This window comes from Companilactobacillus nantensis DSM 16982 (assembly GCF_001435815.1).
GTDB lineage: Bacteria > Bacillota > Bacilli > Lactobacillales > Lactobacillaceae > Companilactobacillus > Companilactobacillus nantensis.
This window is the reverse complement of the sequence record NZ_AZFV01000008.1, coordinates 57,672-104,128: the sequence shown is the minus strand read 5'-3', so window position 1 is coordinate 104,128 and position 46,457 is coordinate 57,672. Positions and strand designations below refer to the sequence as shown.

48 protein-coding genes and 1 pseudogene (1 of these 49 only partly in view) are annotated in these 46,457 nt (G+C 35.3%); 24 read left to right on the top strand and 25 right to left on the bottom strand.

Annotation, left to right across the window (positions count from 1 at the left end; all coding sequences use genetic code 11):
* Positions 1–47: 47 nt before the first annotated feature.
* A complete protein-coding gene (locus FD31_RS05085) occupies positions 48–2,387 on the bottom strand; it encodes an L-type lectin family protein (RefSeq protein WP_057891688.1) in 2,340 nt (779 codons plus the stop codon).
* Between the two features lie 186 nt (positions 2,388–2,573).
* Entirely contained in the window at positions 2,574–4,889 is a 2,316-nt protein-coding gene (locus tag FD31_RS05080; RefSeq protein ID WP_057891687.1) for an L-type lectin family protein, read from the bottom strand.
* A 256-nt stretch (positions 4,890–5,145) separates the two neighbouring features.
* Between FD31_RS05080 and FD31_RS05075 the strand changes: the two genes are divergently transcribed.
* Positions 5,146–5,589 carry a MarR family winged helix-turn-helix transcriptional regulator gene (locus tag FD31_RS05075; protein WP_057891686.1) on the top strand — a complete coding sequence of 148 codons (444 nt, stop codon included), beginning with the start codon at positions 5,146–5,148 and terminating at the stop codon, positions 5,587–5,589.
* 160 nt (positions 5,590–5,749) lie between these two features.
* Here FD31_RS05075 and nrdF read toward each other — a convergent pair whose 3' ends face one another.
* From nrdF to nrdH, 4 genes are read right to left on the bottom strand one after another with little or no spacing between them, the layout of a single operon-like run.
* Positions 5,750–6,775: a class 1b ribonucleoside-diphosphate reductase subunit beta gene (gene nrdF / locus FD31_RS05070; RefSeq protein WP_057891685.1), complete on the bottom strand. Its 1,026-nt coding sequence runs from the start codon at positions 6,773–6,775 to the stop codon at positions 5,750–5,752.
* Between the two features lie 15 nt (positions 6,776–6,790).
* Positions 6,791–8,968: a class 1b ribonucleoside-diphosphate reductase subunit alpha gene (gene nrdE, locus FD31_RS05065; RefSeq protein ID WP_147007386.1), complete on the bottom strand. Its 2,178-nt coding sequence runs from the start codon at positions 8,966–8,968 to the stop codon at positions 6,791–6,793.
* The gene (gene nrdI, locus FD31_RS05060; protein ID WP_057891684.1) at positions 8,949–9,323 is read right to left on the bottom strand and encodes a class Ib ribonucleoside-diphosphate reductase assembly flavoprotein NrdI; all 375 of its coding nucleotides are present in this window, start codon (positions 9,321–9,323) and stop codon (positions 8,949–8,951) included. Before nrdI ends, nrdE begins: the two co-directional genes overlap by 20 nt.
* A 1-nt stretch (position 9,324) precedes the next feature.
* Positions 9,325–9,555 carry a glutaredoxin-like protein NrdH gene (nrdH, locus tag FD31_RS05055; RefSeq protein ID WP_057891683.1) on the bottom strand — a complete coding sequence of 77 codons (231 nt, stop codon included), beginning with the start codon at positions 9,553–9,555 and terminating at the stop codon, positions 9,325–9,327.
* 269 nt (positions 9,556–9,824) lie between these two features.
* On the opposite strand from nrdH, the gene FD31_RS05050 reads away from it, so the two are divergent.
* Both FD31_RS05050 and rhuM read left to right on the top strand, forming a co-directional pair.
* Positions 9,825–10,451 (top strand): LVIS_2131 family protein, encoded by a 627-nt coding sequence (locus FD31_RS05050; protein WP_057891682.1) that lies wholly within the window; start codon positions 9,825–9,827, stop codon positions 10,449–10,451.
* A gap of 265 nt (positions 10,452–10,716) precedes the next feature.
* Positions 10,717–10,812, top strand: a pseudogene (gene rhuM, locus FD31_RS14565) (RhuM family protein); the annotation flags it as partial.
* Between the two features lie 104 nt (positions 10,813–10,916).
* Here the strand turns inward: rhuM and FD31_RS14390 are convergent.
* A complete protein-coding gene (locus FD31_RS14390) occupies positions 10,917–11,126 on the bottom strand; it encodes a hypothetical protein (RefSeq protein WP_057891681.1) in 210 nt (69 codons plus the stop codon).
* An 84-nt stretch (positions 11,127–11,210) separates the two neighbouring features.
* Between FD31_RS14390 and FD31_RS05040 the strand changes: the two genes are divergently transcribed.
* The 5 genes from FD31_RS05040 (at position 11,211) to FD31_RS05020 (ending at position 16,251) form a co-directional block, all read left to right on the top strand.
* Entirely contained in the window at positions 11,211–11,768 is a 558-nt protein-coding gene (locus FD31_RS05040; protein ID WP_057891680.1) for a guanylate kinase, read from the top strand.
* Positions 11,769–11,978: 210 nt separating this feature from the next.
* Positions 11,979–12,692: a C40 family peptidase gene (locus tag FD31_RS14325; protein WP_057891691.1), complete on the top strand. Its 714-nt coding sequence runs from the start codon at positions 11,979–11,981 to the stop codon at positions 12,690–12,692.
* Between the two features lie 992 nt (positions 12,693–13,684).
* Positions 13,685–14,512, top strand: a complete 828-nt coding sequence (locus FD31_RS05030) for a MurR/RpiR family transcriptional regulator (protein ID WP_057891679.1) — start codon at positions 13,685–13,687, stop codon at positions 14,510–14,512.
* 96 nt (positions 14,513–14,608) lie between these two features.
* Positions 14,609–15,268, top strand: a complete 660-nt coding sequence (rpiA, locus tag FD31_RS05025; protein WP_057891678.1) for a ribose 5-phosphate isomerase A — start codon at positions 14,609–14,611, stop codon at positions 15,266–15,268.
* Between the two features lie 2 nt (positions 15,269–15,270).
* A complete protein-coding gene (locus FD31_RS05020) occupies positions 15,271–16,251 on the top strand; it encodes a Gfo/Idh/MocA family protein (protein WP_057891677.1) in 981 nt (326 codons plus the stop codon).
* A gap of 183 nt (positions 16,252–16,434) precedes the next feature.
* Here FD31_RS05020 and FD31_RS05015 read toward each other — a convergent pair whose 3' ends face one another.
* The 4 genes from FD31_RS05015 to FD31_RS05000 form a co-directional block, all read right to left on the bottom strand.
* The gene (locus tag FD31_RS05015; protein WP_057891676.1) at positions 16,435–17,766 is read right to left on the bottom strand and encodes a replication-associated recombination protein A; all 1,332 of its coding nucleotides are present in this window, start codon (positions 17,764–17,766) and stop codon (positions 16,435–16,437) included.
* 21 nt (positions 17,767–17,787) lie between these two features.
* Entirely contained in the window at positions 17,788–19,101 is a 1,314-nt protein-coding gene (locus FD31_RS05010; RefSeq protein WP_057891675.1) for an MFS transporter, read from the bottom strand.
* Between the two features lie 8 nt (positions 19,102–19,109).
* Positions 19,110–19,622: a DUF1440 domain-containing protein gene (locus FD31_RS05005; protein WP_057891674.1), complete on the bottom strand. Its 513-nt coding sequence runs from the start codon at positions 19,620–19,622 to the stop codon at positions 19,110–19,112.
* Positions 19,623–20,624: 1,002 nt separating this feature from the next.
* The gene (locus tag FD31_RS05000; RefSeq protein ID WP_057891673.1) at positions 20,625–21,368 is read right to left on the bottom strand and encodes a LysR family transcriptional regulator; all 744 of its coding nucleotides are present in this window, start codon (positions 21,366–21,368) and stop codon (positions 20,625–20,627) included.
* Between the two features lie 108 nt (positions 21,369–21,476).
* On the opposite strand from FD31_RS05000, the gene FD31_RS04995 reads away from it, so the two are divergent.
* Positions 21,477–21,854, top strand: coding sequence for a tautomerase family protein (locus tag FD31_RS04995; RefSeq protein ID WP_057891672.1), 378 nt, complete (start codon positions 21,477–21,479; stop codon positions 21,852–21,854).
* Between the two features lie 640 nt (positions 21,855–22,494).
* On the opposite strand, the gene FD31_RS04985 is transcribed toward FD31_RS04995, so the two are convergent.
* From FD31_RS04985 to hflX, 6 genes are all read right to left on the bottom strand, one after another.
* Positions 22,495–23,421, bottom strand: coding sequence for an ABC transporter ATP-binding protein (locus tag FD31_RS04985; protein WP_057891670.1), 927 nt, complete (start codon positions 23,419–23,421; stop codon positions 22,495–22,497).
* Positions 23,421–24,467 carry an ABC transporter ATP-binding protein gene (locus FD31_RS04980; RefSeq protein WP_057891669.1) on the bottom strand — a complete coding sequence of 349 codons (1,047 nt, stop codon included), beginning with the start codon at positions 24,465–24,467 and terminating at the stop codon, positions 23,421–23,423. Before FD31_RS04980 ends, FD31_RS04985 begins: the two co-directional genes overlap by 1 nt.
* Positions 24,468–24,483: 16 nt before the next feature.
* Entirely contained in the window at positions 24,484–25,509 is a 1,026-nt protein-coding gene (locus FD31_RS04975) for an ABC transporter permease (protein ID WP_057891668.1), read from the bottom strand.
* Positions 25,509–26,441, bottom strand: a complete 933-nt coding sequence (gene opp3b / locus FD31_RS04970) for an oligopeptide ABC transporter permease (protein ID WP_057891667.1) — start codon at positions 26,439–26,441, stop codon at positions 25,509–25,511. The genes FD31_RS04975 and opp3b overlap by 1 nt, the downstream gene beginning before the upstream one ends.
* 23 nt (positions 26,442–26,464) lie before the next feature.
* Positions 26,465–28,102 (bottom strand): peptide ABC transporter substrate-binding protein, encoded by a 1,638-nt coding sequence (locus tag FD31_RS04965; RefSeq protein WP_057891666.1) that lies wholly within the window; start codon positions 28,100–28,102, stop codon positions 26,465–26,467.
* A gap of 516 nt (positions 28,103–28,618) precedes the next feature.
* Positions 28,619–29,911, bottom strand: coding sequence for a GTPase HflX (gene hflX / locus FD31_RS04960; protein WP_057891665.1), 1,293 nt, complete (start codon positions 29,909–29,911; stop codon positions 28,619–28,621).
* Between the two features lie 500 nt (positions 29,912–30,411).
* Between hflX and FD31_RS04955 the strand changes: the two genes are divergently transcribed.
* Complete coding sequence (locus FD31_RS04955) at positions 30,412–30,696, top strand: bacteriocin immunity protein (protein WP_057891664.1); 285 nt, start codon at positions 30,412–30,414, stop codon at positions 30,694–30,696.
* Between the two features lie 46 nt (positions 30,697–30,742).
* Here the strand turns inward: FD31_RS04955 and FD31_RS04950 are convergent, their stop codons facing one another.
* Complete coding sequence (locus FD31_RS04950) at positions 30,743–30,949, bottom strand: hypothetical protein (protein ID WP_057891663.1); 207 nt, start codon at positions 30,947–30,949, stop codon at positions 30,743–30,745.
* Between the two features lie 393 nt (positions 30,950–31,342).
* Here FD31_RS04950 and FD31_RS04945 point away from each other — a divergent pair, with 393 nt between their 5' ends.
* The gene (locus tag FD31_RS04945) at positions 31,343–31,693 is read left to right on the top strand and encodes a hypothetical protein (protein ID WP_057891662.1); all 351 of its coding nucleotides are present in this window, start codon (positions 31,343–31,345) and stop codon (positions 31,691–31,693) included.
* A 12-nt stretch (positions 31,694–31,705) separates the two neighbouring features.
* Here the strand turns inward: FD31_RS04945 and FD31_RS04940 are convergent, their stop codons facing one another.
* The 6 genes from FD31_RS04940 to FD31_RS04915 all read right to left on the bottom strand — a co-directional run bounded on the left by FD31_RS04940 (position 31,706) and on the right by FD31_RS04915 (position 37,370).
* The gene (locus FD31_RS04940; protein ID WP_057891661.1) at positions 31,706–32,296 is read right to left on the bottom strand and encodes a hypothetical protein; all 591 of its coding nucleotides are present in this window, start codon (positions 32,294–32,296) and stop codon (positions 31,706–31,708) included.
* Positions 32,297–32,410: 114 nt separating this feature from the next.
* On the bottom strand, positions 32,411–33,019 hold the full coding sequence (locus FD31_RS04935; RefSeq protein WP_057891660.1) for a hypothetical protein: 609 nt from the start codon (positions 33,017–33,019) through the stop codon (positions 32,411–32,413).
* Positions 33,020–33,152: 133 nt separating this feature from the next.
* Positions 33,153–33,749 carry a hypothetical protein gene (locus FD31_RS04930; protein WP_147007355.1) on the bottom strand — a complete coding sequence of 199 codons (597 nt, stop codon included), beginning with the start codon at positions 33,747–33,749 and terminating at the stop codon, positions 33,153–33,155.
* Positions 33,750–34,033: 284 nt separating this feature from the next.
* Entirely contained in the window at positions 34,034–34,783 is a 750-nt protein-coding gene (locus FD31_RS04925; protein ID WP_057891658.1) for a response regulator transcription factor, read from the bottom strand.
* Entirely contained in the window at positions 34,780–35,607 is an 828-nt protein-coding gene (locus FD31_RS14220; RefSeq protein WP_162258537.1) for a GHKL domain-containing protein, read from the bottom strand. The genes FD31_RS04925 and FD31_RS14220 overlap by 4 nt, the downstream gene beginning before the upstream one ends.
* 467 nt (positions 35,608–36,074) lie before the next feature.
* A complete protein-coding gene (locus FD31_RS04915; protein ID WP_057891656.1) occupies positions 36,075–37,370 on the bottom strand; it encodes a GHKL domain-containing protein in 1,296 nt (431 codons plus the stop codon).
* A gap of 198 nt (positions 37,371–37,568) precedes the next feature.
* Here FD31_RS04915 and FD31_RS04910 point away from each other — a divergent pair, with 198 nt between their 5' ends.
* The 3 genes from FD31_RS04910 to FD31_RS04900 all read left to right on the top strand — a co-directional run bounded on the left by FD31_RS04910 (position 37,569) and on the right by FD31_RS04900 (position 38,569).
* Positions 37,569–37,781, top strand: a complete 213-nt coding sequence (locus FD31_RS04910; RefSeq protein ID WP_147007354.1) for a hypothetical protein — start codon at positions 37,569–37,571, stop codon at positions 37,779–37,781.
* A gap of 127 nt (positions 37,782–37,908) precedes the next feature.
* Positions 37,909–38,256: a bacteriocin immunity protein gene (locus tag FD31_RS04905; protein ID WP_057891654.1), complete on the top strand. Its 348-nt coding sequence runs from the start codon at positions 37,909–37,911 to the stop codon at positions 38,254–38,256.
* Between the two features lie 10 nt (positions 38,257–38,266).
* Positions 38,267–38,569, top strand: a complete 303-nt coding sequence (locus FD31_RS04900; RefSeq protein ID WP_057891653.1) for a bacteriocin immunity family protein — start codon at positions 38,267–38,269, stop codon at positions 38,567–38,569.
* 26 nt (positions 38,570–38,595) lie between these two features.
* Here the strand turns inward: FD31_RS04900 and FD31_RS04895 are convergent, their stop codons facing one another.
* Positions 38,596–39,222 (bottom strand): hypothetical protein, encoded by a 627-nt coding sequence (locus tag FD31_RS04895; protein WP_057891652.1) that lies wholly within the window; start codon positions 39,220–39,222, stop codon positions 38,596–38,598.
* Positions 39,223–39,662: 440 nt separating this feature from the next.
* Here FD31_RS04895 and FD31_RS04890 point away from each other — a divergent pair, with 440 nt between their 5' ends.
* The 10 genes from FD31_RS04890 to FD31_RS04840 form a co-directional block, all read left to right on the top strand.
* A complete protein-coding gene (locus FD31_RS04890; protein WP_235805332.1) occupies positions 39,663–40,040 on the top strand; it encodes a GntR family transcriptional regulator in 378 nt (125 codons plus the stop codon).
* Entirely contained in the window at positions 40,033–40,761 is a 729-nt protein-coding gene (locus FD31_RS04885; protein WP_057891650.1) for an ATP-binding cassette domain-containing protein, read from the top strand. Before FD31_RS04890 ends, FD31_RS04885 begins: the two co-directional genes overlap by 8 nt.
* Entirely contained in the window at positions 40,751–41,506 is a 756-nt protein-coding gene (locus FD31_RS04880; protein ID WP_147007353.1) for a hypothetical protein, read from the top strand. Before FD31_RS04885 ends, FD31_RS04880 begins: the two co-directional genes overlap by 11 nt.
* A gap of 15 nt (positions 41,507–41,521) precedes the next feature.
* Positions 41,522–42,232: an ATP-binding cassette domain-containing protein gene (locus FD31_RS04875; protein WP_057891648.1), complete on the top strand. Its 711-nt coding sequence runs from the start codon at positions 41,522–41,524 to the stop codon at positions 42,230–42,232.
* Entirely contained in the window at positions 42,229–42,999 is a 771-nt protein-coding gene (locus FD31_RS04870; protein ID WP_057891647.1) for a hypothetical protein, read from the top strand. The genes FD31_RS04875 and FD31_RS04870 overlap by 4 nt, the downstream gene beginning before the upstream one ends.
* 38 nt (positions 43,000–43,037) lie before the next feature.
* Positions 43,038–43,787, top strand: coding sequence for a hypothetical protein (locus tag FD31_RS04865; protein WP_057891646.1), 750 nt, complete (start codon positions 43,038–43,040; stop codon positions 43,785–43,787).
* Positions 43,788–43,891: 104 nt separating this feature from the next.
* Complete coding sequence (locus tag FD31_RS04860; protein WP_057891645.1) at positions 43,892–44,083, top strand: hypothetical protein; 192 nt, start codon at positions 43,892–43,894, stop codon at positions 44,081–44,083.
* A gap of 842 nt (positions 44,084–44,925) precedes the next feature.
* Positions 44,926–45,114: a hypothetical protein gene (locus FD31_RS04850; protein ID WP_057891643.1), complete on the top strand. Its 189-nt coding sequence runs from the start codon at positions 44,926–44,928 to the stop codon at positions 45,112–45,114.
* 85 nt (positions 45,115–45,199) lie between these two features.
* Complete coding sequence (locus tag FD31_RS04845) at positions 45,200–46,075, top strand: helix-turn-helix domain-containing protein (protein WP_057891642.1); 876 nt, start codon at positions 45,200–45,202, stop codon at positions 46,073–46,075.
* 21 nt (positions 46,076–46,096) lie between these two features.
* A protein-coding gene (locus tag FD31_RS04840) for a helix-turn-helix domain-containing protein (RefSeq protein WP_057891641.1) crosses the window boundary here: on the top strand, positions 46,097–46,457 show its beginning. 485 nt of this gene lie beyond the right edge of the window; only the first 361 of its 846 coding nucleotides appear in the window; it begins with the start codon at positions 46,097–46,099; its stop codon lies off the right edge, out of view.

Sequence of the window (46,457 nt, the reverse complement as noted above, 5' to 3'; positions counted from 1 at the left end):
GTAACCAAGTTTAAGAAAGAACCAAATAAATTGCGTAACGCCTTTTTTTATGGTGTATCTAGAAGTGACCAGATGATATCACCAGAATAAATACCATTTGTATTCTCTTTGTCATTAAATAGTAGAACTCCGTCGTTAGAATTCCAAGTTTTAACAATATCTGTGGAATCAGATTCATCAGATTCTTTGATGTGGCTAGCGATTTGTACTGGTGTTGTTTTAATATCTTCATCTTTTCCATTAGGATGACGAAAGAACAAATTTCCATTTAACTTCGTTTTTTTATCGCTATTAAGGATTAATCCTTTAGAACTCGCTTTAACATACCAATGACTACCTTTTTTTCGACTATCATTGACTGTAACTTGCCAAGGTCCTGTTCGGGACACCACTTGAGAAATATTGGAATTTGATATTGTTTTGAAAGTAACATTTTGTTGAACATCTCCAAAAGTTAGAAGACCACCTATGGAGATTATATGGCTAATATGATTACTTTCTAAAATAGATTGACCATCGTTATAAGTTACATATAAATAAAGTGTATTTAATTCTTTTATTGAACTTCTGTTAATGGTTAAACTAAATTTTCCATCTGAACCAATTTTTCCTCGTGGAATAGTTTTTTCTTCTGTTCCATTGTCATTTTTGAGAATCTGATGAATTTCCATATCGCTATATTTGTTACCAAATCCGTTATAGTTTACTTGTTCCTCAATTTTGATATCGTCATTCGACGCGGGGTTAACAGTAATATATTTATCAGAAATACGATTTAATGTTAATTTTTTTGGAATAATTTCAAATGATTGAGTATCTGCCCCTGTAATAAGGGTATCACCTTCAAAAGAGGCATGAACAGATGGGACCTTTAAATTTGTTGAACCAGTTGCTACGTTTACTCTGCCTCTGAGTTCTATTTGTGCAGTTCTACTAGTAGAACTTAATTTTTCGGGTAGATCATATTTAAGTTCATGAAGTTTATTATTTTTAATATTATCAAAAATATCTTTTGGAATAGGTTGGGCAGATTTATCATCTTGAGAATCAGGATAAGTGATGGATCCACTATCGAATTCGATATTATCAGGAATTTTCATTGTAGAGGTTACCTTATCCCAATCTTTGTTCCATCCTTTATAATTCAAGGAGAATGTGTATCTGATTTCAGAGTTAGAGTCAACGGTTTTGTGTGAGTCATTTACCTCTAAATTTCTTGAATCGTCGTATATGCTAGATTTAACTTTAGCATCTGCAAATGAAGGAAGAGATTCAAAAATGATTAAGTTATTTTCAGAGTTATCACCAGTTGAACCAGTGAACCCCCAATATATATTTTTTTTATTATCCTTTAATCCAAAGTAATTGGTGTCTATTGTATACGAGTAAGTGTAAATGGTGGATAAAGGGAAACCTGATTTAACGTCCTTATCATCATAGGCGTATGTTAATGTTCCCTTAGTTTCATTGATAGGCTTCCAAGTTATTGTAATATGATGCCATTTATTATCTACTAATCCAATTCCAGAATTAATTTTTTTTAAACCATCCTTATCATTAGGCATAATATGACTTAGTATAAAATAATTTTGTTTTTGTGTATTTTGTTGATGGATATAGGTTTTAGGATTTGCAGGATAATTTGCTGCAATGTGATGAGTACTTATACCAGTGTCAAAGGCGGTACCTTTACCTGTTAGATTATTGAAATAATGATCAGAATAGGTATCGAACTCTAAAGCCCAACTATTCTGAATAGCATCTCCTGATAGTTTATTTTTGTCATCATTTGATATATCCCAATCTGGTCCCCATACACCTAAGGATTGCCCATCTGCTGGTATGCCTTTATCTGATAGAGCAATAGAATTTACACCATTGGGATCATTTTGAAGAACAAAGGCCATGCCATCACCAACAAGGGGGGAAACTGTTGTATTTGTATTATAATTTTTTCCAAAATAAATCCACATTGATGCGGTTTGTTCATGGCTTATATCAAAGTAATTAAGTTTTGACATATTACTCCAAACTGCTCCTGTTTGGTGTGTTGCGTCGGTTAATTGAATTATGCTAGTATTTGGACTTTTGGGATTTTTGGATTGAACAATTTTAGAATGATTTATCAATCTACCAGGGTCATCGATTACTTTGGTAATATCAAAATTTTGAATTGAATGATTTTTTTTTCGTTGTTCCGAGGCTTGATGAAAATCAGCAATAGTAAATGCATCATTATTCCAATTTAATCCCCTCGGTGCGGTTTGGATTGCTTTTTCTAAGTTATCATTTTTTTCTTCAGCAATTACTGTATTATAATTGCTACATAACAAAAATATAATGAAACAATTTGATAATAGTATTTTTAAAAATTTTAAATGTAACATAAAAATCCTCCTTTCATCAATGATTATTTATCCTAAAAAAATATTAACAAAAATGACATTTATTTACTCCTGTTTTCCAGAAAAAAGCTATTGTATTTTCATATAAAAGAAATGAACGATTAAATACAAATCAATTATTCCTGTTATCAAAAAAAGACAACTGAATTTATTTCAGTTGTCTTTTTCTTAAATATTGGGGATAGAATCTAACAAAATCCACTGGATCTCGCCTTGATAACTTCCTTCTACATTGCCATTTTCCATTGATAATAAAATGCCGCTATTTGTTGTCCATGAATCGGTGATGTTTTTCGTTTGTGATTCTTCAATGTCTTTTGTATGTGTAGCAACGTTGATGGCATTATTAAGTAGATTATGGTCTTTGCCAGATGAATCACGATAAATTAGATTTCCTTTTAGTGGTGTTTGAAGATCTTCTGTCAGTATCAAATCAGATGCTTTTGCTTGAACAGTCCAATTGCTACCCATTTCCCGACTATCGACGACATCAATTTGCCAATTATCTTTTCGAGGGATGATTTGATTGCCAAAAGAACCGTTGGTTGGTTTGAAGAGAACTTGGTCCTGAATGTATCCAAAGGATAGCAGGCCACCAACGTTTATTTGTCTAGTAATAGAATTACTAGTATTTCCTAAACTATCAGTGACATAGAAGGATAAAGTGTTAATTTTATTAAGCTGATCGGCATTGAAATTCAGATTAAAATTGCCACTGGAATCGACAATTTTTCCTAGATTTGTTGTTGTTCCGTTTAATGTTTGGTAAACATTCATTGTGGTGAAGCTTGGCACTGAACCAGTACCAACGTAGGTAACTTTACCTGGAACAGTAGTGCTTTCGTGGGGCTTTAGAGTGATTGGATTGGGTGATGAACTTTCCAAACTCAATTTGCGTGCACGGATTTTGAAAGCTTGAGTATCAGCACCTGTAATTAAATTATCTCCTTCAAAAGATGAATGTACTGAAGGAACAGTCAGTTGTGTGGGTGCTTTGGTGACCGTGTGACCTTTTAATTCAATCTGTGCGTTACGACTGTCAGGGTCCAGTCCTTCAGGAAGTAAATATTCTAATTGACTGTTTGTGACGTTTGAAAATACTTCAGCAGGGATAGGTCGAGGATTTTTATTAGTTGATGATTCGGGATAAGTAATGGTTCCACTTGTGAAAGTAACGTTATCCGGAACTTTCATTAAAGCATTGATATTGTTCCAAGTTCTAGTCCAACCTTTGTAATTTAACGAATAAGTGTATCTGATATCAGCATTAGGGTCGACAAGGTTGTTACTATTAGTGATTTGTGTTCCACCTTGAGTATCGTCATAGACAGCTGATTTTGCTTCAGCGTCAACGAAAGAAGGGATGGATTCGAAAACAATTAAGTTGTTTTGGTAATTCTTACCAGTTGATCCTGTGAAGCCCCAATATAATTTTTTGTTTGTGCTTGTTATACCTAACTTTGGTAAATCAATTAAGTAGGTTTCTTGAGCTTGGGGTGTCAAAGGAGTTCCTGTTGTAGGATTTTTATCGTTATAAGCATACGATAGATTACCACTGGCATCATTGATTGGAGTCCATTTAATCGTTATATGGTGCCATTTACTATCAACTAAATTTGTTGGAGGAGTGGCGTAGGTTGAAAATATGTTGGGTTGTTTGTGTGCCATTGTAAAGTAATTCCTACCACTGTTACCCGTTCCGTTAGTATATATAGTAGGGTCAGCTGGATAATTTGCTGCAATATGCTGATCAGAACGTTGGAGATTACTACTAATAGTATTATCAAATGTATTACCTTCTCCAGTAATATTACTAGTTTCGAAATTGGAGAAAGTATCAAATTCTAAGGCCCAACTTTTTTGAATGGCTGTTTTTGACAATTGTTCTGGTCTATCATTTTTTATTTGCCAGTCTGCTCCCCAAACACCTAAGGATTGTCCATTAACAGGAATACCGTCTCCAGAAAGAGCGATGGAATCACCACCATTGGGGTCATTGTGAAGAACAAAGGCCATACCATCAGCAGGTGTTACACCACTAACTCTACCGAAATAAATCCACATAGATGCAGTTTGCTCGTGTGTGGTGTCAAAGTAATTATCATTCGCCATATTTCCCCAAACAGCCCCAGTCTGCCAAGTAGCATTAGTCATTTGAATAACACTAGTGTTGGGAGTATTGGGATTAGTCGATTGAGTAATCTTAGCATTGTTAGTTCTACTAGCATTTTGGGCGACTAGAGTATTACTGTTATTTCCGTCAGAAGTACCGTTAGCTACACGATTTTGGTAAGCTTTAGCAAAATCAGCGACAGTAAAATCGTCATCTCGCCAAGCTAATCCTTTTGGTGTAGTTGCTAATGCGTTTTGAAAATCGGTGTTGGCGTCGGCAGCTTTAATGATTGTAGCAGGATAATTAATTATTAGTAGAAATATCCCGATACAAATAAGTGTGATTTTTTTGAAAACGTTTAACCTCGACATGATATATCCCCTCACATGTACAAATTCCTCTTACAGAGCAAAGTGTATCAAAAATATACATTATGTACACGTAAGATAAGTTTAAAATCCATTGTATTTTTATATAAATAATATAATAAATAAATGTAATTATTAATAATCAAAGTTATAACAGGTTATTTATTTAGTTATCCAATTGTGCAAAATAGAATAATTTACAATTTACTTTAAAAAGCATAGAATACAAGGTAAATATGGCATTAGAGGAGGAATTAAGATGGAAATAGATACAACTCAACCACTTCCTTTGGACGATCATTTGTGTTTTTCACTTTATGCAACATCGCGTGCGATTCAAAAGCTGTACCATGATGGATTAAGTGCAAATGGCATTACCTATCCACAATATTTAGTCCTTGTTTCTCTGTACCAGTATAAAAACTTGTCAGTTAAAGAATTGGGTGAATTATTGTCACTGGATTCTGGAACCTTAACACCTTTGTTGAAACGTTTGGAAAATGAAGGTTTAGTTGTTCGCAAACGTAGCAAAGAAGACGAGCGAGTCGTTAATGTCTATTTAACCGAAGCTGGTATTCAAAAACGTGAAGCAGTTAAGGATTTACCTAAGGCATTAGTTGGAAAAAGTGGTTTCACTAAAGAAGAATGGAACACTCTAGAAAGCCTTTCGAAAAAACTTTATAAGAATATAACTAAAGGTTGAAAGAATCAAAACATACTTTAAGTCTTGATATTCTAAATATTATTGACGAAAAAATAATCAAACTAAACAGTCAATACTCCAATTTATTTAACTTTCAACCTTCAGAGAATATAACAAAATAAGGACCAATCTACATTGTAGATTGATCCTTATTTTGTTATTATTTTAATTTTTTAACTTTATTGAACAGTGAACTACTGTCAGGCGTTTTATTGTCACCAGTCCGACCGATATCATAATCGGAGTCCTTCATGGCTTCAACTTTACCCATCAAGTAACCATTACCAACTTGCGAGAAGAAGTCGTGATTACTTGTACCGGTTGAAATACCGTTCATAACGATAGGATTGACATCTTCGGCGTTACCATCTGGGAACAATGGCTCTTGACCAAGGTTCATCAAAGCTTTGTTGGCGTTATAACGGAGGAAGACAAGCACTTCATCGACCCAACCAACTTCCTTATACAATTCACGAGTATATTTCTCTTCATTATCATAAAGAGTATAGAGTAAGTCGTACATCCAATCTTTCAATTCAGCCTTTTTATCATCACTGAGTTCATTAAATCCTAGTTGGAATTTATAACCGATATAAGTTCCGTGAACAGACTCGTCACGAATAATCAGCTTGATAATTTCAGCCACGTTAGCTAACTTGTTGTTACCAAGATAGTAAAGCGGTGTATAGAAACCTGAGTAGAATAAGAAACTTTCTAGGAAAACACTGGCAACTTTCTTTTGAAGTGGTTCGCCATTTTGATAAATATCATTGATGAACTGAGCCTTTTTTTGAAGATACTCATTGTGATCAGTCCAATCAAAAATTTCTTCAATTTCTTCAGCTGAATTAAGTGTACTGAAAATGGATGAATAACTTTTGGCATGAACTGATTCCATGAATTCAATGTTATTGAAGACAGCTGTCTCAGCTTGAGTTCTAGTATCTTTTGACATAGCTTGAATACCATCTTGTGATTGAAGGGTATCCAGTAGTGTTAAACCACCAAAGACGTGTCCAACAACTGTTTGTTCGGCTGGACTTAGTGTGCGCCAGTCATCTAAATCATTTGAAAGAGGAATACGTGTGTCCAACCAAAATTGTGAAGTTAACTTTTCCCAAGTTTCCTTATCAATTTGATCTTCCAACTTATTCCAGTTCATTGATTTGTAATATGTATCAACCATTTTCAAAAATTCCTCCTAGATTGAGCAGCTTTCACACTCGTTACTGCCGATTTCATCATTGTTCTCAGTAAATGTTCTGACATAGTAAAGGGACTTGATGCCCTTGTAGTAAGCGTAGTTACGTAAAATACTTAAATCACGTGTTGTTTGCTTGGTATCGTCGGCAGCTTTCCAATCGTAAATTCCAGCTGGAATCTCAGAACGCATGAAGAGTGTCAAACTCATACCTTGATCGATATGTTCTTGAGCTGAAGCGTAAGTATCAATAACTTTACGCATATCAGTGTCATATGCTGACTTGTAGTATTTGATTGTATCATTGCTTAAAAATGGTGCTGGGAAGTATAACTTACCGTTTTTCTTTTCTTGACGTTCTTCAACTAGACGCGTTACGGGTTGCAAACTAGCACTAGTATTGTTGATATAAGAAATTGAACCAGTAGGTGCAACGGCTAAACGATAGGCGTTATATAATCCATCACGCATAACATTTTGTTTAAGTTGGTCCCAATCAGCTTGTTCAGGGATAAAGATACCCTTGAATAAATCTTTAACGAGAGCAGATTTAGGAGCGTAACTATTAGTAACGTATTTGTCGAAGTATGATCCGTCGGCATATTTTGACTTGTCGAAATTATGGAAAGTTTCTTGACGGTCTTTAGCAATTTCATTACTTTCAACCAAGGTCCAATAGTTAAGCAACATAAAGTAGACGTTGATGAATTCAATAGCTTCAGGAGAGCCATATTCCAAATGATTGCATGCTAAGAACGTGTGAAGTCCCATAGCTCCTAAACCGATTGAATGGCTCATCTTGTTACCATTGGCAACAGGGGGAACAGCTGTGATGTTTGAAGCATCACTGACAAATGATAAGGCACGTGTCATAGCACGAACTGATTTACCAAAATCAGGGCTCTTCATCATATTTAAGATATTGGTTGAACCAAGGTTACAACTAATATCTGTTCCTAATTTAGTATATTCTTGAGCATCGTTTAATTCAGAAGGTACTTGAACTTGTTGGATTTCAGTACACAAGTTACTCATGATGATCTTACCGTCAACTGGATTTTCACGGTTAACAGTATCAATGTTTAGCACGTATGGGTAGCCAGATTCTTGTTGTAGTTTACTGATTTCATCTTCCAAGTCACGAGCTTGAATTTTATATTTTTTGATGCGATCATCTTGAACCATTTTGTCGTAATCTTTTGTGATATCGATATATGAGAAGGGTTTACCGTAAACCTTTTCAACTGAATAAGGACTGAATAAATACATATCTTCGTTATTACGAACTAATTCATAATACTTGTCCGGAACAATCACACCGAGTGACAAGGTCTTAACACGGACTTTTTCATCGGCATTTTCTTTTTTAGCAGATAAGAAATCAATAATGTCGGGATGGAAGACGTTCAAATAAACGGCACCAGCACCTTGGCGTTGACCTAATTGATTACTGTAACTAAAACTATCTTCGAGCAACTTCATGACAGGTAGAACACCGGATGAAGAGTTATCGACACCTTTAATAGGAGAACCTGATTCACGCAAATTAGAAAGCGTAATACCAACACCACCACCGATACGTGATAGTTGTAAAGCACTGTTAATTGTTCGGCCAATACTGTTCATATCGTCAGTGACTTGGAGTAGGAAACAAGAAACATACTCACCACGGCGCTTACGGCCAGCATTTAAGAATGATGGTGTAGCGGGTTGGTAACGTTGGGCAATCATTTCAGTAGCTAAAGATTTAGCTAGATCTTGGTCACCATGAGCAAATAAAAGAGCATTAAAAAGAATTCTCATCTCATAATTTTCGAGATAATAATTGCCATCGTTCGTATGTAAGGCATATTGGTTATAAAATTTATAAGCAGCCATGAATGACTGGAATTGGAAATGTTGATCTAACAAATAGTTATATAAACTTTCGATGAATTCATGTGGATATTCATCGACAACTGATTTTTCAATATAATCATGTTCAACAAGGTAGTCAATATGGTCCTTGAAGGAAGCAAATTTTTTAAGGTTAGGCTCCACATTCTCAGAGAAAAAGGCTTTAACGGCTTCTTTATCCTTATTTAAAGGAATTCTGTCGTTCACGGGGATGTTGATTTCGTTATTTAATTTAAAATAACTAATTTTGTCTGCATCAAGGTTATTTAATCCCAATTTCATTCACTACTTTCTTAAAGTTTTCGACATCTTTTTGGGTACCGTTGAATTCAAATTGGAAAACAACCGGTACATTTAAACCAGCGGCGATATCTTTAGCCGTGTGATTATAAAGTGTATTAAAGTTACGATTACCGCCACCAGCAACACCAACACAATTCTTGGCATTATCTTCATATTGAAGAAAATCGATGACAGAATCCATCATATCGTCGTCATAAGCAGGGACAATAAGAATAAATGGCCGACCCATTTGATAAAACGGATCGGCGTCGGTAATTTCATATCCATCTATTCCGAGCTTATTAACAAAACGCTTTGTTTGACCTGTTATTGAATAATAAGCTATTTCTTTCATGTTAGTCCACGAGCTCCTTTAAGCTATCTGGACGGAAACCGACGATTGGGTCCATAGTTGTATTCATAACAACCGGCACACTTTGGAAACCTTGTTGTTTAAGAGCATCTAGGTATTGTGGTTGTTGATTGATGTTTCTTTCTTCAAAAGGAACGTTGTGTTCTTTAAGATATCTCTTTGTCATTTTGCATTGCATGCAGTTATTTTTACTATATACGATTACGTTGTTCATGTTATTACTTCCTCTCAAGTGCTATTCTCAACTAGTATAATCATTTGAAATCTGAAACACAATATATTGTGTTCGATATAACGGTCATCACACGATATAGCGTAGTTATGTCGTCATTATAAAAAGTCGACAAACGTATGTGCCCACACATTTTTTACCGTTTCGCATCTCATTTTCAAATAATTTTTCGATTCGTGGTAAAATTAGCGTAATGACTATTATAGAGTTATGAAGTGTTTAAGACAATTAATTTTAGTTGGGAGAAAACTATGAGTTCTTGGAATTTTGTGGGAATAATTGCGTGGATCGTGGTAATCGCGCTCTTAATTTTTGTAGTATTTAATATTAGAAATCGTCATTTAAAAATTTTAGTCGTAAAAAAGGGTAAAATCACTGGGGCAACAATTTTAACTGACCTAGTTGAAATTTTAGTCGTTATTTTAGCTGTCAGCGGTCTATTATATACAAGTTTATTTACGAAAGTTGATTTAACTAATAAAAATGAAGTGGCAGTCTCATATAAATACGATCCAATGATTGTCCAGACGACAAATGATGGACAAGGTTATTACGTAAAGATTGATAAGAAGGAATCCAATACTGCAACAGATGTTTATCAATATTGGATCAATAATTCAACATATACTGTTTCAAGTCGGAATGCGACAATTTCAGACGCAACCTTACCGTTCACTGTTTCAGGATTACATTTGAACTGGCCAATGAAGAAAATCACAAAACTAGATAATAAATATCAAGATGCATATGTTATTACGGTACAAGCTAAATATAAGAATAATTTCATCAATGGTTTAGGACTAAAAGCCAACCGTTATGCAATGGAATACCGAGTATTAAGAGTTCCAGCCCGTTCATTTATTAATGTTGAGAAGTAATTTTTATCTAGAGTATTAATCATTTATGAAGTTTCAAATATTAATTAATAGTTGATTTAGAGAAATCGATTATACAGATTAAATAAATGAATTTGAAAAATATACACTGTTTTGCATTTTGGCACTCACAAACGTAAGTTGTGGGTGCTTTACTGTCTAAATTATAAGTAGGCATTTAAAAAATATTTTTGAAACTCAAGAGTTGCCTGAAGTTACGAGTGTTGCAAAAATTGCAAATGTCGTAAACAATGGGGTTTTCGGCAATATGTCAAAAGATATAAACTATTATAATTTGGATACAATCATTTTTGTGGGTTATCGTGTAAATTCTATACAAGCAACTCACTTTAGACAATGGGCTACAAAAGTATTAAATAATTTAGAATTATTTTTCTCACCTATAAGTAAACGGCTAAAAAAAGAAGCTGATCAACTTAATGACCAGCTTCTTTTTAATCGGATTAATTATTTAGCTTTTTTGATTTTCTTGATGCTAACAACAATCTTGTTATTCAATTCTGTTTTATTAGAATTGTCTTTAGGATCATTCTTAACAATTTCCATCAAAGCTGAGTGTTCGTAAATCTTCTCAACTTTACCTTGGAATGGGTAATCCATATCTTCATCAACGGAGCAATCGTAAACAGTACCAACTTTTAAGTCTTCTATTTTCATATGTAAATTCTCCTCGGATTAATTACTTAACAGACTAGTATAATAATATAGTAGAAGAAATATTTCAAACATAGGAGTCCTATAATGGATAAAAAAATTATTGTTATCACTGGAGCAAGCGGAACTGGGAAAACAACAATTAGTAAATATTTGCAAGATACCTATCATATACCGAGTGTTATAACTCACACTACTAGATTACCACGTGTGGGCGAAAAAGATGGTGTTGACTATCATTTTGAGACAAAAGAAAGCTTTTTAAAGAATCATTACCTTGAAAGAGTCGAATATAGTGGTAATTGGTATGGATCATCTGAAGAAAGTCTCAACGAAACTTGGAAAAAGTATGATGCGGCCAGTATCGTAGTTGATACAAAAGGAGCAGCTTCATATAAAGAAAAGTATGGCAATCAGGCTGTGGTTATTTTTCTAGAAGTAGATTTGGAAACTGTAACACAAAGATTGGCTGATCGTGGGGATGATATTTCACGGTTAAAGGCTCGAATTAGCAGTGATGAATTCCATCGAGATCTCAATATTCCCGCTGAATTAAGGGGCAAATGTTATAAAATTACTAATAATAACATAGAGATAACGAAAGAAAACGTTAACAAAATACTAAAAAGCGAAAATATCAAATAATATAACATTTCACAATAAAGCTCTAACCACTGGTACACATGTGGTTAGAACTTTATTACTTTGTGAACATCAAAGTGTAACATTCTTATACAATTGCTGTAACATTTCTGCAATATTCGGAGAGTATTATAGTCATCGTTGAGTGATAAGAAATTAATTAAGAAAAACTTAAAAAATAAAAAAAACAAACCATTACGGGGGATTTCAATTTTGAATACTAACGTTAAAAAGAGTCTTATTTCATTTACAGCTGCTGCAGCTTTGGCAGTTACAGGTTTAGGTCTATCAAATGCTTCTACAACAAAGGCTGCATCACAAGTAGTTACTAATGCTCCTTCTGCTGTACGTACAAAGACATTGTCAGCACTTTACACAACACCATCAGCAAATGGTAAGAGTTCTGGTCGTGCATTGTCAGCTAACACAGCATGGGCTGTTGGCCAAGCTGTTACAGACGATTCAGGTAACACATGGTACCTTGTAGGTGCTAACGAATGGGTTAACGCTAACGATGTTACAGACATGGCTGCAGTTACAGAATCAGCTTCATCAGATGACAAGTCAGCAACTGCTGATAATGTTATCAGTACTGCTAAACAATACTTAGGTACACCATATGTATGGGGTGGTAAGACACCTTCAGGTTTCGACTGTTCAGGTTTCACATCATACGTATATCAAGAAGCAACTGGTAAGAACATTGGTTCATACACAGTAGCTCAAGAAGGTGCCGGTACACAAGAAGCAGTTTCTCAAGCATCAGCCGGAGATCTATTATTCTGGGGTAGCAAAGGTTCAACTTACCACGTAGGTATCTACTTAGGTAACAACCAATACATCGCTGCACCACAACCAGGCGAATCAGTTAAGATTTCAACAATCTCAGGTTACTTCATGCCTTCATTCGCTGTTAAGGTTCTATAATACACATTCAAAATTAAAATCATTCACGTATAAAGATCGTCCGTCAGGGCGGTCTTTTTTTATGCCGTCTCCAGAACCGAGAAAAACTTAACTGGCTGTGCGGACCGGAGCGAGCCAAGGTCTCGCTCCTCGGTTTGAAGCCTTGCAAGCAAGTCTCCAAACACGCCCGGTGCTGTAATGCCGAGAAAAGCACTCGACATAACACCACTTTCACTGCCAGTTAAGTTTTCTCGGTTCTTCCGACTAGTTGGTTGGGATTTTAATATTTCTCATTTATAAAAATATGTTTTATATTCCAATTATCCAATTTTAAATAATCATTAAGGGTACCGGTTTACTAAATTGTAGACTATACATAACGTTTTAAACTATCTGAAATCTGAGTAAAACAGCTGCCCTAAACAAATAAACTAGCCGGAGGGTGCGAGAAAGAAAGCCAGCAGTGAAGGTGGCGTTAGAGCTTTAGCTCTTACACCACGGACGTATTTTGAGATTCGCGTACTTTGCGAAGCTCAAAATCGAGACTTGAGACCTTGGCTCAAGTCGGTCCCACAGCAGGCATTCTTTCTCGCACCCTCCGGCGGCACCACAAAAAAAGATTCACCAATTCTTCATAATTTGTTATAAATTTATTCGTATTTAAAAGTTATTATTTAAGCATAGTCAAAGAGAGGAAGAGGTGAATCAATGGAAAGATAAAGCTTCACAGAGAGCTAACCCTTTAAAAGATAATTATTGAAAACAATGAATAGAAATAACCCCTTAAAACATATATACAATGAAAAATTAATCCCCTTATAAAAAAACTTAAACTTCAAATATCTCCCCCCTAATAGATAAAGAAGTTAAATAAAAGATGACTATTCCCCCGTAGTTAATCTTCAAAAGAAAGAAGTTGATATTTATCATACTATTAAATATCATGGCAGCCTGCTTATTAGCAGGCTTTTTTGCTGCTCAAATTTTGATAGAATAGGAGTAGAGGAAAAACTATGCAAAATATAATCGATGTCATTTATAATAAATTGCCACATATGTCTGTGACCGATAGAAAAATTGCTCAAGTGGTCTTACAACAGCCCAAAGCCGTTGTTGACTATACGATTTCACAGCTTGCCCAAACGGCGGCTGTCAGTGAAGCATCTGTCTCACGTTTTTGTAAAAACTTGGATATTGATGGTTTTCATCAGTTAAAAACACGTTTGGCTCAAGTGTCGGATGAGGAAAATGTGGCAGTGACGATCGATGATGATGTCCAACAAGTTTTAAAAAATATTACTGACAACAAGAATATTGAAATCAGCAATACTTTGAAAAATTTGGATACTACTAAACTTAATCAGGTCCTAGATTTGATTAAAAAGGCTCGGTTGATCCAAGTAGTTGCTGAAGGAAATACGTATCCAGTAGCGATTGATGCGGTTTATAAGTTCAACCAGATTGGTCTGTTAGCTATTAGTGATGCCGCTTTTGAAACGTCTTTGGCCCAGACGTTGAATATGAATCGCCAAGATATTTTAATAATCATTTCAAACTCCGGTGAATCTAAATCATTGATGAAACAACTTAAAGTCGCCCAGGAGCAACAAATTAAGGTGATAGCCATTACTAATCGTGAAGATTCACCCATTGCTCAAAAGGCTGATTTTCACCTGAAAACGTATGTCCGTGAACAAATTTTTCAATCTGAATATTATTTTTCCAGAATTGCTGCCTCAACGATGATTGAAGCCATTTTCTTATTGTTGATAGGACAAGATAAACAGACATTAGCCAAAATTGCGCATCATGAAGAATTAATTTCTGATCGAAAGATTTAGTATCCTGCTTGACAGGGTACTTTTTTTATTTTAATATGAAAATGAATTTCAGATATAAAAATAATATGAAAATATATTTCTCACAGGAGTTCAAAAATGGAAAAGTTAATCGAATCAGCACTTAATATGATCAAACCTGGGATGACTGTCAGTTTTGGCGGTGGCCGCACAGTTGGACGCTTAATTCGAGCCCTAGATGCAACGACGATTTATGTGGCAAGTCCTTCCGAACAAACTAGACAACTTTGTCAGGAATTGAATATTCCAATCGTACCTTTAGAACAAGTAACGAAGTTTGATCTAGCATTTGATGGTTGTGACAGTCTCGACCATAATCTCAATGCATTGAAGAGTAACGGCGGTATCCATACTTTTGAACGGTTATACGCTAATTTAGCTGAACGTTACATCATTATGGCTCCAGCAGAACGTTTCACTGACAAACTCAATGCTGATGTGCAATTGGCGCTTGAAGTCATGGATTTAGCCATTCCACAAGTTTTGACAGAGGTTGAGCAATTAGGTGGGAAAGCAAACGTCCGTCAATCTCAAGATATGGCAGGAATGGTTCGAACTCCCAATGGTAATGGTTTGGTAGATTGTCATTTTGAAAATTGGGATGAAATTGATTCGATTAATAATAAATTGGCTTCTATGACAGGTGTTTTAGGCACGTCATATTTCAAAGATGTGGTAACTGACGCGCTTTTGGCAACAGATGAAGATGTAAAACACATTAAGAAAGAAGATTTGTAATTATGACAAAATATAATTGGGGAATGATTGGAACTGGCTGGATTGCTCACGAAATGGCTGATGCATTGAATGCTGTAAATGGTGAAATTTATAGCGTATCCGATATGAATGCTGAACAAATGGCCAAATTTGCGGATGAAAAAGGTATTCAACATCAATTTGCTAATCCAACTGATATGATTAATGATCCTAAGATTGATGTCATTTATATTGCGACACCACATACATACCATTATCAATATATTAAAGAAGCATTGATGGCCGGGAAAAATGTTTTCTGTGAAAAAGCTATTACCGTCAATGCTAAACAATTTGATGAAGTTCAAGCTTTAGCTGCTAAGAAAAATTTAATTTTGACTGAAGGATTTACTTTGTTACATATGCCACTTTATACGAAAGTTAAGCAAATGGTTGCCGATGGAAAAATTGGAGACGTGAAATTAGTCCAAGTCAACTTCGGTAGTTTGAAAGACTATGATCCTAAGAACCGTTTTTTCAACAAAGAGTTAGCTGGTGGAGCATTACTAGATATCGGTGGTTATGCCACAGCCTTTGCAAGAAGTTTCTTGAATAAGCAGCCAACCAACATTTTGACAACTGTGAAGTATTTTGAAACTGGTGTTGATGAACAATCTGGTATTATTTTGAAAAATGATGACGAACAAATGGCAGTCATGGCTTTATCGATGCGTGCTAAACAGCCAAAGCGTGGTGTTATTTCAGGAACGAAAGGTTATATCGAAATTAGTAATTATCCACGTGCTACTGAAGCTGATATTACTTATACGGCTGATGCACATACGCAAACGACTGATAAAATTATCGTTGGTGACGATACAAAGGCATTGCAATATGAAGTTAGTGATATGCAAAGATATATCGAAGCTGGACATGATGATGGTCAATTAGCTTTGTCACATGATGTTGCCCATATTTTGAATGATGTGAGAAATGATTGGGGCATGAAGTATCCATTTGAATAGAGAGCGAACAAGGGCGGTCAGCTCCCGAGCATTTTCGTAGGTTTGTGAATTGCACACGGCTTTTGTGTGATTTACAGTTCTATGAAAAGCGGAAGGAGTTGCCTTTGTGTAGCTCGTTTCAAAGCCACTGCATATAAAAAAATAACCAGCAATCTCAAAACGGATTGCTGGTTTTATTTGTCTTTACTCATCATCATGTTCCTGATGCCACTGCTTAATATATTCCAAACGTTGCTTAAAGAGTCGTTCTTTACCCTGTTCAGTTGGAATGTAATACTGACTATTCTCAACTTCTTTAGGAACAGTTTTCATATTGGTTAATTTATCTTGATAGTTATGAGCTAATTTATAATCTTCACCATAACCCAAATTCTTCATCAATTTAGTTGGTGCATTTCTAATTTGTAATGGAACTGGTAAATTACCATATTTCTTAATATCTTTCTCGGCACGTAAAACTGATTGATAAACGGCATTCGACTTAGGAGCCACTGACAAGTAAATAACAGTCTCGACCAAGTGAACGTTACATTCAGGCATTCCTAAAAATTGGCAGGCTTGGAAGGCATTGATAGCGACATTTAAAGCATTGGTATCGGCTAAACCAATATCTTCGCTGGCAAAACGCACTAATCGTCTAGCAATGTATAGTGGGTCTTCACCGCCATCGAGCATGCGCATGACCCAATAAATGGCGGAGTCGGTATCACTGTTACGCATTGACTTGTGTAAAGCTGAGATGATGTTGTAATGTTCTTCACCATTTTTGTCGTAACGAAGTGACTTAGTATTCAACAATTGGCGGACGTCATCAACCTTAACTTGGACTTTATCATCCTTAGTTTCGGAGTTAATAACCGCCATTTCTAGAGTATTCAAAGCTACACGAGCGTCGCCATTAGCGTAGGCCGCAATTAATTCCAATGTATCAGCATCAATCTCAACGTTTGATTTTGGAAAAGCCTTGGGATTTTTTAACGTATTTTGTAATAGTTGGACTAAATCGTCTGTCGTTAAAGATTTGAGAACGAAAACTTTACAACGAGAAAGCAAAGCTGAATTGATTTCAAACGATGGATTCTCAGTTGTTGCACCGATTAAAGTAATGCTGCCTTTTTCAACGAATGGCAAAAAAGCATCCTGCTGAGCCTTATTAAAACGATGAATTTCATCAATGAAAACAATTGTTTTTTGGCCCATTTCCCGGTTCATTTCGGCTTCCTTCATAACTTTCTTGATATCGTTAATACCGCTTGTGACGGCGCTGAAAGTGATGAAATTAGCCTTGGTTTTCTTTGCAATGATCTCAGCTAAAGTAGTTTTACCAACCCCGGGAGGTCCCCAGAAAATTAGGGAAGGGATGTTATCTTGATCGATAATGTCTCGCAAGATTTTATTGTCACCGATTAAGTGTTGTTGACCGACAAAATCCTCTAGTGTCGTGGGACGAACCCGATTGGCTAGAGGTGTATTGTCGTCATTATTTTGATTTGCAAAAAGAGATTCCTGCTGCATTTTTGACCTTCTTTGATACTACTAATTGATAGCTTGTTTAATTTTAGTTTCATTATATCCTAACAAAATTAAGAACATAACAACATATAAAACAAGTGGGATTAATGCGTAGTTTAAGTTGATGGCTGCAATGGTTGTCGCTGTTTGAGTTTTATTGGAAACATAACCTGACATTTGCAATGATTCAGCGGTAATTAAACCACCCAAACCTAGTCCTAAGTTAACTCCGAAGTCGTCAGTTGAGGCGAGAACTCCTTCAGCTTGGATGCCCATAGCAGTACCATAACGAATCGTGTCCGCAATCATGATGGAAACTAGTCCAATAATGAAGCCGCCACCGATACAATTGATGAAAATTCCGGTAAAGAGAATAGGGAGATTTTCGGAATATGCCGCAAAAGTAATGATTAGTTGACCGATAAAGGCCATCACAATACCTAACAACATAGTATTCTTTTTACCTAATTTAGCTGAAACAAAGTAAATTGCTACAACACCAATCAAGGCAGTTAAGGTGAAACTATTTGCTAAGGAAACGAGATTTTCATTATGAATAATGTACTTGAAGTAGTAAATAGTTGTTTGATTCTTGATGGCAGTTGTTAACCAGTATAGGAAGATAACGATAGAAATAATGATCCAAGGCTTATTTTGCTTCAGCATTTTCCAAACTTCTGCTAATGGTTGGTGACTAATTTCTTTATTAGTGTAACGTTCACGGACATGGAAAAATGTGTTCAAAATTAAAATTAACGAAATGATACCAAATAAGATGATTGTTCCTAAGAAACCTTTTTGTTGGTCACCTTTACCAAAGAAACTGACTAGCGGGATGGTAAAGACAGCAACGATGATTTGGACGGAACTACCAAAAAATTGTCTAATAACGCCTAATAAAGTGGTTTCCTGCTCGTTATCTGTCATCGTAGGTAAGATTGATGTGATAGGCAAGTTAACGGCAGTGTAGAAAAATCCTAAGCCTAAATAAGTAACGTAAGCCCAGAGTAATTTCCCGGAATGTGGTAGGAAGTTAGGTGTGACAAAGGTTAAGATGGCGAAAACAACGTAAGGGAATGAGTACCATAAGAAAAATGGTCGACTTTTACCCCATTTAGAGTGGGTATTGTCGATCATAATTCCAATAATTAAACTTTCAAAAACATCAGCTGTCCGTGCTACAACGAAAAGAATTGCTACTTCGTTTGCAGTTAGACCAAAAACATCGGTGTAGAAGAAGAGTAGATAGGTAGTCATCATTTGGAAAACTAAATTGTCCGCTGCGTCGCTTAAGCCGTAACTGATTCGCTCAGTTAAAGAGGTTTTCCATTTATTCACGGGAAAACCTACTTTTGTGTAGTCAAACGACGATAAAGTTCACGACCGACGATATCGTTTGTCCACATCCAAGCGATATGACCGAGAGCTTCAGAAATGTGTTCTTCAGTAGGTTGATCTTTAGCTGAAGGAACAGTCTTCATCATTGGCATGATACCAATATGGAAAGCTACCCAAATAGCTAAACCAAAAATGGCACCAGAACCCTTTCTGATGAAAGGTGAATATTCTGAAAGAACTTCATAGATAATGGCAAAAGAAGTTGAAAAGCCAAAGTGCATCAAAAAGCTAGCCCAAGGCATTTTGTGTCCTGAATATGAATAAGTTCCACGAGTGATTTTTTGAGGAATCCCTGCTTGTTCCATCAAAGTTTGTGGAGGGTTAACGGCATCACGCTCTGGAGTACGTGGAGGTAAGACATTTTCCCAACCTAATTTAACGAAACCAGAGATAATACCAGCGGCCGTTCCAGCAACAATAGCAGCCTTCAAGTCGACTTTTTGAGCTTTAGTTAATTTCATAATTTTACGCCCCTCTTTATGATTAATATACCTAAAGTATAAGCTTGTCTAAATTTGAATTCAGGTAATTAGTCTCGAGAGTCACAAATTCTTCATAGATTGTTATAAATTACTTCGTACTTTGGCAATCGGATATTCATATTTGCCCGTTATTATATAACCATAGTCAAATAACAAAGGAACAAAGAGGTGACCGGATGAACAAACAATCCCGCATCAAATTGAATTACATGAATTAACCCCCTTAAAATATGAAAAACCCTTATAAACAAAATTAGAAATTATATCTCCCCCCTTAAAAGATATAAAAAAGAATTTATTTGAAAGAAGTGACCGAATGAAACTGGAGACCCTCGTAAACTATTATTTTCTTAGATAACTCACTTACACATGAATAGAAATAAACCCCTATATAAATACTCTATTTTTTAAAAGTTTAATCCCCTTAATAAACACATAAATGAAAACTTTAGTATCTCCCCCCTATAAAGATATAAAGTTAATTTCCTAAAAAACAATTAGATATTTATTCCCCGTAAATATCCCAAATTAAAAAAGTCTGCTGAAGAGCAGACTTTTTGTTTGGGAGTGTTTTAAATATGCCATCTCCAGGAGCAAGAAATTTGGACGGCTACTTTCGATGAGTGTCTGTGTTGTGAATTGAAAATTTTGGTGATAGGGGATGTGAGAACCATGAGAATATTTTATGGGGATATAATCCCCAGCAAGTTATCGTTTTTTCTTCACATTTACTTCCGACTTATTTCTCACTTTCAAAACGTTTCTTTCATAATTTCCCGTTATTATATAAGCATAGTCAAGAAACGAAGAGGTGACTCAGATGACTATAACAGCTTCACTTTAAATAGATTATTAAAAATTAAAAACGAATAGATTTTTTCAATATATCTCCTCCCCCCCCTGATATATAACAAAGAATTTAAACTAAAAAGGAAGAAAAGCTTATGAAAAATACAAATACAAAAAGAGCTGGTCGCAAGACTAGCTCTTTTCTTTTTGGTCTAAAATAAATGTTCGATAAGGTAACTTGATGGATTGGAATCCCTGGGTTTCTTTCAGATTACTTTTAGCTGTTAAGTATTGTGGAAGTAGGGCGGTACCTTGTCCTTGTCTGACTAGATCAATAATGCTGTCCCATGAATCAATTTCGATAACGTCATCGGGACTTACAAGGCTCAAGGTTTTCTTTCTAAAAGGACAATTAGTATCACTATTGATTAGAAATGGTTTGTGAATTTTACCATCTTTAGAAAGAAAAGCTGTCCGTAACCAATTTGTTTCCGCTAATCGATATTTTGGTGAGTGAAAGTCTGCATATGTTATGACCATTTGGTCAGTACTATTATCACTATTGATAATGGCTGTCGATTTTTTGATTTCAAAATTATAGTCAGTTAATTGATAAGTGTGCTTTTCGATAACTAAATATTTGAATAATAACTCGGAAATCAAAACATTACGGTTATTAACTTGCCGTTGTAGAGACAATGTGAATTGGTGAGTTGTTTCTAGCACGTTTTGAGCATAATTATATGTCAGATCGCCTGCACGGGTTGGAGTTAATCCTTGGTAACTGCGAACAAAAAGTTTTGTTTGTAACTCATTTTCCAATGTTTTCAGACGGACGGTAATATTTGACTGTGAATAGCCTAATTGCTGAGCAGCTTTATTGATTGAACGAGCTTCGTAAATCTCTTTGTAGATTGATAAATCATTAATTTGCATATTAATTCTCCAGTTATCACTAATTACGATAACTATATCATTATTTGATAATATTCAACAGGATGATGCCGGTTTATACTTGGTTTTGTAATCAAAGGAGAAGAAAATATGCCATATATAAATGTTAGAATTGCTGATAAAAAATCTCAAGAAACAGCTAGTGCAGTAGCTACATTATTAACTAATTTAGCTCACACAGAATTGAAAAAGAATCGAGAAGTAGCCGCAGTGGACGTTCAATTTGCGGAATATTGGTTCGTCGGTGGTAAAAATATTGATAAGAAAACCTTCTATATTGAAATTAAAGTGACTGCTGGAACTAATACTCGTGATGAGAAAGCTAAGTTTATTCAACAAGCCTATGAGGGCATGAAGAATATCTTAGGTGGTGTCACATCGACTAGCTATATTGTCGTTAAAGACGTTGCACCAGATGATTGGGGCTTTGGTGGAAAGACTCAAGGCTACCGTTATATTAAAGCTTAATAGCGAAGGACCATGTGATTTTTAATTACATGGTCCTTTACTTATTATTTACGTTACATTAAATGTTATTTTACAAACACTTGTTATGCTAAAGATAATATTGAATTATAGGAGGTTACTGTATGCCAGGTGTAAATGCTTTTGGAATACCTTTTAGTTTGCTGGGATTAATTATCCTATATGCATTTTCCTTATCTCCCACGATGAAAAAGATAAGAGGGCGTTTCTTTGATTCTCCAAAATTATCTAAGCGTCTTTATTTTTTGTTAATACTAGTCGTTATTTTCGTGATGATTTTTTTCATACCATATTTCTATCAAATATCGATTTTCCTAATGGCATTGTCAGTAACGTTTGATATATCCAAAGTAAGAACATGAAAAAGAGTTTGAGACAAAACTATTATTGTTTCCAAACATGCTGCATAAACGTGGAACAAAACATAGCTTTTTCCGCTTAAAACAAATAGCTCCAGCAATCCAAAATCGGATTACTGGAGCTATTCGCCTTAATGCTCGAAAGCTGAACATGTTTTGTTCCACTCTCTTATTTAAGAATTTTTTTGAATTCTAAAGTTGTTTGGATTTGGTTTTTGTCAGACGTATTAGAACTAGGCAATGTCTGCACGCATCGCTTCGTTCTAATTCTTATATTTGGCTGCTTCCTCATTGCTGCAGTAGAGGAAGTGACCAGGTAGGACTTCTTGTAATCTTTGATCATCTTTGAAGGGACTCTTGTGATCAAAATCAATTCTTGTACGTTTCTTTTCAATCTCTGGATCAGGGACTGGAATAGCTGACAAGAGGCTTTGAGTATAGGCGTGCAATGGATTGTTGTAGATCTCATTGGAATCGGCTAACTCAACGATCTTACCACGATACATAACGGCAATACGGTCAGAAATGTATTTAACCATGGAAAGGTCATGGGCGATGAATAAGTATGTCAAACCTTGTTTCTTTTGAATATCTTGCATCAAGTTAACGACTTGAGCTTGAATTGAAACATCAAGGGCTGAGATAGGTTCATCGGCGATAATGAATTGAGGATCAACTGCCAAAGCACGGGCAATTCCGATACGTTGACGTTGACCACCAGAGAACTCGTAAGGGTAACGAGTCATATGTTCAGGGTTCAAGTTAACCATGTCGAGCAATTCACGGACTCTAGCGTCACGTTCTTGTTCGTTCTTAACTAGGCCATGGACATCAAGTCCTTCGGCGATAATATCCTTAACTTTCATTCTAGGGTTCAATGAAGCATATGGATCTTGGAAAATCATCTGCATTTCACGACGGAATTCCTTCATCTTAGGACCATGGGCTTTGATTTTACTAATGTCTTGGCCATTGAAGAAGATATGACCATCAGTTGGGTTATAAAGTCTAATAATACTACGTCCAGTAGTACTCTTACCAGAACCAGATTCACCAACGAGTCCAAAAGTTTCACCTTTGTAAATATCAAAGGAAACATCATCAACGGCTTTTACTTCGTTAGGTTTACCAATGTTGAAATATTGTTTGAGATTTTTTACGGATACGATTACTTCTCTTTCATCTGCCATTATTTAGCATTGCCTCCTAACTTTTCAAATTTCTTGTAGCGATTGAGAATTGCGGCTGGTGGTGTAACTTTTGGTGCATCTGGATGAAGCAACCAAGTAGCTGCATAGTGATTTTTAGATACTTTAAAGAATGGTGGTTGTTCTTCTTCATCAATTTGCATAGCGTAAGCATTACGTGGTGCAAAAGCGTCACCCTTTGGTGGGTCCAACAAGTTTGGTGGAGTACCAGGAATTGAGTTCAAACGAGCATTTTCGTTGGTATCAAGCGTAGGCATTGAATCGAGCAAGCCCCATGTATATGGATGTTGAGGATTGTAAAAGACATCTTCAACGGAACCATATTCAACGAAACGACCGGCATACATAACAGCAACACGGTCAGCAATTCCGGCAACAACACCAAGGTCATGGGTGATGAAGATGATTGATGTACCAATTTTTTGTTGAAGTTCACGTAATAAATCAATGATTTGAGCCTGAACAGTAACGTCAAGCGCCGTTGTAGGTTCATCGGCAATTAGAATTTCTGGGTAATCAACGATAGCAATCGCAATAACGATACGTTGACGTTGTCCACCAGAGAATTGGTGAGGGTAGTCATTCATTCTGGCTTCTGGGTTAGGAATTCCAACTAAACGAAGAACTTCCTCAGCACGTTTTAAAGCATCTTTTTTGGAAACATTGTTGTGAATCAAAAGCGGTTCCGCAACTTGTTTACCAATTGTCATAGTTGGATCAAGTGAAGTCATAGGGTCTTGGAAAATCATAGAAATTTTGTTTCCACGAATCTTATCCATTTCCTTATCACTTTTTTGTAACAAGTCATCGCCGTGATAAAGGACTTCACCTTTAGCGATAGTGGCGTTTGAAGCCAATAATTGTAAGATTGAACGAACTGTGATGGACTTACCTGAACCAGATTCACCAACAATAGCTAAGGTTTCACCGGCGTTTAAATGGAAGTTAACACCACGGATAGCATGGACAGTACCGTTATAGGTATCAAAGTCGACATGTAAATCTTTTACTTCTAGAATTTTATCCATTTCGATTTCTCCTTAGTTAATGATCAGATGATTGTGGGTCAAAGGCATCACGTAGACCATCACCAAGTAGGTTAGTGGCAATCATGATAATACTCAAGATAATAGCCGGAGCCCACATTTGATATGGTAAGAATCTGAAGGCTTTTTGACCATCTGATAAAAGTGTACCTAATGATGCGTTCGGTGCGGGAATACCAATACCAATGAAACTTAAGAAGGCTTCGAAGAAAATGGCATTCGGAATTGTAAACATTGTTTGAATAATAATTGTTGAAGATAGGTTAGGAATCAAGTGTTTAGTTGCAATCTTCATTGATGGTTCACCCAAAGTTCTAGCAGCTAAAATATATTCTTGTTCTTTCAATTGGAAGGTCTGCGCACGGACCAGCCGGGCCATTGTAACCCAACCAGTAATGGCAATTGCAATAACAATTGATGTTAGTCCTGGTTTTAAGACGATCATCATCAAGATAACAACAATCAAGTTAGGGATTGATGACACGATTTCAACGATACGTTGCATGAATGTATCAGTTTTGCCACCTTTCCAACCAGAGACGATACCGTAAGGAACACCAATCAATAAATCGACTAATGTAGCAAGTACGGCAACGACTAGGGAAAGACGAGTACCATAGATGATTCTTGAAAGCAGGTCACGTCCAAGGTAGTCAGTACCTAGGATAAATGATGTACCCTTAGGAGCACCAGCTTGTTTGTAGGCATCGACCATCTTGCCACCCATGTTTTGGTAACCGTTCATACCTGGGATATTGAGGTTACCTAACTTAGGAGGAAGGTTAGAGAGTGTAACTTGTTGTTCATTAGGATTGTGTGGTGCGATAACAGGGGCAAAGATTGAGATTAAAACAATCAATGAAAGTAGTGTCAAACAAACGACCGCAACTTTATTTTTGAACAAGCGACGACGGACATCTTGCATGTATGTTAATGAAGGTGTACTAATTTTTTCTTGTTCAGCATTGTTTTCATCGTGAACTAATTTAAATTTTTCCTTCGGAATTTGAGGAATTTGTTCCATTATTCTTTACCTCCGTTTCCTAGTCTAATTCTTGGATCGATTAGTCCGTAAAGGATATCGACAATCAAGTAAACTATGATTAATAAGAATGAATAGAAGATTGTAAGCCCCATGATTGTTGGATAATCGTTAGTTGTGATTGACTTAACGAATTGTTCACCAATACCAGGGATCGAGAAGATATTTTCAACAACCATTGAACCAGTCATAACAGAAACGGCCATTGGGCCGATGATTGTAACAACAGGAATCAATGAGTTACGTAAGGCATGTTTTGTAACGACTTTCCAATTTGAATTACCCTTTGATTTGGCCAATTCAATGTAATCACTACTCATAACATCAACCATCTCGGTTCTCATAAACCGGGCGACAGTACCTAATGGCAAGGCCGTTAAAGCTAATGTTGGTAGGATACTTGATTGGAAGTTATCCCAAAGAGCAACTGGGTAAATCTTCCATTTGTAGGCTAGGTAGAACTGCAATAGAACAGCTAAAACGAAAGATGGAATTGATAGACCAAGGATTGAGATAAATGTTGCAAGTGTATCAACCCAAGTATTTTTACGAATAGCAGCCACGGCACCAAGTAGGATACCAAGGATAGTACCTAAAACCATTGCTTGAGCACCAATTTGCATTGATGGAGCAAGTCTTTGACCGATTAAAGCTGTAACAGGTTCATTGTTAAATTGGAATGATGTTCCCAAATTACCATGTAATAAACCGACCATATAACGAACGTATTGAACACCTACTGATTGATCCAGTCCATACTGTGCCTTAACAATCTTCAACTGATCCGCTGACATACGGTTCTGGTTAGAGAACGGTGTACCGGGAAGTAACTTCATTAAGAAGAATGTAATCGAAGCGATGATGAACAGGGTCAAGAATAAATAAAGTATTCTTTTGAGAATATATTTAGCCATTATTTAATCTCCCTCACCTATGATTATTTTTTGTAAACAGTAACTAAGTTGTAACTACCGTTTGGAGTCATTCTGTAATTCTTGATGTTAGATCTAGTTAAGTTAGCTTGATATGACTGGTACAAAGGAATAGCACCTTGGTCGTCAGTCAAAATCTTAGTTGCTTGTAAGAGATCTTGCCATCTGGCATCTTCATCAGTGGCATCTGTTGTCTTAGATTTGTTAATTAAAGCATCGTAAGCTGGATTTGAGTACTTACCATTATTTTGTGAGTTACCAGTTGTAAAGATATCCAAGAATGTAACAGGGTCTGGATAATCGGCATTCCAACCAGTAACAACAATATCGAATTGACCAGATGATGATTTATCAAGACGAGACTTAAATGGTACGTTTGATAAAGTAATCTTCAAACCAGGTAGGTTCTTTTCAAGTTCCCCTTGGATATATTCATTTTGTTTCTTGGCGTTGTCAGTATCATCACCTAGAAGTGTAAAGCTTAGGTTCTTTTGACCAGTTTCCTTAATACCTTCTTCCCAAAGCTTTTTGGCTTCGGTTGGATTGTATTCAGTGTACTTATTTGATGCTTGAAGAACTTTTTCTTTAGTGAAATCAGTCTTAGTTGTTGGGTTATAAGACATACCAACTGGGACTAGGGTATGTTCGATACCACCAGTTTTACCAAGAACGTTATTTGTTAATTGATTACGGTTGATAGCCATTGAAATAGCTTGTCTGATCTTAGCGTTTTGGAAGAATTTATATTTCTTTTGGTTAAGTTCGAGATAGAAGTTAGCTGTTTGTTTATCTAGTGAGAAAGTCTTGTAGTTTGATACTTGACGGGATGTATCACCACCAAGTTTTTCAAGACGGTTGATTCGGTTAGTGTCGTAAAGGTTAAGACCGGTATTGGCATCCTTAACAACATAGTATTGAACTTTCTTTAACTTAACAGCTTTAGCATTCCAGTAAGAATTATTCTTAACTTCAGTCCAACTGTTGTTTGAAACAGACCAGTTAACAAGTTTGAAAGGTCCATTGAAGACCATACCTTTACTGTTTAGACCGTATTGTTTACCAGCTTTTTCAACTGAAGGTTTGTATTGAGGGTAGAAAGTTGAACTAGCCATCAATGTATTGAAGTATGGAATCGCATCTTCTAGTGTAACTTGAAGTGTGTAATCACCCAAAGCCTTGATACCTAAAGTATTAACAGGCTTCTTACCAGCGTTGATCTTGTCAGCATTCTTGATACCTGTGTAAATGTAGGCATATTGAGAAGCTGTCTTAGGATCAACAGTTCTACGCCATGCATAAACGAAATCGTTAGCAGTTACAGGTTTACCGTTTGACCACTTAGTTTTTCTTAAATGGAAAGTATAAGTTTTACCATTATTAGTTGGTTTAACGACTTCTTTAGCAATGGCAGGTTGAAGTTCTTTACCATCGTAACGGTAGAGACCTTCCATTGTGTTGGTAATATTTTGAGCACCGATAACATCAGTGTTCATTGATGAATCCATTGTTGCGATAACATCACTTGAACTGATTGAAATGGTATCATTGCTATCTTTTTCAGTTGCAGAGCCACATCCACTCAGAACTAATGCAAATAGAAATATCGGTAACAATGCAAGGAAATACTTCTTCTTGAAATTCATTGTTCATCCTCCCTAAAATAATTATTCTTAGAATACACTAATGAATATTAAAAGTGAATACCCTTAATTAGAAAAATTCTAATGTTTATAAAATAATAATACATTACGTACTAAAATGCAAAGGAAAACTGGAAGTGTCTTAAAAAATTCCGCCTCTGGGCACAAAAAAATTAGGTCGCTATGGGGACCGATTCGAGCCAAAAGGCGGTCTCGAATCTCGATTTTGAACCTCGCAAAATACGCGAGTTTCAAAACTCGTCCCGTGGTGTAAGGACTAAAGTCCTAACGCCACCTGCACAGCGACCTAAATTCTTGTTCCTTCCGGATAGTTCATGATTTCTTAGACGATATAACTAGAACAATGCATTATGAATAATAAAATAATTTGAAAAATATTAATTTAAGGTAGTTATGGCCTTTTATATTGAAATTTAAATCTTATTAGCGAGGATATTTCAAATAATTATTCTAATTTAGAGTTGAATGGGTAAAAATAAAAAAAGCAGGAGCATCTGCTTAATCAGATACTTCTGCTTGGATATATTTATTAAATTTTTCTAATTCTTCAGGACTTAAGTTAGCGCTGATCAATGAACCTTCATTAATAAACTCTTTTTTGAGTACTTGGGAATTCTTCAAAATTTCTTCAGTAACTTTTTGGTCACTATATGGAATCAATAATTCAGTCTTCTTATAATGATTGAAAGTTTTGATTTTAATGAGATCAACTAGTTTGGCGATTGAATCTTTGTCGATGGCGGAATAATAAATATTGTCGCCTTCGATTGTAGGGAATTGTTGACCTGGTTTGAGGTCTGATTTGTTGAAAGCATAAATCATTGGTTTATCAACAACGCCAACTTCCTTCAAAGTCTTCTCCGTTACTTCAATCATGTTGCGCCAATGTTCATCAGACACATCGATTACTTGGATTAGTAAGTCAGCGTTTTGAGCCTCTTGTAAAGTTGTCTTGAATGATTCAACTAAATTGTGGGGTAGCTTGCTAACAAAACCGACTGTATCAGAAAGTAAGAAACTAGTGTTGTCTTCCAGGTCAATCCGACGAACGCTGGTATCAAGGGTTGCAAAGAGCATATTTTTCTCAAAAACCTTACGATCTTGGGAGTCTTCTTTATTGAAATTCAAGATACCATTCATGGTTGTAGACTTACCAGCGTTGGTATAGCCAACTAATGAAACGAGTGGTAGGGATGTGTTAGTTCGACGTCTACTTTGGACATCGATTGTACGATCGACCGTTTTGAGTTCGTTACGTAAAGCGGTGATACGTTTGCGAATGACACGTCTGTCTAATTCTAGTTTTGATTCACCGGCACCACGGTTAGCTAGACCACCTGAAGCTGATTGTTGATCAAGTGGGTTCCCGGATGGGTGGATTCTAGGTAGTTGATATTGCAATTTAGCGATTTCAACTTGAAGTTTAGCTTGTTTAGTTTGGGCACGATTAGAGAATACTTGTAAGATTAATTCTGTTCGATCCATGAAACTCAATTTAGTTTCTTTTTCCAAATTTCTAATTTGTGAAGGAGTCAATTCATCGTTCAAAACGATAATTTGAACATCATCAGCGTTGGCAATTTCTTTAACTTCAGTTACTTTACCAGAACCAAAGTAAGTTGCACCACTGACACTGTTGGCGTTTTGGATAATTGTATCGGCCACTTCCATATTATTAGCTTCTACTAAAGCTGCTAATTCTTGCATCGTATACTCAAAGTCAGGCTGTAGGTGGCTAACTCCGGCAACGATAACACGTGTTTTTTCAAATGTTGATTTAGATTCTGTCATAAATCCTCCTGGTGGCACTAATTACCCCAGGGTAACAATGCCAATTTATTATTTATTGTTTGAAATGATATTAGTCTTTAAGCGCATGATTGCGAATACCATCCTTTCGATAAGCTGTATAAATAATACCATGGAAGTTCTTTTCGCGCTATATAATAGGTAGAAAACGATTTCCTGGTTAAAGATGCCGCCATCGGGTGCACGAGATTGTGTCTGCTGTGGGACCGTCTGGAGCCAAGGTCTCCAGACTCGATTTTGAGCTTCGCAAAGGGCGCGAATCTCAAAATACGTCCTTTGTTGTAGGTGCTAAAGCACTAACAACAATATCACTGCTGACACAATCTCGCACCCCCGATGGCTGGAGTATGTTTGATATGAGTTATACTATCAAGCAATTTTGATATTTCGGGAATGAAAAATGTGGTCTTCAAGATAAAATTACTTAGTTGAAGCCGTTTCTGATATCTTTGAGATATTAAAATAATTTGGGGAGCTTAGTTATGATGGAAAAGAAGAGTTTAATGGATTTAATTGATCAAGTTGCTAATGAGGGCGAAGTTAAACAGGATGCTGGTTTATCTAATGCGCTACTGGTAGCTTATCGTGATTTAGATAATGACAAAGAAGTCAGAAATGTCATGCGAAAATTGGGTGGTATTCTTTCGACTTATTTGATGACACATCAATATAAAGCATCGCAACCAGTGCTTGATTTAGCCAAAGCTGTTCAAAAAGATGATCAGAGTTTTTGGAAGGGTACTGGGTTAAGTAAAATATTTTTGTAAAAATAAGACAGTCAATCCATTTTGAATTGGCTGTCTTATTAATGTGTTATAAAGTTGGAGTCTCGTCGTTTTCTTTTTTAGGCTTAGGTTTGCGGAATAAGCTTAATAGGAAGAAAACAATTGCCGCAACAATAAAAATAACGTCAATTAAAAGCCACGTTGACTTAGTTGAATGGTCAATAAAAAGAATTCCAACAACCAGCATAGCCACACCGTACCAGAAGTTGATAGTTTTATAAAATAATTTATTCATTATAATATCTCCAGAATTGTGAAATGTATACGTTTTATTATACACCATCAAAATAGGAGTCATTTTTGAACTTAGAGACAAGTACTATTGAATAATATGGAATTAATTTATTCATAAATAAACTAGTCGGAAGAGCGGAACAATGTTAACTGGCAGTGAAAGTGGAGTTAGGGCTTTAGCCCTTACTCCACCGGGCGTGTTTGAAGACTTGCTTGCAAGGCTTCAAACCGAGAGACGAGACCTTGGCTCGGCTCGGTCCGCACAGCCAGTTAACATTGTTCCGCTCTGGAGACGGACAACATAGACAATATATATCATTAAAGGAAAAATCTTTGCTAAATCATATCTATTAATCCTAAAATCAGTTATATTAATATACGGGTGAAAAGACAAATGGAATATTCTAAACAAAAGTTATTGCTTTCGATATTGATCAAGTTCGATGAATCATTTAACAGTCAAATTAATGAATCAGCGGTGAATCAAGAGATAGGGCAATTTATCAAGCTATCTGTCCAAGAACTCTCTGAGAAGCAGTATCGTGGTTCGCTTTTTGATGAGAAAATCGATTATATTATCAGTAAACTGAATCATGAACGTAATGCGAATAAATTGGTTTTCAATGATTTCACTAATCGTTTATGGGACCAAATTTTACAAATCAAGCAACGGACAACTAGCTTTGAAACAGCCTATTCTTTGATAGATATCCTAAATAGCAAAAATGCTTCTCTTAAATTATAAGAGAGGCATTTTTTAGTTTAAACTGACATTGTTGTGATTAGGATAATTGTTGATTTTAATTTGTGTATCGTCGAGACTGTCGAAGAATTGATTTAATTTTTCGATAGTTTTTTTATTATTGTAGGCAAAGTCACGTGAGACACTTAGTTCAATTTTTTGACCATTTTTCATAATGAGATTCAAGGTAATCGGATTTTTAATCATCGAAAGTATTGGTGTTAAAACGGCATAATAGCCGGTAACTTGAATAGGAGTAGTGATTTCATCGGGATCATTAATCTTACCTGTAACGGTGATTGATTGAATATCCTTTTTATTAATTGTTACTAGTTGATTTTTATGTGGCAACAAAATCATTGAGATACGGTGTTTGTAACTGGTCATATCATTGTAACGAATCATATCTTCGTCTGTTTCCCAGTAATTGAAGATGAGTGGTAAATTTGGTAGATAGTAGACAAACAAAACAGTGAGAAAAACTGCTAAACCAACTAGATACATGATGGGCCATTGTGTGTAAATGGCAGCGATAAGTGGAATCAATGCATAGTAGAAACTAACTAATATGGGTCTATAAGTAACTTTTTTACCGAACTTTAACATGATAATTACCTTCCTTTGTAAGATATTCATTCATGAATGATTTCCTTGATTACACCTAGATTATAGGGATCAGGTTGGTAAAAATGCACGCACTTATCGGTTGCAAATGGATTTTTAGTTGAAACTGACGTTATGAGCTGGATAATTGATGATTTTAATTTGAGTATTGTCCAAACTGTCGAAGAATTGATTTAATTTTTCGATAGTTTTTTTATTGTTGTAGGCAAAATCACGCGAGACGTTTAATGCAATGGTTTGACCATCTTTTAATGTTAATTTTAACGTGATGGGATTTTTTAAAACGGACAGTAATGGTGTCAAAATTGCATAAATCAGTGAGAAATCTAATGGATAAGCGGTTTCTTCTGGATGCGTGATATTGCCTGTAACGGTGATAGACTGGATATCTTTTTTATTAATAATAGTCAATTGATTTTGGTAAGGGAAAAGCATCATTAAAATTCGATGTTTGTAGCTGGCCATATTATTGTAACGAATGCTAGTTGGATTGCTTTCCCAATAAGTAAAACTGTTCGGTAAATTGGGAAGATAATACCCGAAAAGAATAGCGCTGAAGATTGCAAGAGATGCTAAGTAAAAGCCGATTGCTGGCCAGTACATCCTGGCTACTTGCAAATAAATAGCTGTGATTAGAGTCAATAATGAATAGGAGAAACTTATGATAATAGGTCGATAAGAAACTTTTTTTCCAAATTTTAGCATGATAATACCTTCCTCTTTTAAAATTTATATTCTGGAAATTCCTTTAATTACAACTAAATTATAGGAATGAACCGTGTGGTTATGCACGCACATAAAAGTTGCAAGATATTTTAATACCGTTATAACGATAAAACTAAATTAAAGCGCTTGAAGAATTCTTTTTGATATTGGCCTTAACCGGAATATTATCTAAACCTTGAAAAAATTTATCTAGTTTTTCTAAAGTATTGTCACGGCTGTAAGTGTAATCACGAGCAACACTCAAATCGATTGTGGAGCCGTCTTTTAATGTTAGACGGACAGTATCTGGATGATGAATCATTGATAAAACTGGTGATAGGACAGCTACATAGCCGGAATAAGGGACAGCCATTGGCATTTCATACTTGTTGTCTAAGTCGCCAATGACGGTTGCCGATTTGATGGAACTCTTTTGAATAGTAATCATTTTGGCGGCAGGTGGTGCAATCATACCTAATAAACGAGATTTGGGTGTATTGATGTCACAGTATCTAATTTCATTTTGATCGGCTTCCCAATAAACGAAGAGTGTTGGAATATTGGGAAAGTAGTAAGCGAAGAAGACAAAAAGGAAAAAGGCGGCTCCAATAACTAGTCCTAAAGGAATCGATTCTAAAATGTTTGCGGCCATAATAGTGGGTAGCACAGCGATTAAGAGACTAAGCAATATGGGTCTATAATTGATTTTCTTACCAAATTTCAACATCATAATTACCTTCTTTGATTATTCTTTTGTTAATTTCAATTTATCATCGTTGGAAGAAAACAGATTCAAAATATCTTGAAGATAGATTATTCGATCTTGAATAAAAGAGTGGGACAAAACATGGTCAGCTTTCGAGCATTAAGGCAAATAGCCCAAGTAATCCGATTTTTGGATTACTTGGGCTATTTGTTTTAAGCGGAAAAAGCTATGTTTCGTTCCACGTTTATGCTGCATGTTTAAAGATAATAATAGTTTTGTTCCAGAACTGTCTTTTTTAGTGTGGTGTATCAAAGTGTTTCTTGAATAATAGTTTTCAATTTTTTAGATTTACCGATTGAGAACTTTCTCGTTGATCCATCACTGAAACCAATTTCTCTGATTGCAAAATCAACGTGATGAATATTTTCGGGGTTGATCAAGCAAGATCTACTAATTCTGAATAAGAAAGGATATTTCTTTTCTAGTTCGGTTAGTTTGCCATAAAATTCGAATTGACCGTTAGTTGAAACCAAGTTAAGGCGGTGGGGAATATCGGATGCTTCCAAATAAATGACTTCAGATTTGTCCAAATTATAAACTTGGCTCCCAACTTCAAAGGAGAACCCTTTTTTCTGAACGGTGCGAGTTTCGTCGATGATTTGTTTGGCATAATCTAGGGTGTCGTACAGTTCTTTGCGATAATCATCTAAAGATTGATCTTTTTCGATGAAATCAAGGGCAGCCACTTTTCGTTTCAATGTTAGTGGTGCCAATTCATCGTGCGTTGTGACGAAAATAATCTCGGCTTGAACGTCTTTTTGACGAATGATCTCCGCTAATTGAATACCATCAATTTCTGCTTGTAAATCGATATCGAGAAAATAGATGCCGTTTTGTGGTTCAGTTTCGTTGAGATAATCGATGACTTGTTGCGGCTTAGAAGCTTGTAGTTCCACTTTAAAGAGATTGCTGTGAAATAAAATATAATTTTCAACCAATTTATCTAATTGTTGCAGTTGAATTTGATTGTCTTCGCACATGATGATGGGATAGCTCATAGTTGTTCCTCCTTTGTAATTAACGTGATGTGGAATCGGAACCACTTAGCGTTTTTACTATGTTGAATAAAAATATTTGAGTATTTTTTCTTTAAATCCTTAATATGTAAAAGTTCTAAATAATCTTCGGACCGTTCAGTGGTTGGTAAATTGGCTAAAGAATTATTAATTAGAAATGCCAATTGTTGATCCTCCTGGGTGATAGCCAGTTGAATTTGCCCATGTTCTTGGCGTTCCGTGAAATGAATAGCGTTGTTGATAGCCTGATCTAGTAGGCGAATGAGATCAAAAGCGTTCATCGGTAAATTATTCAACTCATCGGTACAGTTGAAAGAACAAGCAATTTTCTTTTGATTGATAGTATTGAGTTTACTAATGAATAAACTTTTTAAATATGGATTTTTGACGTTATTGAGATCTTGATATAAATCTATTGATAAGTTTTTTAAGTAATCATCAGAATAGTTTTCCAAATTATCTAAAGCTTGGTTCATGGCATCGTAATTTTGTTCAGCAGCGACTGTTTTCAGACTAAAGAGTAAATTTTTATAATCATGTTTAAAATGACGTAATTTTAATTGATCCTTTTCTAACTGGTCAGTGTACATTTTTAAGTTTTTAACTTGTTCTTCAGAAAAACGATCCCGATAAATTTTACGTTGGCGTCTCCGAGCAGTGATGAAGATAATGATGATGAAAAGACACTGCAAAATGGTAAAGCCGAAGATTCCCATAATTAGTGCTGTATAGTTGCGGAAACTTTGTGTTAACTTGAGGAATAAGAAACAAATAATGTAGATGTACCCCAATACAATACTAGTCATGGGATTTTGTCGTGATTGGAAAAAGTTATTAAGTTTGAAGTAATTGTAAAAATAGACAAACGTAATTGAAAAAATAAACTCGATTAAACTAATTGTTAAATTGAAACCGTAAGAGACAATCTTTGGATTAGGAAAATAATGCATGAGGACGGGGCTGGGAAGAATTATCGCCCAAAATTTGACGAGAAAACTCAATAAGATAATGTTGATTAAGTAATAATCGACTTTTCGATCGGGCCAGAGGACTAAATAAATCAAGACAGCAATTAACAAATTAGCGTAGCCTGACAGTAAAAGATTTAAAATGACTGAGAGAAACCACAATAACGTAAAGCTAAAAATTTGTCGTTGAACCGATAATTTTGAATGATAAATTAGCATGAAAACATAATAAAAAATTGCCCAGGCCAAGCAAATACGTAGTAGATGTGGCCCCGTTATAAATAAGTTCATAAATACTCCCCGATTTATTTAATAATAACGATGCTGAGATTAAACCATTGGTCGTTTTTTCGATATTGGACGAACAAATTAGGATACTTTCGTTTAATATCTTGAACATTGACTAAGCCCAATCCAGAATGATGTTGTTTGGTCGTAAAACCTTCCTGCATCATTTCGGAGACATCAGTTTGGTTAGTGGTCGTGTTATTGATAATGAAAGATAATTGGGATGCTTCTTCAATAATGGCAATTTGGATTTCCCCATTAGGCTGATTTTTCGTAGCTTCAATGGCATTGTCGATGGAAATACCAAGGAGTCTAACTAAATCAAAGATGTTAATTAAAGCATCACTGACAACGTCGCGACATTCGAAATGGCAGGTAATCTTATTTTGATGAATCAGCGTTAACTTACTGATGAGTAAACTTTTCAAATAAGAATTTTCGACGTTGTTGAGGTCCTTGAATAATTGCATGGAAATATTGTCGAAGTAGCTGTTGGAGTAATCCTCTAAGGTTCCTAAAGACGTCTGCATTTGTTGAAAATCGCCTGATGTGGCTATTTCACGTAAACCAGCAATTGTTCCTTTATAATTACGCTCAAAGCCACGTAATTTAATTTGATCGTGTTCCAGTTGGTCAGTGTACATTTTAAGATTTTTCAACTGTTCTCTAGTCAGTTCACGGGTATAAGTTTCCTTTTGTGTTTGATTACCCTTGAGAAAAATAATGACGATAAAAATACACTGAATCAAAATGAAAAGCATGATACTCGAAATCAAATCTGAGTATGCTTGATAATGTTGAATAATGCGCATGAAAACGAAGATAACAATGAAAAGATAACCGATTAATAGCCCGAACATTGTTGATTTAGAGATATTCCAGTTTTCTTCAATGTTGAAACGTTCATATAAGCAGATAAATATAGCAGAAATAAGTAACTGAATTAAAAGATTGATGGTGACAAACAAAATACTTCCAAAGAGTGTTTTTGTTGAAATATGCTGACTATCGAAGAGGATAATTATCGGATTGGTCAAGATTTCAGCTAATAATTTAAGCAAGGAACTTACTAAAATAGAATTAATTAGTAATAATTTTTCCTTGTTGTGCCATTGGAAAAGTAAATATAAAACGAGTGCATTAATAAAATAATCGTAGTTGGGAACAACTGTATTAACAACAATTAGTAAAATAAGCGTGATTCCGGACAGACATTTTTGATGAAGATGGGCTAGGCGACTAAAAATATAGAAAAAAATTAGACACGAAAAAATCTGTCCAATTTCATAAACAATTGGTTCAATGTAGATCATTTGCCCGCCCCCAGTAACTTAATTCGATATCTTAATTATTACATAGAACTTCTTTATAAGAATAAAGATATCGTGAAACAAGGAAAATTATTCTTGAATTCGTTCAGGAAGAAAAAAAGTATGTTTCAAGATATTTTGATTCAGATTAATTTAACTGATGCTATCTTAAGGTCAAGAAGCAAAAAGGGAGTGTTCAAAATGATGTTAAATTATATTTTAGGTCTCGCAGCAATTATTTTTGGTGTTTATCAGGCATATAATTCAGTTAAATATGTGAAGATATTGCAGCATAACGGCAATAAAACGACATCTAATTTTTCTGCCATAGCAGTTTGGTATAGTTTAGCTTTTGGAATTGGGTTCCTAGTTTTGGGTATTTGTCTTTTCTTTGTTATTGGTCCAGTGAATTAATCGATTCTTTCGACTAGTTTATTTTAGAGATTCAAATTTTGTGTGAATTGCTGCAGGGTACTTTAAAACATAACAGATTTATTTAATTTAATATTAAAACTAGTGTCCTGCGAATGGGAGATTAAAAATGAAACAAGATATTACAGCAGTTGCTAAAGAACACATTCAATTTTTGTATGAATCATTAATGAAACGTCCTGAAAAATCGAGTTATTTATTGAACATCACGGATGTACTTAAGCAAGTTTATTTAAAAATTGATAGTGCTAAAGATCCGGCAGTGTTAATTAGTCGTTTAGTTAAATACATTTATGTTGAAGGGTTTAGTCGTGTTACTTTATCAAAGGATGAGGAAAAAGAGTTGATAGAATTGGGAAATCTTTCCAAAAGTGCAAGTTGGAATGGGATGAATATGGGCGATTTCAACGATAAATTTCAATTTTATAGCTTATCCGAGCACATGCCTCAACGTTAGGAGTTATATTATGAAAAATTCAGAACAAGTAAGTTTGATGATGGATCAATTAAGCAAAGCATATGGTGATACTGAAGTTAAGCGTCACCCAGACTTGGCAAAAATGATTCTGGATTCGGCTCAAGAATTAGAGAAGAACCACAATCCGGAGTTAGTATCATCAAGATTGTGTAAAAAAATTACAGTCAGTTATTTAGCCAATAGTAAGGATTTTCCGAAGTCGATAATTGTCTTATTTAATCAATTAAAGGGTAAGGAAATGAAGTATGATGGTGTTGCTTTAGCCACAATGATGCTGCCAATCTGGTTTTAGCATGTCTATTACGTATGAAAAGAAGACTATGGTGATTTTGAAAAATCATCGTAGTCTTCTTTTATTTGAGCATCAATTATTTCTCGTACTTCGGTAGGAATATTCAAAGTATTGTAACTGAATTCTTTTAAAAAAATATGTAACTTAGCTAAGGTTTGTTCAGGCTTTTTCACGTAATCTCGAGAGATATCTAAATCAACAATACTATTGTCATTCATGGTTAATCTAACCTTGACAGGTTCGTTAATCATTAAAAACAAGTTATACATGAATCCACCTTCTTCGGAAAGAATCAATTCCGACGTTAATGAAGAACTTCGTTGTGGCAGTCCAATAATCGAGACACGTTTAATGTCTTTCTTACTGATAGCTTTAATTGGTGTGTGATGCGGTAAAAGTAGAGCTAAAAGGCGATTATGAAGCGGCTTGATATCGTTATAACGGATGAAAAAGTTATTCGATTCCCAATAATTAAAGATAATTGGTAAAACAAACAGATAGTGTCCTAGCATTATCAGTATGAATAAAATTCCACCAACTTGAATACCAAGTGTCCGCGAAATATTCAATCCAAAGATAGAACCGACGAGAATACCAACAAATAAGCTAATAAAGAGTGGACGATAAGTAACTTTTTTGCCAAATTTGATCATGATAGATCATTTCTTTCATATCATATTCATTCCCAATTTGCTCTAATATAGCATGGTTAAAGGTTAGGTAAGTTTATAACTTCTTGACGATTTGTATGACTTTAATCATGGAATGTTTTGCCAAATATTTTGAATTAGGTTTTCTAAACATAAAAGATATAAAACCTAGTCGGAAGAGCCGAGAAATAGTCACTAGCTGTGAAAGTGGCGTTAGGGCTTTAGCCCTTACACCACCGGGCGTGTTTGGAGACTTGCTTGCAAGGCTTCAAACCGAGGATCGAGACCTTGGCTCGATCCGGTCCGCATAGCTAGTGAACTATTTCTCGGCTCTGGAGACGGCATTTTTATAAAAAATTAAATAAAACAATCGCACTGAAACGATTGCTTTTTTAATTTTTCCGTTGTACTGTATTAGTGTACTAGAACAGTAAGAGGGTGAAATGATGGAATACATTGATAACATACCTATTTACCTCCAAATAAAGGATATCTTGTATCGTAAAATTATTAGCAACGAATATGAACTAGGCTCACAATTGCCTTCTGTAAGACAGTTAGCCGTTCAATTTTCAGCTAATTCTAATACCGTTCAAAAATCACTTAAGGAAATGACTGAGGAAAATGTCATTCTTCCACAAAGAGGCAAAGGTAATTTCGTAACAGAAGATCCAGAAATTGTTGAAATGTTGAAAGAACACATCGTTAAAGAGATGTTTGATGCAACTTATGACAAGTTACATTCGTTAAATATGAATGATTCAGAGATTGTAGCTAGTTTTAATAAATATATTAATCAACGGGAGGGCAGCCATGAGTAAGGTATTAGAAATTAATGACTTGAATTATAAAAAGAACAATAAGTTAATTTTAAAAGATATCAACTTGAATTTAGATAATGGAAAAATTATCGGGCTGCTGGGTGCTAATGGTGCTGGTAAAACGACGTTAATGCGTTTGATTGCTGGGGTTAAGGCTAAGAATTCAGGTCAAATCTCGGTTGCTGGCATTGATAATAAAGCTGCAAGAAAATCATGTGTTAGTATGACTTACTCCTTAGTTAGTTTTAGAAAAGGTATGGGTGAAAAGAATACTAAGGTTAAAGATGTTGTGAAATTTTATATCGACATTTATCCTGATTTTTCATTTGAAAAATACCAAGCAATGGCGCAATTTTTAGAAATTCCTTGTGATGATAAGATAGCTAATCTTTCGACAGGTACGGGTGAAAAACTAGTGATTGCACTGACACTAGCTCGCCAAGTCCCACTGTATTTATTGGATGAACCTTTAAATGGTGTTGATATTATGGCACGAAAGAAAATTATCAAAAGTATCATTCAATGGAAGAGTGACGATTCAACAATTATTATCAGTTCACATTATGTTAAAGAAATTTCCAGTCTTTTAGATGATGTCATTATTTTGAAAGATCAAACGGTGTATCAAGTGAGTTCCGTTGAAGATATTCAAGAACAAAATCATTTGGGAATTGAAGAGTATTACGAAAAAGTCTACGAAGGGGGTCTGGATGATGAGTAGCCTAGGACGTGTCAGTAAAGGATTATTGAAAAATAAATTTAAAATTGTCAGTTTGATCTTAGGAATACATATTCTCATTTTAATAGCTGTTCAATTGTGGAAAGCTATTCAGCCTCAACCCAATATTACTAGTTTTACAGGAAGCGCGTTTTCAGCTGTTTTGATTGGCGTTATTGTGATAGCCGTGATGAATGAACGAATTTATATTAATGATAAATATCGTTTAATACCTATCAGTGATGGCACACTTTATTCGAGCAATATGTTGACCTCAATTGTCGGACTCATTTATTTGATCGTTGGAGAAATACTTATTTATCTGGCATCCATTACGGTTGCACCAAATAAATATGATGGTTTCATGGTTCGAAGTTTCAATTCAGTGCAACAATACTTGTTCAAGTCTGAAGTCTTAGTAGCTTTTATCTTAGGCATTATCACCGTTTGGGCAGCGATTACAGCACTGCATTTATTGATCGATTGGGTCAATGATTTTCTACCATTTAAAAATCAAAGTTTTGTCAAAATTATCGTTACAGTCATCGTAATTTGGTTATTTATGATACCAGTTAACTTTATTACAGGTAATGTCTTACGAATTATGGGAATCAACGATTTAGATAGTAGTTTCGCCGCCGTTAGCAGAGTGATGTACTCTGGTATGGCGATGATGGTTATCTGGATTGTGATTTTCACCATTATTAGTCTCTATTTGTTGAATAAAAAATCAGAAACAGTTAATTAGTAGGGGGTTACTGAAATGTCAGATTTACTAAAAATTGAGAATTTGAATTATAAGAAAAATAATAAAGCAATTTTAGAAGATATTAATTTGAATTTAAACAGCGGCAAGATCATCGGGTTACTGGGTGAGAATGGTGCCGGTAAAACAACCTTGATGCGCTTGATAGCAGGTGTTAATTCTCTACCTGAAGGCGTTATAACGGTGGACGGTGCAACGAAGAAAAGTGAAATCAAACAAAACGTCAGTTTGAGTGATCAATTAGGTGGTTTTAATCGTAATACTAAAATCGGTGATATCGTTAGATTTTATCAAAATGTTTATCCTGATTTTTCGGAATCAAAGTATTTGGACATCGCTAAATTCTTAGAGTTAGAGGATGATAAACGTCTATCAGCTCTCTCGACAGGTACTAAAGGTAAGTTCATTATCGCTTTAGCTTTGGCACGTGAAACTAAGTTGTATTTGTTGGACGAACCATTAAGTGGTATCGACAGTATGTCACGGAAGAAAATTATCAGCAGTATTATTCGTTGGAAAGATGATGATTCGACCATTATTATTAGTGATCACTATGTGACTGAAATCGCTAGTTTGTTAGATGATGTGATTATTATCAAAGATAAGACGATTTACCAAGTCAGTTCTGTTGAAGCTATCCAAGAGAAATACCACTTGGGTGTCGAAGAATATTATGAACAGGTTTATGAAGGAAGTGTTTCAAAATGACTGAATTTAGGGGCTTAGTTAGAAATTTAATGAGTGATAAATGGCGCATGATGAATTGGATTGTCATCGTTGATTTAATCTTTTTAGTTGTGTTGGATTTGTTGAGAATATTTACCGGCAACTGGGATGGAGTTTTGATTCCAGAACATTCTTTTGAAGCGTTTTATTGCACTATTATCATTGCTAATCTTGTTGGCTTTGTCTTGGTAGCACGAAGTAATGAACGAGTATTTACAAGTAGTAATTATCGTCTAATTCCTACTTCTGATACCAAGTTGTATTTCAGTAATATCTTAACAACGTTTGCTGCGTTCACTTATTTGCAAATTTTAGAAGCTATTATTGGAAACATTATTTATTTTGTGAGTGGTTCAAGCATGTATAGTTCTGCATCTATGAACGGACTAAGCGTGTTGACATTCTTTCAAATAACTTTGTTATTAATTTTTAGTACAGTTTTACTTTGGACGGCAATTACATTAATTCACTTTTTGATCAATTGGATTAGTTCTTTCTTACCATTTGCACGTCAAAAGTTTGTTAGCTTTATCCTTTATATTGTCATAACGGTGGTTGGATTAATTGTTTTCAATTTAACAACCGGAAAGTTCTTTGAAATGATTTATAGCACTTCACAAGGGAATGCCTCGCTACAACAATTAACTAATGTTATTTGGTTGATTCTTGGAATAACTTTTGCATGGATTGCACTTTTCACAGTAATAAATATCTATCTCTTAAAGAGATGGACAGAAACAATTCGTTAAAGACACTACAAAATAATGACTAGGGATGGTCCGTTAATATGAGTAGCCTTCTGGGTGTAAGTAAAGAATTAATTTGGAGCAAATTCAGACCCATCAATTTGACTTTGCTCATTAATATAATTTTGGTTGGTATTATTATTGGTATTACGAAATTTGATTCGATTTTTTTCCGTAGTTTTCCGCAAGGACTCATGATCATTAGTGCGACAGTATTTTTCATTTTAGGTATCGTTATTTTAGTGAACCTCAATGAGAAAGTGCTTTCTAGTAATAGATATAGACTTATTCCAATATCGGAAAGCCAATTGTATTTTAGTAATTTACTAACATCTGGTTTGATTTATTTTTACTTCTGTCTGATAGAATCGGTTATTTTCCTGGGATCACTTTATTACTACATGCGTAATGATGTTTTTTACCACACGGTAATTGATGATAACATTCAGTTTGAATTGTTATTGAAGGATATAACGTTGATATTTTTAGCTGTCGTCCTGATTTGGACGGGGAGTACTTTGGTACATTTATTGATGAATTATATCAACGACTTTTTACAAATTAAAAGTCAAAAGTTACTCTACGTAATTTTTAACTTGTTAATTATAGCGGCAGCACTTGCTATTATTTTTTGGACTTTAACAGAAATGTCAAAAGTCGGGATGTATCGGTATACTGATGTGCCAAATAATATTTTTCCAATCGTCTGCTTAGTCGACGTGATAGGTATTTTAATATCAATCTTTGGCGGTCTATATCTTTTGGAAAATCAAGCTGAAACAGACCGATGATTGACGTTCATGAGCGAAAAACGTACGTTGATGATGAAGTTGGCACAAAAATATCTTTTGGTAGTATTATCAATTTAATAAAAAGGTAAGGAAGGGGAACCAGTGTGAAATTCAATAGTGATTTTTATAAAGGAAAATACTTTTGGATCGGCATTTTGGGGCTTGCATTTTTAGCTGACTTCCCGTGGAATAATGTCTGTACGATTCAAGGTATTCTTTCCCTGATAATGGTAGTTATCGGTACTGTTTCGTTAATTGGTTCAATGTTTAATTTTTCCAGCTATTTCAATTCTTAGGGGCCTCTGGGAGAGCGGGATTTAACCTGCTGTGGGACCGGTTCGAGCCAAGGTCTCGAACCTCGATTTTGAGCTTTGCACAGTTAGCAAATCTCAAAATACGTCCGTGGAGTAAGAACGGGAAATCACCGTTCTAACACCACTGTCACTGCTGGTTAAATCCCGCTCTCCCTCCGGCGTTATATACTTTAATTCTTGGTACTCCAGTTATTTACGAAAAAGTAACCAAGCCAAATAGTAGTACACCACAATTCAAAACAAAGAATAAACTAGCCGGAGGAAGTAAGAATTTAGGTCGCCGTGAAGGTGGTGTTATGGCTTTAGCCATTACACCACGGGACGACTTTTGAAATTCGCGTACTTTGCGAAGTTCAAAATCGAGACTGGAGACCGTACTTTGGCTCCAATCGGTCCCCACAGCGACCTAAGTTTCTTACTTCTGGAGGCGACATATTTTCAAAATAATAATAAATACAACGATTCAATTATGGACAGCTTGTCTATGGTTGAATCTTTTTTTATGTTCAGGTTGAAACTATTATGTGGGTTAACTTAGGGGCTAAAGAATTACGTTTTAGTTCGATGAAAGAAGTGACCATTATGTCTGATTTTCTTGCTTTTCTTGCAATGTTTTTTGGCTGTATGGAGATTTTTTTGACGATAAAGTCGTTTTTTCAAATTAGGAGGGAACCAAAGAATAAGTTTCCTAGGATTGCTCGATTGTTGCTGTTGTTTGGCTCAACGTTTGGAATGGTCCTAATTTTTCTCAGTTTTGATCTTATTTTCAAATGGATTTAATCATGTCTGAAAATAGCCTATGATTAAGAAAAGGGGGCATCATCATGGGACTTGAAATGATTGGTATCGTGGTTATTTTAATGGGAATTTATCAAATCTATGTTGGTCGAAAGATGTACTTCAATATAAAAAAGAATGTTAAAAATCCTCAGCCTTATGTCTTTATGGGTGTCTATTCTTCTTTGATTATCGGTGTCATTTGCCTAGTTGTGGGAGCATTTATGATTAAATAGCCGTTATATAACGCTAGCAAGCAATAAGTGCGTGCATTTTCCTTAATTTAGTACCTATAATTTAGGTATAGAGGAAGTGAGCCAGATGTCTTTAGCAAGTAATATTGTTAAATATCGTAAAAAAAACCAGTTGTCACAGGAACAATTGGCTGAAGCATTGAGTATTTCTCGGCAATCAATTTCTAAATGGGAAACGGGCGAGAATTTACCTAGTATTGATAATTTGATTTCATTGAGTGGTTTACTGGATATTTCGTTGGATGAGTTGATTACGGGTGAGCCATATCTGCATTTTCCATACAATTATGGGAAGCCAAAGAATCGCTGGCCAGTTTTCTTTTTGATAGTGGTCATGTTAATTGCAGTATTGATTTTTTCAGGCTTTCATAACTTCTATGCGCCATTATTGGGAGCTTTGGCCAGTTATACGATGGTTATTTTGGTTTCGCCATTTGATTTTAAACGTTATTACATCTATTGGACGTTGAATAAAACGGGGATTACTTATGTTATTAACAATAAAGACGTTTATAACAGTTTGGAAGAACTCACTATTCCTATCAAGACACTCTTGCATGCACGTAAAACGGGATTTATCCCCTATCAACAAATGAAAAAAATTACGGTCAAAATAGATTTGTTTGAAGTTAATCCTAATTCAGCTATGGGGCTGAAAGGTGGCTATGCACCAACAAGAGCGCAATATATGCACGAAGGTTTTCATTTAATTATCACAACTAAACAGGATCAGGAAATTTACTTAGATTTGCGGCAATACTATTGGCCACAGTCTTCAGAACGTCAAATGTTATCAACGATTCTTATGTTTCTACAGCGGAAGAATATTGAGTTTGTTGATGAACAAAATATTGCGGAACTGGTCAAGGATAGAAGCATTGTCCTAACCAAGAAGTTATATGATTTACGTGATAAGCAAAGTGAAGATGAATCGAAAATTTAAAGATAATAGGGGTGTCTAGAAATGGTTTTGTCCGACAATATTGTTAAATATCGAAAGAGGAATCAGCTTTCACAAGAACAGTTGGCTGAATCATTGAACATTTCCAGACAGTCCATTTCTAGATGGGAAACAGGCGAGAGCTTGCCCGGAATTGACAACCTCATTTCTTTGAGTGGTTTGTTAGATATTTCATTGGATGAATTAATAACCGGCGAACCATATCTGCATTTTCCATTCGACTATGGAAAACCAAAGAATCGCTGGCCAGTATTTTTTCTGGTACTTTTGATCATTGGATTCAGTGGGATTGCAGCCATAGAAAATATTTTCATTGCCTTATTACTTTCTATAATCGCTTATTTTATGGGTACGTTTATGGGCC

Bases quoted from the DNA above. Each gene is read 5' to 3' on its own strand.
- FD31_RS04980 (WP_057891669.1), bottom strand. From the start codon at position 24,467: ATGGATAAAATTCTAGAAGTAAAAGATTTACATGTCGACTTTGATACC.
- FD31_RS14390 (WP_057891681.1), bottom strand. From the start codon at position 11,126: ATGAAAATAGAAGACTTAAAAGTTGGTACTGTTTACGATTGCTCCGTT.
- nrdF (WP_057891685.1), bottom strand. From the start codon at position 6,775: ATGGTTGATACATATTACAAATCAATGAACTGGAATAAGTTGGAAGAT.
- hflX (WP_057891665.1), bottom strand. From the start codon at position 29,911: ATGACAGAATCTAAATCAACATTTGAAAAAACACGTGTTATCGTTGCC.
- FD31_RS04950 (WP_057891663.1), bottom strand. From the start codon at position 30,949: ATGAATAAATTATTTTATAAAACTATCAACTTCTGGTACGGTGTGGCT.
- nrdI (WP_057891684.1), bottom strand. From the start codon at position 9,323: ATGAAAGAAATAGCTTATTATTCAATAACAGGTCAAACAAAGCGTTTT.
- FD31_RS05080 (WP_057891687.1), bottom strand. From the start codon at position 4,889: ATGTCGAGGTTAAACGTTTTCAAAAAAATCACACTTATTTGTATCGGG.
- FD31_RS04880 (WP_147007353.1), top strand. From the start codon at position 40,751: ATGATGAGTAGCCTAGGACGTGTCAGTAAAGGATTATTGAAAAATAAA.
- FD31_RS04995 (WP_057891672.1), top strand. From the start codon at position 21,477: ATGCCATATATAAATGTTAGAATTGCTGATAAAAAATCTCAAGAAACA.
- FD31_RS04900 (WP_057891653.1), top strand. From the start codon at position 38,267: ATGAAAAATTCAGAACAAGTAAGTTTGATGATGGATCAATTAAGCAAA.
- FD31_RS05000 (WP_057891673.1), bottom strand. From the start codon at position 21,368: ATGCAAATTAATGATTTATCAATCTACAAAGAGATTTACGAAGCTCGT.
- FD31_RS04845 (WP_057891642.1), top strand. From the start codon at position 45,200: ATGTCTTTAGCAAGTAATATTGTTAAATATCGTAAAAAAAACCAGTTG.
- nrdH (WP_057891683.1), bottom strand. From the start codon at position 9,555: ATGAACAACGTAATCGTATATAGTAAAAATAACTGCATGCAATGCAAA.
- FD31_RS04965 (WP_057891666.1), bottom strand. From the start codon at position 28,102: ATGAATTTCAAGAAGAAGTATTTCCTTGCATTGTTACCGATATTTCTA.
- FD31_RS05020 (WP_057891677.1), top strand. From the start codon at position 15,271: ATGACAAAATATAATTGGGGAATGATTGGAACTGGCTGGATTGCTCAC.
- FD31_RS04865 (WP_057891646.1), top strand. From the start codon at position 43,038: ATGAGTAGCCTTCTGGGTGTAAGTAAAGAATTAATTTGGAGCAAATTC.
- FD31_RS04850 (WP_057891643.1), top strand. From the start codon at position 44,926: ATGGGACTTGAAATGATTGGTATCGTGGTTATTTTAATGGGAATTTAT.
- FD31_RS04955 (WP_057891664.1), top strand. From the start codon at position 30,412: ATGATGGAAAAGAAGAGTTTAATGGATTTAATTGATCAAGTTGCTAAT.
- FD31_RS04910 (WP_147007354.1), top strand. From the start codon at position 37,569: ATGATGTTAAATTATATTTTAGGTCTCGCAGCAATTATTTTTGGTGTT.
- FD31_RS05085 (WP_057891688.1), bottom strand. From the start codon at position 2,387: ATGTTACATTTAAAATTTTTAAAAATACTATTATCAAATTGTTTCATT.
- rpiA (WP_057891678.1), top strand. From the start codon at position 14,609: ATGGAAAAGTTAATCGAATCAGCACTTAATATGATCAAACCTGGGATG.
- FD31_RS05005 (WP_057891674.1), bottom strand. From the start codon at position 19,622: ATGAAATTAACTAAAGCTCAAAAAGTCGACTTGAAGGCTGCTATTGTT.
- FD31_RS04975 (WP_057891668.1), bottom strand. From the start codon at position 25,509: ATGGAACAAATTCCTCAAATTCCGAAGGAAAAATTTAAATTAGTTCAC.
- FD31_RS05075 (WP_057891686.1), top strand. From the start codon at position 5,146: ATGGAAATAGATACAACTCAACCACTTCCTTTGGACGATCATTTGTGT.
- FD31_RS04890 (WP_235805332.1), top strand. From the start codon at position 39,663: ATGATGGAATACATTGATAACATACCTATTTACCTCCAAATAAAGGAT.
- FD31_RS04940 (WP_057891661.1), bottom strand. From the start codon at position 32,296: ATGTTAAAGTTCGGTAAAAAAGTTACTTATAGACCCATATTAGTTAGT.
- FD31_RS04915 (WP_057891656.1), bottom strand. From the start codon at position 37,370: ATGATCTACATTGAACCAATTGTTTATGAAATTGGACAGATTTTTTCG.
- FD31_RS04985 (WP_057891670.1), bottom strand. From the start codon at position 23,421: ATGGCAGATGAAAGAGAAGTAATCGTATCCGTAAAAAATCTCAAACAA.
- FD31_RS05050 (WP_057891682.1), top strand. From the start codon at position 9,825: ATGAGTTCTTGGAATTTTGTGGGAATAATTGCGTGGATCGTGGTAATC.
- opp3b (WP_057891667.1), bottom strand. From the start codon at position 26,441: ATGGCTAAATATATTCTCAAAAGAATACTTTATTTATTCTTGACCCTG.
- FD31_RS05030 (WP_057891679.1), top strand. From the start codon at position 13,685: ATGCAAAATATAATCGATGTCATTTATAATAAATTGCCACATATGTCT.
- FD31_RS04885 (WP_057891650.1), top strand. From the start codon at position 40,033: ATGAGTAAGGTATTAGAAATTAATGACTTGAATTATAAAAAGAACAAT.
- FD31_RS04905 (WP_057891654.1), top strand. From the start codon at position 37,909: ATGAAACAAGATATTACAGCAGTTGCTAAAGAACACATTCAATTTTTG.
- FD31_RS04875 (WP_057891648.1), top strand. From the start codon at position 41,522: ATGTCAGATTTACTAAAAATTGAGAATTTGAATTATAAGAAAAATAAT.
- FD31_RS05040 (WP_057891680.1), top strand. From the start codon at position 11,211: ATGGATAAAAAAATTATTGTTATCACTGGAGCAAGCGGAACTGGGAAA.
- FD31_RS05015 (WP_057891676.1), bottom strand. From the start codon at position 17,766: ATGCAGCAGGAATCTCTTTTTGCAAATCAAAATAATGACGACAATACA.
- FD31_RS04925 (WP_057891658.1), bottom strand. From the start codon at position 34,783: ATGAGCTATCCCATCATCATGTGCGAAGACAATCAAATTCAACTGCAA.
- FD31_RS04870 (WP_057891647.1), top strand. From the start codon at position 42,229: ATGACTGAATTTAGGGGCTTAGTTAGAAATTTAATGAGTGATAAATGG.
- nrdE (WP_147007386.1), bottom strand. From the start codon at position 8,968: ATGAAATTGGGATTAAATAACCTTGATGCAGACAAAATTAGTTATTTT.
- FD31_RS14220 (WP_162258537.1), bottom strand. From the start codon at position 35,607: ATGACTAGTATTGTATTGGGGTACATCTACATTATTTGTTTCTTATTC.
- FD31_RS04945 (WP_057891662.1), top strand. From the start codon at position 31,343: ATGGAATATTCTAAACAAAAGTTATTGCTTTCGATATTGATCAAGTTC.
- FD31_RS04895 (WP_057891652.1), bottom strand. From the start codon at position 39,222: ATGATCAAATTTGGCAAAAAAGTTACTTATCGTCCACTCTTTATTAGC.
- FD31_RS04935 (WP_057891660.1), bottom strand. From the start codon at position 33,019: ATGCTAAAATTTGGAAAAAAAGTTTCTTATCGACCTATTATCATAAGT.
- FD31_RS04930 (WP_147007355.1), bottom strand. From the start codon at position 33,749: ATGATGTTGAAATTTGGTAAGAAAATCAATTATAGACCCATATTGCTT.